This window comes from Anaerococcus octavius, assembly GCF_900445265.1.
GTDB classification, from domain to species: domain Bacteria; phylum Bacillota; class Clostridia; order Tissierellales; family Peptoniphilaceae; genus Anaerococcus; species Anaerococcus octavius.
The window spans coordinates 1,038,087-1,095,757 of sequence record NZ_UFTA01000002.1 but is presented as its reverse complement, the minus strand read 5'-3'; the positions used below and the strand labels follow the sequence as shown (position 1 = coordinate 1,095,757).

At 28.4% G+C, this 57,671-nt stretch carries 41 protein-coding genes and 3 pseudogenes (2 of these 44 cut by a window edge); 42 read left to right on the top strand and 2 right to left on the bottom strand.

Annotated elements, in window-relative coordinates:
- From DY249_RS05415 to DY249_RS05280, 30 genes and pseudogenes are all read left to right on the top strand, one after another.
- On the top strand, window positions 1–236 hold the 3' end of the coding sequence (locus DY249_RS05415) for a VirD4-like conjugal transfer protein, CD1115 family (protein WP_115595446.1). Its footprint begins 1,537 nt before the window's first position; 236 of the gene's 1,773 nt are visible here — the last part of the coding sequence; its start codon lies off the left edge, out of view; its stop codon occupies window positions 234–236.
- Between the two features lie 181 nt (window positions 237–417).
- The gene (locus DY249_RS05410) at window positions 418–1,896 is read left to right on the top strand and encodes a ribonuclease H1 domain-containing protein (RefSeq protein WP_115595445.1); all 1,479 of its coding nucleotides are present in this window, start codon (window positions 418–420) and stop codon (window positions 1,894–1,896) included.
- 29 nt (window positions 1,897–1,925) lie between these two features.
- Window positions 1,926–2,273 (top strand): type II toxin-antitoxin system RnlB family antitoxin, encoded by a 348-nt coding sequence (locus DY249_RS05405; protein WP_022620859.1) that lies wholly within the window; start codon window positions 1,926–1,928, stop codon window positions 2,271–2,273.
- 206 nt (window positions 2,274–2,479) lie between these two features.
- Complete coding sequence (locus DY249_RS05400) at window positions 2,480–2,800, top strand: hypothetical protein (RefSeq protein WP_022620858.1); 321 nt, start codon at window positions 2,480–2,482, stop codon at window positions 2,798–2,800.
- Between the two features lie 3 nt (window positions 2,801–2,803).
- Window positions 2,804–2,935: a Maff2 family mobile element protein gene (locus DY249_RS05395; protein WP_115595444.1), complete on the top strand. Its 132-nt coding sequence runs from the start codon at window positions 2,804–2,806 to the stop codon at window positions 2,933–2,935.
- 1,040 nt (window positions 2,936–3,975) lie between these two features.
- Window positions 3,976–4,065: pseudogene (locus tag DY249_RS05390) on the top strand (Maff2 family mobile element protein); the annotation flags it as partial.
- Between the two features lies 1 nt (window position 4,066).
- Entirely contained in the window at window positions 4,067–4,930 is an 864-nt protein-coding gene (locus tag DY249_RS05385) for a VirB6/TrbL-like conjugal transfer protein, CD1112 family (RefSeq protein ID WP_044564910.1), read from the top strand.
- Between the two features lie 11 nt (window positions 4,931–4,941).
- Entirely contained in the window at window positions 4,942–5,103 is a 162-nt protein-coding gene (locus DY249_RS09155) for a hypothetical protein (protein ID WP_022620852.1), read from the top strand.
- On the top strand, window positions 5,103–5,450 hold the full coding sequence (locus DY249_RS05380) for a PrgI family protein (RefSeq protein WP_010248104.1): 348 nt from the start codon (window positions 5,103–5,105) through the stop codon (window positions 5,448–5,450). The genes DY249_RS09155 and DY249_RS05380 overlap by 1 nt, the downstream gene beginning before the upstream one ends.
- A complete protein-coding gene (locus DY249_RS05375) occupies window positions 5,447–7,924 on the top strand; it encodes a VirB4-like conjugal transfer ATPase, CD1110 family (protein ID WP_115595443.1) in 2,478 nt (825 codons plus the stop codon). Before DY249_RS05380 ends, DY249_RS05375 begins: the two co-directional genes overlap by 4 nt.
- Window positions 7,914–8,873 carry a DNA-methyltransferase gene (locus DY249_RS05370; protein ID WP_115595442.1) on the top strand — a complete coding sequence of 320 codons (960 nt, stop codon included), beginning with the start codon at window positions 7,914–7,916 and terminating at the stop codon, window positions 8,871–8,873. Before DY249_RS05375 ends, DY249_RS05370 begins: the two co-directional genes overlap by 11 nt.
- Before the next feature lie 9 nt (window positions 8,874–8,882).
- Window positions 8,883–11,423 carry a C40 family peptidase gene (locus DY249_RS05365; protein WP_115595441.1) on the top strand — a complete coding sequence of 847 codons (2,541 nt, stop codon included), beginning with the start codon at window positions 8,883–8,885 and terminating at the stop codon, window positions 11,421–11,423.
- 15 nt (window positions 11,424–11,438) lie between these two features.
- Window positions 11,439–11,684: a hypothetical protein gene (locus DY249_RS05360; RefSeq protein ID WP_115595440.1), complete on the top strand. Its 246-nt coding sequence runs from the start codon at window positions 11,439–11,441 to the stop codon at window positions 11,682–11,684.
- Window positions 11,685–12,832: 1,148 nt separating this feature from the next.
- Window positions 12,833–13,246, top strand: a pseudogene (locus DY249_RS09505) (copper amine oxidase N-terminal domain-containing protein); the annotation flags it as partial.
- 14 nt (window positions 13,247–13,260) lie between these two features.
- Complete coding sequence (locus DY249_RS05350) at window positions 13,261–14,157, top strand: CD1107 family mobile element protein (RefSeq protein ID WP_115595438.1); 897 nt, start codon at window positions 13,261–13,263, stop codon at window positions 14,155–14,157.
- A 337-nt stretch (window positions 14,158–14,494) separates the two neighbouring features.
- On the top strand, window positions 14,495–16,201 hold the full coding sequence (locus tag DY249_RS05345) for a DNA topoisomerase 3 (protein WP_115595437.1): 1,707 nt from the start codon (window positions 14,495–14,497) through the stop codon (window positions 16,199–16,201).
- 521 nt (window positions 16,202–16,722) lie between these two features.
- The gene (locus DY249_RS05340) at window positions 16,723–17,349 is read left to right on the top strand and encodes a DUF6088 family protein (protein ID WP_115595436.1); all 627 of its coding nucleotides are present in this window, start codon (window positions 16,723–16,725) and stop codon (window positions 17,347–17,349) included.
- Window positions 17,321–18,334, top strand: coding sequence for a nucleotidyl transferase AbiEii/AbiGii toxin family protein (locus DY249_RS05335; protein ID WP_115595435.1), 1,014 nt, complete (start codon window positions 17,321–17,323; stop codon window positions 18,332–18,334). Before DY249_RS05340 ends, DY249_RS05335 begins: the two co-directional genes overlap by 29 nt.
- Before the next feature lie 905 nt (window positions 18,335–19,239).
- Entirely contained in the window at window positions 19,240–19,698 is a 459-nt protein-coding gene (locus DY249_RS09500; RefSeq protein ID WP_425450980.1) for a TnpV protein, read from the top strand.
- 932 nt (window positions 19,699–20,630) lie between these two features.
- A complete protein-coding gene (locus DY249_RS05330) occupies window positions 20,631–28,862 on the top strand; it encodes an SNF2-related protein (RefSeq protein ID WP_425450982.1) in 8,232 nt (2,743 codons plus the stop codon).
- Between the two features lie 32 nt (window positions 28,863–28,894).
- On the top strand, window positions 28,895–29,980 hold the full coding sequence (locus tag DY249_RS05325) for a single-stranded DNA-binding protein (protein WP_115595433.1): 1,086 nt from the start codon (window positions 28,895–28,897) through the stop codon (window positions 29,978–29,980).
- A gap of 768 nt (window positions 29,981–30,748) precedes the next feature.
- Window positions 30,749–31,432, top strand: a complete 684-nt coding sequence (locus DY249_RS05320) for a response regulator transcription factor (protein WP_115595432.1) — start codon at window positions 30,749–30,751, stop codon at window positions 31,430–31,432.
- Complete coding sequence (locus DY249_RS05315) at window positions 31,425–32,468, top strand: sensor histidine kinase (protein ID WP_172540062.1); 1,044 nt, start codon at window positions 31,425–31,427, stop codon at window positions 32,466–32,468. Before DY249_RS05320 ends, DY249_RS05315 begins: the two co-directional genes overlap by 8 nt.
- Window positions 32,469–32,681: 213 nt before the next feature.
- Window positions 32,682–33,569 carry an ABC transporter ATP-binding protein gene (locus DY249_RS05310; RefSeq protein WP_115595431.1) on the top strand — a complete coding sequence of 296 codons (888 nt, stop codon included), beginning with the start codon at window positions 32,682–32,684 and terminating at the stop codon, window positions 33,567–33,569.
- A 1-nt stretch (window position 33,570) separates the two neighbouring features.
- Window positions 33,571–34,851, top strand: coding sequence for an ABC transporter permease (locus tag DY249_RS05305; RefSeq protein ID WP_115595430.1), 1,281 nt, complete (start codon window positions 33,571–33,573; stop codon window positions 34,849–34,851).
- Window positions 34,811–36,367 (top strand): radical SAM protein, encoded by a 1,557-nt coding sequence (locus DY249_RS05300; protein ID WP_115595429.1) that lies wholly within the window; start codon window positions 34,811–34,813, stop codon window positions 36,365–36,367. Before DY249_RS05305 ends, DY249_RS05300 begins: the two co-directional genes overlap by 41 nt.
- A 66-nt stretch (window positions 36,368–36,433) precedes the next feature.
- Entirely contained in the window at window positions 36,434–36,634 is a 201-nt protein-coding gene (locus DY249_RS05295; protein ID WP_115595428.1) for an Apre_1838 family putative sactipeptide bacteriocin, read from the top strand.
- Window positions 36,635–36,755: 121 nt separating this feature from the next.
- On the top strand, window positions 36,756–37,985 hold the full coding sequence (locus DY249_RS05290) for an ABC transporter permease (RefSeq protein ID WP_115595427.1): 1,230 nt from the start codon (window positions 36,756–36,758) through the stop codon (window positions 37,983–37,985).
- Between the two features lie 30 nt (window positions 37,986–38,015).
- Entirely contained in the window at window positions 38,016–39,791 is a 1,776-nt protein-coding gene (locus DY249_RS05285) for an ABC transporter ATP-binding protein (RefSeq protein WP_115595426.1), read from the top strand.
- Between the two features lie 27 nt (window positions 39,792–39,818).
- Complete coding sequence (locus DY249_RS05280; RefSeq protein WP_115595425.1) at window positions 39,819–40,340, top strand: VanZ family protein; 522 nt, start codon at window positions 39,819–39,821, stop codon at window positions 40,338–40,340.
- A 172-nt stretch (window positions 40,341–40,512) separates the two neighbouring features.
- Here the strand turns inward: DY249_RS05280 and DY249_RS05275 are convergent, their stop codons facing one another.
- Window positions 40,513–41,883 (bottom strand): relaxase/mobilization nuclease domain-containing protein, encoded by a 1,371-nt coding sequence (locus tag DY249_RS05275; RefSeq protein ID WP_115595424.1) that lies wholly within the window; start codon window positions 41,881–41,883, stop codon window positions 40,513–40,515.
- Complete coding sequence (locus DY249_RS05270) at window positions 41,883–42,251, bottom strand: hypothetical protein (protein WP_034440659.1); 369 nt, start codon at window positions 42,249–42,251, stop codon at window positions 41,883–41,885. Before DY249_RS05270 ends, DY249_RS05275 begins: the two co-directional genes overlap by 1 nt.
- A gap of 448 nt (window positions 42,252–42,699) precedes the next feature.
- Here DY249_RS05270 and DY249_RS05265 point away from each other — a divergent pair, with 448 nt between their 5' ends.
- The 12 genes and pseudogenes from DY249_RS05265 to DY249_RS05205 all read left to right on the top strand — a co-directional run.
- A complete protein-coding gene (locus DY249_RS05265; RefSeq protein WP_115595423.1) occupies window positions 42,700–43,083 on the top strand; it encodes a metal-dependent transcriptional regulator in 384 nt (127 codons plus the stop codon).
- Window positions 43,084–43,213: 130 nt separating this feature from the next.
- Window positions 43,214–44,554 (top strand): salicylate synthase, encoded by a 1,341-nt coding sequence (locus DY249_RS05260; protein WP_115595422.1) that lies wholly within the window; start codon window positions 43,214–43,216, stop codon window positions 44,552–44,554.
- Window positions 44,554–45,609: a 3-dehydroquinate synthase gene (gene aroB / locus DY249_RS05255; RefSeq protein WP_245943534.1), complete on the top strand. Its 1,056-nt coding sequence runs from the start codon at window positions 44,554–44,556 to the stop codon at window positions 45,607–45,609. Before DY249_RS05260 ends, aroB begins: the two co-directional genes overlap by 1 nt.
- A gap of 5 nt (window positions 45,610–45,614) precedes the next feature.
- A complete protein-coding gene (aroA, locus tag DY249_RS05250) occupies window positions 45,615–46,889 on the top strand; it encodes a 3-phosphoshikimate 1-carboxyvinyltransferase (protein ID WP_115595421.1) in 1,275 nt (424 codons plus the stop codon).
- On the top strand, window positions 46,876–47,967 hold the full coding sequence (aroC, locus tag DY249_RS05245; protein ID WP_115595420.1) for a chorismate synthase: 1,092 nt from the start codon (window positions 46,876–46,878) through the stop codon (window positions 47,965–47,967). The genes aroA and aroC overlap by 14 nt, the downstream gene beginning before the upstream one ends.
- A gap of 11 nt (window positions 47,968–47,978) precedes the next feature.
- Window positions 47,979–49,220, top strand: a complete 1,242-nt coding sequence (locus DY249_RS05240) for a shikimate kinase (protein ID WP_115595419.1) — start codon at window positions 47,979–47,981, stop codon at window positions 49,218–49,220.
- Window positions 49,198–49,623 carry a type II 3-dehydroquinate dehydratase gene (gene aroQ / locus DY249_RS05235; RefSeq protein ID WP_115595418.1) on the top strand — a complete coding sequence of 142 codons (426 nt, stop codon included), beginning with the start codon at window positions 49,198–49,200 and terminating at the stop codon, window positions 49,621–49,623. The genes DY249_RS05240 and aroQ overlap by 23 nt, the downstream gene beginning before the upstream one ends.
- An 18-nt stretch (window positions 49,624–49,641) precedes the next feature.
- Window positions 49,642–50,628, top strand: coding sequence for a 3-deoxy-7-phosphoheptulonate synthase (gene aroF, locus DY249_RS05230; RefSeq protein ID WP_115595417.1), 987 nt, complete (start codon window positions 49,642–49,644; stop codon window positions 50,626–50,628).
- Between the two features lie 101 nt (window positions 50,629–50,729).
- The gene (locus DY249_RS05225) at window positions 50,730–51,491 is read left to right on the top strand and encodes a thioesterase II family protein (RefSeq protein WP_115595416.1); all 762 of its coding nucleotides are present in this window, start codon (window positions 50,730–50,732) and stop codon (window positions 51,489–51,491) included.
- Window positions 51,466–52,155, top strand: a complete 690-nt coding sequence (locus tag DY249_RS05220; RefSeq protein ID WP_115595415.1) for a 4'-phosphopantetheinyl transferase family protein — start codon at window positions 51,466–51,468, stop codon at window positions 52,153–52,155. The genes DY249_RS05225 and DY249_RS05220 overlap by 26 nt, the downstream gene beginning before the upstream one ends.
- A 2-nt stretch (window positions 52,156–52,157) precedes the next feature.
- Entirely contained in the window at window positions 52,158–53,744 is a 1,587-nt protein-coding gene (locus DY249_RS05215; RefSeq protein WP_115595414.1) for a (2,3-dihydroxybenzoyl)adenylate synthase, read from the top strand.
- Between the two features lie 13 nt (window positions 53,745–53,757).
- Window positions 53,758–57,671: pseudogene (locus DY249_RS05205) on the top strand (amino acid adenylation domain-containing protein); it runs 837 nt beyond the window's last position.

The following is a 57,671-nucleotide window of genomic DNA, read 5'->3' as shown; positions in this document are numbered from 1 at the left end:
GAAAAGAATTAATGAGTCAAGATGAAATAACTGTAATGGATGGAGGTAAATGCATTTATCAACTAAGAGGAGTGAGACCATTTCTTTCTGATAAATTTGATATAACTAAGCATAAAAATTATAAATTACTTGAAGATTATGATAAGAAAAATGTGTTTGATATAGAACAATATTTTAAGAAGAAGGATGGAATTAGATTAAAAAGTGATATGGAAGTTGAAGTTTTAGAGGCATAAAATTAAAATTGAATATTGTCTAAGGTATAAATAAAGTTCTTGACAAAACATACCATATCATATATTATGATGGTAATAGAACCCGACGCGCCTCTTAACAATGCGGACCAAGTCGGGTCATTTGAGTTTAGATAGAATATTAAGAAATAACTTTGAAATAGGAAAGGAGGGTATAAAATATATGGCTAAGAAAACTTACTACGCAGTTAAAGTAGGGAAAAACCCAGGAATATATCGAACATGGGAACAAACCAAAGAACAAGTTGAGGGATTTTCTGGTGCGGTGTATAAATCATTTTTAACGGAAGATGAAGCCATAAAATTCATTGAAGAGATTGATACAACAACAGATATAGAATCAGAAAGTATCAAAGATTTAAATAGTCAAATAGCCAAAGAAATTGAAAATTTAGAAAACGATTCAGTAATTGCATTTGTGGATGGAAGCTATTCAGAAAATGCTGGTGGAAAAGAAAAATATTCTTTCGGAGCGGTTATTCTATCAGATCAAACAGAGAACAACTTATATAAGGCCTATGTTGATACAGATAATTTGAAGTATAGAAATGTTGTAGGAGAATTAAGTGGGGTTAAAGAAGTTATTCTTTGGGCAATAGGTCATAACAAGAAAAAAATTACAATTTACTACGATTATGAAGGCATTGAGAAGTGGGCAACTTCTGAATGGAAAGCAAATAATGATTTAACAAAAAATTATGTAAAGTTTATAGAAGAGAAAAAATTACTAATTGACATTGAATTTTGTAAAGTTCCAGCTCATAGTGGGATTTCTTATAATGAAAAAGCTGATACTTTGGCGAAAAATGCGTTGTTAGCACAAGGGTATAAGGCTTATAGTGATGGCTCAGTTTATTTTATTGGACTTGATGAAAGAGATTGGATTCGCATAATTGAAGAAATACAGTATGATTTTGAAGACGAAAAAGAAAATATATTGTATAAGTCAGATAGAGTAAATGATTATTTAAATAAGATTAGAGTTCAAAGAAAAAACGAAAAACTTGTTATAAATTGCTATAAAGGAAAGAAATCATACGTTCAAGGCAAGCAAAGTTCTTTATTTCAAAAATTGATATCTTATGCTATAGAATTATTGCCAACAGAGAATGCTGTAGTAGAAGTTTTAAATACCTATCATGCGGTTAATATAGAAAAGGCAGACTTGGAAAATACTTTTTCACAGTTAATGCCGGATTTTCCTGATAATGAAGAGGACGTAAAAGTTAGAAATACTTTGTTAACAGCTGTATTTAGTACAAAGATAGTAGCCGATTTACCAGATTTTACATTTTTAGTAACACCTATTTTTAGGACAATGGAATATTATCTGCATAAAATTTTACACGATTATCTAAAGAAAGATACAGAGAATGAAAAAGGAAAAAATAATTTTCATTTCTTCAGTACAAATGATACAACTAAAGAATATTATTATAATTCAGGGCATGTAAACTTAAATGATATACAGATAGATTATTTAAATAGGCTGTATAATGCGTATAATAGAATTAGGCATCCTTATTCACATTGGAGTCAGGATTCAATAGATACTAAAGTTATTGAAGATTTAAAAACAGCAAGAGAATTAATTATTACAAATTTAAAATTAATTAATGAGTTTTATCAAGTATTTAATTAATTGAGGAACTTTAGAAAGGAGGAAGTTTTATGGAAAAATATTTAATTAATGATTTAAATATATCAGGATATAAAAAGATAATAACATTATTAGATTATAAAGAAAAAATTTCTACTTGCTTAAAAAATATAAAGCTACTTCCTTCATCTGAATATAAGGTTTTAATCGACACTGCTTTAGTCTCAGGAATGAATAGCTATAGGTTTCTAGAAGTAAAAATTAATAAAGACGGAACAATAAACTTAAATAAATATTCATATCCCATAGTAGATGAAAATATAATTAACAAAGCTAATTCTATAATTAGTAAAGAGCCAATATGGCTAAAAAACTCAATTTTAACAAATTCTCAGAAAGAGTTAATAGCAACATTTTAAATAAAAAAACATAAAATATATAAACACCTAAAGAATATAAAAAACTTTAGGTGTATTTTTTTATACTAAATGGGAGGATTGCATGAAGATATACAATGAAAGAGATTCTCCTTTAAAAATTAAATAGCTATAGTATCAGGACATCTAATAAAAATAGATGTTCTTTTTTTGAAAAAAACATAAAAAAATCAAGGAGAAAATAAGATATGGAAAGAGAAATGATAAACATAAATGGAAACTTAGTTGGAGAAATAAAAACAACAACAATAGATACAAATGAAGGAAAAAGGGAAGTAGCAAATTTTACTGTAGTAAATAAATTTAAAGAAAATGGAAAAACAAAAAAAGAATATATTTATTGCAATCTATACGGAGAAAAAGTAGAGACAGTAGAGGATTTCGAAAGCGGTGAGTATGTTCATATATTTGGATATTTTAAAGAGGTAAAAAAAGAGGAGAAAATATTCAAAAATTTTATTGTAAAACATATTAATAGAATAAATAAAGAAGAAAAAGAGGAGGAATAAAAAATGGAGTTTTTCACACAAGCAGTAAATGTATTAAAGATATTAGTAACAGCGATTGGAGCTGGACTTGGTTCTTGGGGAGTAATTAATCTAATGGAAGGTTATGGTAATGATAACCGTGCGACACGTTCATAAGTGAAAAGCTTATGCACTAAGTTTAAGGACATAAAGTTCGAAACTTAGGAGAACTAACAATCTAATAGGTAGAATGATGGAGTAACGCCCTGAAATGCCTACACTGATACTCCGATTGGCAATAAATATTAGACTAATTTATTGTCAAAAGCTCGGTGAAGTCGGCAGAGAGTAGCCGTAAATAGCTATATAGTTATACGAAACCTGTTTAGAGGTAAATGGTGCTACCTATATGCCGGGTGTCGAATACGCATGGTGAGAATGTGTATACCAAAACACTGACGCACTTCCGAATGTACAAGTCTAGACGTTTGAATTTGTCTAACGGCAATTACCATCAAAGATGGTGTGTTTGTGGATTAGTAAGAATGGTTGTTATGAAAGTCCATATATCGTTACAGGCGATAAGGCGAGAGCTAAACACAGGCTTAGAGGAAGAACCTAAACGTATTCAATGATAGGATTGTTGGAACGTGGTAAACCAAGAACATGGAGGCAGACTAATGCTAATGAAGTGTTAAATGGGAAAATGATAAGAAAAAAATCATATAACTATTTTTTATCTTGGTGAAAGTGGTGGCATAGTACCTATGAAGCGAGAATAATAAGCTCGTGGAGGGATAGCCACTAGTCACAAGAAAGAACAAGAACTGAAATTAAGATAAACACAGCTTCGAGTATGACAAAGAAAATCAAATCCGAAAGGAGATGGTGCCTGTGTCCACTTCGAAACAAATACTAAAATAAAGTAGAAACTAATCCATGCAACAAAAGAAGATACAATTCTAAAATATGTAAAAGAACTTGCCTTAACAGGTAAGCAAATTGAGAAATGTAATAAACTTAGAGAAATGATAGGATTGCCGACCATTTAAAAGAAATAATTAGTTGTTGAGAAGTGTGTAAATCTTAATTAAAACGTGAAAATCTTTCTTGCGATAGGGCGCCGTGTGCGGTGAAAGTCGCATGCACGGTGCTAAGCGGGGGAAAAGCTGGAAACACTGAAACTGTAGGCTTACCTATCGCAATCTGGAGCTAAATCTCAAGGTATTAAGCAACTTATGGCAGGTGGAGGAATTGTGCTTATTGGACTTAAATTAATTCCACTTTTAGCAAATGTATTAAAATAAGATGTTTAATATAGTAGATAAGATTAAAGAGTTTTTTTCGGAGATGCTTATAGACATGATCAAGGAAAATTTAAGTGGAATGCTTCTTGATATAAATGATAAAGTATCTACGATAGCAACAGAAGTTGGAAAAACTCCGAGTGGATGGAACTCGGAAGTTTTCCACTTTATAAAGTCAATAAGTGAAAATGTAATACTTCCTATAGCAGGTCTTATCATAACTGCAGTTTTATGTATTGAGTTAATTCAAATGGTAATGAATAAGAATAATATGAACGATACAGATACATTTGATTTCTTTAAATATATTATAAAAATGTGGATAGCTGTATGGTTGGTATCTCATGCTTTTGAATTTTCTATGGCAGTATTTGATGTAGCTCAAAGTTTAATAGGAAAAGCAGCAGGAGTAGCTAATGTGAGTTCAAAAGTTTCACCAGGTGACATAGCGGCTATGACAGAAGCATTAAAAAATGAATCAATAGGAAAACTTATGACAGTAGTAATAGAAACCTCTATAGTAAAAATGATAATTCAAGGAATATCAGTATTAATAACGGTAATACTTTATGGAAGAATGATAGAAATATATATCTATACATCTGTTTGTGCTATACCTTTTGCCACTATGGGAAACAAAGAATGGGGGAGCATAGGAACTAATTATATTAGAGGACTTTTTGCTCTTGGACTACAAGGGTTATTTTTGCTTATATGTGTAGGTATTTACGCAGTTCTTGTAAAGACTTTAAGTATAACAGATATACACAAGAGTATTTTTGAACTACTTGGCTACACATTAATACTTGGAATTACGATGATGAAATCTGGAAGTATTGCAAAATCAATATTAAATGCACATTAAAGGGAGGAGAAATGTTTAAAGGAATAAATAAAAGAAAGAATGAACTTAAAATTAAAAGGTTTGGAATAATAGGATTACCAATAATTATAATTGGATCATATATAACAAATAAAATAAGAAAAAAAGAAAGGGAAGATGAGATGATAATTTATAGAATAGAGGAAATAGAATAATGGCATATGTAAATGTTCCAAAAGATTTAACTAAAGTAAAAACCAAAGTAGCATTAAATTTAACAAAAAGACAATTAATTGGATTTACAATAGCAGGAGTAATAGGCTTTCCTATTTATATATTATCAAGAAAAAATCTACCAAATGATATATCTATGCTTATTATGATAGGAGTAGCATTTCCTATTATTTTCACAACACTTTATGAAAAAGATGGTCTGTATTTTGAGAAGTATCTTAAGTACATGATAGAAAAAAAGACTCAACCAAGTATTCGACTATATAAAACAGATTGTATTTATGATATAGAAAGAAAAATAAGTAAAATGAAAGAAGGGAGAAAATGAATCAAATACAAAAAAGACAGCAAAAAAAATTAAATGCAGAAAAAGAGAATTTAAAAAAGCAGAAAGAAGACTTAAAAAGCATAGGTAAAAGTCAAAAGAAAATAGAAAATTCAAAGAAGTACAAAGGACAAAGAAAGCAAAAGAAAGAGCTTTCTTTTTTTAATGGAAGAAAACAAAAGAAAAAAAGTGTTCAAGATACAATTCCCTATTTAAGAATGCTTAAAAATGGAGTTTGTCAAATAGAAAAGAATAAATTTAATAAAATGATAAGATTTTTAGATATTAATTATCAGCTTTCGACAGAAGAAGATAAAGAAAGTATTTTTAATGAATTTTCTAACTTTTTAAATTACTTTGATCCAAGTGTAGATATTGAACTCTCATATATTAACAGAATAGGGAAAAATGAAGAAATAGAAAAAAATATTAATATCCCCTATAGAGATGATTCTTTTAATGAGATAAGGAAAGAATATAGAGAGATGTTAAAAAATCAAAGTGAAAAAGGGAACAATGGATTAAGTAAATATATGTATATCACTTTTAGCTTAGAAGCACAGGATATAAAAGAAGCTACAATTAGACTTGAAAGAATGGAAATGGACATACTAAATAATTTTAAGAAAATGGGAGTTAAGGCTTATGTGCTAGATGGATACGAAAGATTAAAGGTAATTCATGATATTTTAAATAAAGATAAAAAATTTACTTTTTCATATGATGATTTAAAGCATAGTGGTCTATCTACAAAAGATTATATTTCTCCGACTTCTTTTAATTTTTCATCTATAAATCAGTTTAGAGTAGGAGAATACTTTGGAGAAGTAAATTTTTTACAGATTCTTGCACCAGAATTATCTGATAGACTATTATCTGAATTTTTAGAAGTTGAAGAAAATATGATTGTAACCTTTCATATAAACTCTATCGATCAAACAAACGCAATTAAAATGATAAAAAGAAAAATTACAGATCTAGATAAGATGAAAATTGAAGAAAATAAAAAAGCTATAAGATCGGGATATGACATGGATATATTACCTTCAGACTTGATCACTTATGGAAATGATGCTAAAAGACTTTTATTAGAGCTTCAAAATCATAACGAGAGAATGTTTGTAATTACCATTTTATTTACAAATATAGAAAAAAGCAGAAAGAAATTGAGCAACGTAATTTTTCAATTAAACTCTATAGCAGGTAGACATAATTGTGTATTAAAGAATCTTAATTATAGGCAAGAACAAGCTCTTATGTCCTCATTGCCTATTGGAAAGAATGACATTGAGGTGAAAAGGGGACTCACTACAAGTTCTACAGCGATCTTTATTCCATTTACTACAGAAGAGTTGTGTTTAGAAGGAGAAAGCTTATATTATGGTTTAAATGCATTAAGTCGAAATATCATAATGACAGATAGAAAGCTGTTAAAAAATCCTAATGGTTTAATACTTGGAACACCAGGGTCGGGAAAATCTTTCTCGGCTAAAAGAGAAATTACCAATGCCTTTTTAATTACACAAGATGACATTATAATATGTGATCCTGAATCCGAATATGGGAATTTAACTAGAGCATTAGGAGGAGAAGTTATAAGAATATCACCTACTAGTAGAGACTATATTAATCCATTAGATATAAACTTAGATTATGCAGATGAAGATAATCCATTGTCATTAAAGTCTGACTTTATACTATCATTATTTGAATTAGTAGTGGGAAAAGAAGGACTGAGTGCAGAAGAAACTTCTGTTATAGATAGATGTCTTCCAATCTTATATAAAAACTACTTTGATAATTCTATACCTTCTAATATGCCAATTTTAGAAGATTTATATAACTTACTTTTGGAACAAGAGGAAAAAGTAGGGAAAAAACTTGCGGTAGAAATGGAAATATATGTTAAAGGAAGCTTAAATGTTTTTAATCATAGAACTAATGTAGATACTAAAAATAGAATACTTTGTTATGACATCAAAGAATTGGGAAAGCAATTAAGAAAAATTGGAATGCTTATTGTTCAAGATCAAGTTTGGAATAGAGTTACAATTAATAGGAATAAGAAAGAAACTAGGTATTATTGCGATGAATTCCATTTATTGTTAAGAGAAGAACAAACAGCAAGTTATTCAATAGAAATTTGGAAAAGATTTCGTAAATGGGGAGGAATACCAACAGGGTTAACTCAGAATGTCAAGGATCTTTTAGCTAGTCCTGAAATAGAAAATATATTTGATAATACAGACTTTATATTGATGCTAAATCAAGCCTCTGGGGATAGGGAAATATTAGCAGATAAACTAAATATATCACTTTACCAATTATCATATGTAACCAACTCTAATGAAGGAGAAGGGCTTTTGTTTTATGGGAATACCATTGTTCCATTCATGGATAGATTCCCTAAAGATACTAAGCTATATAGACTAATGACAACAAAGCCAGAGGAGTTAAAAGAAAGTTATGAAGAATAAGATAAAAAGTAACTATATTATTAATTTAGATGCATTAGTAGCCTTAAAAAAACTACCTAATGAGATATTTGATTGCTGTATTACTTCTCCTCCTTATTATGGATTAAGAGATTATAAAGTTAAAGGTCAAATCGGAAGAGAAGAAAGTCCTGAAGAGTATTTAAATAAGTTAGTAGAAGTATTTGACCAAGTAAAAAGAGTATTAAAAAAAGATGGAACTTTATGGATTGTAATAGGAGATTCTTACGTTGGTACTGGAAGCAAGAAAGAATACAAAGACCCAAAAAATAAGAATGGAAGAACAGGTCAAAAAGTTTCTGTCACGAAAAAATTAAAAGGATATAAGACAAAAGATTTGATTGGAGTTCCTTGGCAACTTGCATTAAAACTAAGAGAAGATGGTTGGTACTTAAGAAGTGATATTATATGGCACAAAGAAAATGCTATGCCAGAATCATGTAAAGATAGACCATCGAGATCATACGAGCATATTTTTTTACTCTCTAAATCAAAAAAATATTTTTATAACTATGAAGCAATGAAAGAACCCATGAAAGAGATAAGTAAAAAAAGATATATAAGGGCAAGGGGAAAAGACAATAAGTACCTAAAAGAAAATACAGGTGCTAAAAGACAGAGCATAAATGAAGCAAGAGAATATGGAGAATATATAGGAGATAATGTTCCTCAGTTTAGAAATAGTAGAGATATTTGGACAATAAATACTAATGCCTTTAAAGGGAAACACTATGCAGTATTTCCACCAAAATTAGTAGAAATTTGTATAAAAGCAGCTTGTCCTAATAATGGGTTAATATTAGATCCATTTATGGGATCAGGCACAGTTGGAATGGTTGCTACTAAAATGAATAGAGAATATATAGGAATAGAATTAAATGAGGACTATTGCAAGATGGCTAAAGAAAGGATTGAAGAGAATATGAAATAGGAGGCGTTTATGAAAAAAGAAAAGGGCAAAATAAATCCTAGAGATGTACCAAAAAGTAAGCTTATATTAGAAAAGAAAAATATAAGTAACAACACTATAAAAAATAAAAAAGATTCATCCATTTTATTAAACAAAAATTCTGAAAGAGAAAATAGCACTTTTATGAATGAAAAAGATAGCTACAGACAAGTTTCTGAAGTTGAGAATTATGATAATATAAAGAAAACTTCTAGCCATTTTCAAGAACTAGATAATAAATATATACCTAATGTTAATGAAAAATCAGATAAGGGAAAAATACAAAGAAAAAGACAGGAGAAAGTATATAGAGAAAAATATAAAATATTTGATAACTTGAAACAAGATAATGAAGTAGAAGATAAAATTAGAGAAGAAAGAATCAAGAAAGAAAATGATAGAGTATATGAAAATAGGATAAGTAATTTCAAGAAGAGTTCTAATCATATATCTAAGAATGGAATAAAAAATAAAGATAAGTTAGAAGCTTATGACCCATTGTCTAAAGATTTAGATAATGATGGAGTAATAGACCGTTATGATATGGACTTTAGAGATAGTAATATTTCTTATAGAGATACTAGTGATGATGAAAAGTATTTTTCAAAGTATAGAAATAAAAGATTTCTAAATGACTTTAGAAAGAATAAAGAGCAGTATCAAAGTGACAAACAAGAAAATTCATTTCAAGATAAGTCCATTTCAACAAAAATAGAAAGATCTAATGTAAGGGATTATAAAGGTAAGAAGTTTAGGGCAAAAAATTTATACTTAACAGAAAGTAAAATGGAGAATAAGGATTATCAGAAACTAAAGACTGGTAAGAACTTAAAGGAAAAATGCTTTGTAGATCTAAATAATAAAAAGAAAATTATAGATAATAACAAAAAAGAAGGTAAAAGAGCTAATTTTAATCTAAATGAAAAATATACAAGAACAAAAAAGGAAAGTTCGAATGTAAAAGAAGGACAAAATAAGTTTAAAGAAGATAAATTGAAGGTAAAAGATAAGCTTCAAAAAGATGAAGAAAAGATCTCAAAATTACACTCGAAAAAAGCAAAAAAAGAAAAAGACCTAGTTAAAGATAATAAAAAAGCAAAAAAAGGAGGATTAGAAAATCCTTTAATTCTTGCAAGTGCAATGGCATCAAACTATCTTTATAGCGGAAAAGAAGATAATGCAGGAATAGATGCATCATATAAAGTAAGCAGAAGTACAGAGCTTATTGGAAAAAATATTAGACGTAATCGTAGAGAAAAAGCTTTAAGAACTAAAAGAAAATTAGAAAAATTAGATAATAAAATTCATAAAAAAGAAAGTAGATTATTATTTGAAAAAGATTTTGAGGAATTAAAAAAATCTAGAGCTTATCAAAATACCAATAAATTGAATCGATTTTTTATGAAGAAAAAATTTCAGAAAGATTTCAGAAAAAAACAAGAAGTAAGCTTAAAAAATAGAATAAAAAAGTCTATTACAAATATGAGTAAAAAGACAACAGAAGTTCTAAAAAATAAGGGATATAAAAATATTTTTATTGTCCTTTGCATTTTAGGACTTTTTTTCATGCTGTTTAAAGAAATATGTAATATTGGAAGTATTACTTCAGGTATTACAAGTAATGTTATGGCTACAAGTTACTTATCAAAAAAAGAAGTGCTAAGTGATGTAAATAATGAATTTTCAAGTTATGAATATGCTTTGCAAGATGAGATAGATAGCATTGAAGAAAATTATCCAAACTACGATGAATATCATATAAAAGGAGATCCAGTAGGTCATGATGTTCACGAGCTATTTAGTTATTTAACAGCAAGATATGGAGAAATTAAGTCGACTGATGAAATAAAAAAGGAGCTAAAAAAACTCTTTAATCAGATGTACAAAAAAGAGTATACATCAAAAACTATTACTAAATATGATAAAGATGGAAATCCATACACCTATAAAATATTGACTCTTACCATTACCAAGAAAAGTATTGATAAAATTGCAAAAGAAGAGTTTGCAAATTATGAAACTAATATGGCTCACTACTTATCATTATTAGAAAATCAAGGAAATATGGGAGATTATTTTGGCTCTGGTTATGGAGATTTAGGGGATATAGTAGATAATCCAAATTTTGGAAATCCCGGTATAGAGTTTGATGATGTAGCAGTAAGGAGATTATTTGGAGAAGCTGAAAAACATATAGGAAAAAGATATGTTTTTGGAGCTAGTGGACCAAGAAATTTTGACTGTTCAGGATTTGTATGTTGGTCATTTACAAAATCAGGAGTAAAGAATATGCCAAGAACAACAGCTTGGAGAATATATACTGATTATTGTAATCCTGTATCGCCTAGTCAAGCAAAGCCTGGAGATATAATTTTTTTCAAGGGAACATATAATTCTGGAACACCAATATCTCACGTAGGAATATATGCAGGCAATGGAATGATGATTCATGCAGGAGATCCTATTCAATATGCAAATATTAATACAAGATATTGGAAAGAACACTTTTATGCCTTTGGCAGACCAAGATAGAAAAGGTGATAAAAAATGAATAAAAAACTAATCAAAAATATAGAAAAACAAAAAAAGTTAGTAAAGAAAAAAGAAGATATTGAGTTGGAACTTCAAATCTTAGAAGAAGAACAAGAAGAATTAGAGAATATGGAAGTTATCAAAGAGTTTCGTAGCAAAAAAATATCCCTTGATGAATTTTTATATATAGTAAGAAAAAATAAGGAAGAAGAAAGAAGAGAAAAAAGTATAAGTCAAATTAATGAAGGAGAAGAAAAGTAATGAAAAGAATAGGAAATAGGGTTTTAGCGATTGGAATGATACTAGCAAGTATTATAAATATATCGCCTATGAGTCATATATATGCTAGTTCAGAAAAAAGTTTACAAAACACAAATAAAATTGAAGCTGAAATGATATGTAGCAATGTAGAAAATCTAGAAAAAGAAATTACAGACTTACAAGAGAAGATTGAAAACTTAAATAAAGATAAAGAGATAAATAAAGATCAAATAAAAAAGTTTCAAGAGAAATTAGATTCATATAAAAATAAGGAAGATAATTTTTTAGAAGATAAGAAATGCCTAGAAAATCAATTATTAGAAAAAGAAAGAGTAATTAAAGGTCTAGAAGAAAAAATATGTGTCCTAGAAAGTAAAGACAAAAAACAAATAGCTGAGCTAGAACAGCTAAGAGATGAAGTAAAGAAACTTCAAGAAGAAAGTGAAAAATTAAAAGAAGAATTATCTTCTGCAAAATGGGAATTAGAAGCAAAAGGTGAAAAGGCAGAAGTTAATGAAGAAAGTTTTAAAGAAACAAGAGAAAAGATTGGTCAATTAGAAAAAGAGATTAAAGAAAAGGATCAAAATATAGAATTAAAAGAGGAGAAAATAAAGAAAATAGAAGATACTTTAAAGGCAAAAGAAGAAAGATTAGAAAAATTAAAAGACCAAGTAGATAAGGCAAAAGAAGATAAAGAAAATTCTTGTGAGAAAGTAAAATCTCTTGAAGAAGAATTAACTGAATTAAGATCTAAAGCAGAAAAAGATAAAAAAGAATTACAAGAACAGATAAAAAGCTTGGAAGATAAAATAGAACAACAAACAAAAGAGTTTGAAAATCTCCAAAATGACTTAGACAAAAAAATAGAAGAATGTAATAAAAGAATCAGTGAACTAGAGAAATACCTAAAGAAAAATAAAACAGGGGAAAAAGAAAAAGCTATAAATGATAAGGAAAAGCTTGAAAAAATTCTAGATAATCTTAAGAAGAAACAAGCAGAAATAGAAACAAAACATGATAAAGATGTAGAAGAAAAGATTACTAACAAAGAAGTAGTAGATACTAAAGAAGTTATTAGTAAAAGAGAGGATAATATAAAGCCATGTAGTAAGAGTGATGAATTTAGCGTGTTTCAAGTAGGAAAAGATTACTATAATGTCATAAAAGATGGAAAGAAAACTACTGTGTATATGGATGTTAAGGCATACATTCAAGATGATCATATTATGTTACCTATAAGATATACAGCCTATACTTTAGGATTTAACGTTGAATATGATGACAACAAAAGAGAAGCTATATTTTCCAATAAAGAAAATATCGTTCTTCCAAAGAAAACATTGAGATTAAATATAGACACAGGAGTCATGAAAGATAGTGACGGAAATATTTATCATTCTGATACTAAGCCAGTAATTATAAATGGAAGAGTTCATGCTTCTATTTCAAATATTGCAAAAGCTTTTAATGCAACTTGTGGAGATATAAAAGACGGAAAAGATCAAAGCATTGAATGGGATAATAACAAAAAAGCAGTATATGTATTTAAAAATATAAAATAAAAAAGGAGCTAAAGATGAAGAAAAGCGGAATAAAAGTAGCCTTAGTGTTACTCTTTATGTTTACAATAATACCAAGTATATCCATGGCAAAAAGTAATGAAAGTGAAATAACGAGTCAACTAAATAATATATATACTCCAGAAAATAATAAAGAATTAGAAAATTTATTTGATGAAGATGTGTATAATCCTTCTGATGAAAAACAAAAAATACCCTATCAAGAAGTACCTAAAATACCAGATAGTAAAAATGTAAAAAGTGAACAAAAAGAAAGATCTATTAATTCATGCCAACCAGCAAAACCTGTAAAAGGAGGGAATACAAAAGCGATTAATTCTTTAGCAACAAAGGAGAATAAAGCAAGAGGGACAGTATTGGAAAATGTAGATGAAAGTGGAGAAGATCTAACTCCTAAAGTTGGAGATAATGAAGTAAGAAAAGAAGGCGAAGAAAATCCTGTAGACGTTAGACAATTTTTGACTTTTCAGACTAAATCAGGCAAGACAATGCATCTTATTATAGATCATTCACAAAACCAAGAAAATGTTCAACTATTAACAGAAGTTGGTGAGCAAGACCTTTTAAATATGATCGAAGGAGAAAGTGATACTAAATCAAAAGAAGAAAAAGTAGTTAGAAAAGAAAAGCCTATAAAAAAGGAAGAACCACAAAAAGAAAAAGAGAAAGAAAAGAAGTCAGGCGTAGGATTGTATATTTTTATAGTTCTTATAATGCTAGTGGGAATAGGTGCAGGATATTATTTTAAAGTTTACAAAAAAAGAGAAGAGGATACTATTGAAGATGATGAAGATTATGACGAATTAGAAGATGATTATGAATATGATAAAGAAAATGATGAAAAAGAAAGTATAGAAGATACAGAAATTATTCCAGAAGAAGATGATTTTTAATAATGAGAATTTTTTGAAAAGATGGGAAGTTTATTCGAGAAAAACATATATGCGAAGAATATAACATTTGAAGAAGTGTTAAATAATGGAATAAAAATTATAAAAATATAGAAACATTCAGATATGAAACTCAACTATCGTATAACAAGAAGAATCTACGATAGAAAAGTATACGGTTTTTAAAATTTATATTAAAATCTAAAATAATTTGTGAAACTAAGAGAAGATAATAGTTTGTTAATAAAAAATAAATAAGTGATGTAGTAAAGATTATGATAAATTGCGAGCGAAGGAGAAATCTTTCGCTCTTTTTTTTATAAAAAATTAAGGAGGAAAAATGAAATTAGTTATAGCAGAAAAACCAAGCGTTGCAATGTCAATAGCAAAGCTTATAGGAGCAAAGAATAAAAAAGATGGATATTATGAGGGAAATGATTATAGAGTATCTTGGTGTGTAGGTCATCTAGTTCAGATGGCAAATCCTGATAATTATGATGAAAAATATAAAAAGTGGAGAATTGAAGATTTACCTATTATTCCAAAAGAATACAAGTACGAAATTGTAAATACCACAAAGAAACAATTTAATATTCTTAAAAAGCTGATGAACAGTAAAGAAGTTGATGCGGTAATTAATGCTTGTGATGCAGGAAGAGAAGGAGAAGCTATATTTAGACTTGTGTATATGAAAGCAAATTGTAAAAAGAAAATAGAGCGTCTTTGGATTTCATCTATGGAAGATTCTGCGATAAAAGAAGGATTCAACAATTTAAAAGATGGAAAATACTATGATAATCTTTTTGACTCAGCAAAGGTAAGAGCTATAGCCGACTGGCTTGTTGGAATGAATATGAGTAGACTTTACTCTTGCTTATATGACGAGAATTATAGTATAGGGAGAGTTCAAACACCAACATTGGCAATGATAGTAGATAGAGATTTTGAAATAGAAAATTTTAAAAAAGAAAAATATTATACAGTAGAAATAGAACTTGATAAGTTTATGCTATCCACTAATAGAATAGATAATAGGGTGATAGCTGAACAGCTGATAAATTTAATAGGCAATACAATAAAAATTACAAATTTAGTAAAAAAAGAAAAAATAACGAAACCAGATTTACCTTTTGATTTAACAACACTACAAAGAGAGTGTAACAAATATTTTGGATATAGTGCAAAACAGACTTTAGATTATGCTCAAAGCCTTTATGAGAAGAAATATATAACCTATCCAAGAACAGACAGTAGGTATTTAACAGAAGATATGATTGTAAGCACAATAAATAATATTTTGGGGAAAAATGATTTTGATACAGAGCGTATTAAAATTGTATTTAATTCAAAAAAAGTTAGCGATCATCATGCAATTATACCTACAGTAAGTTCATTGAGTAAAGATATATCTTATCTTCCAGAAAGTGAATCTAAAGTGTATAGACTAATATTAAATAAACTAAACGCAAGTGTTGGATATCCACTAGTTGAAAATACAACAAAAATTGTAGCTATATTTGATAGCTTTGAATTTACAAACACTGGCAAAGTAATTAAAGATGAAGGATTTACAAAGTATTTAAAAGAATATACATCGAAAAAGAGTGAAGATACGATATTTCCTAATGTGAATATTGGAGATGAACTTGAAATAAAGGAAAAAAATATTAAAGAAAAGTATACTACACCCCCAAAACATTTTACTGAAGATAGTTTACTTAAAGCTATGGAAATAGCAGGAAATGATGTTTTAGAAAAAGGTATTGAAGTAGAAAGAAGAGGAATAGGGACTCCAGCCACTCGTGCAGGAATAATAGAAAATCTAATTTATAAAGGTTATATAAAAAGAGATAAGAGAAATCTTATTTCAACAAGAAAGGGCTTAAACTTAGTATCAATAGTAATAGATGAATTTAAATCACCAAAAACAACAGCAGAATGGGAAATGGGATTAAGTGAGATTGCAAATGGGAAAGAAGATAAGGAGATATTTTTAAAAGAAATTGAAGAAGAAATCAAAAACACCATTGATAGATATTGCAAATAAATTGATTATAAAAACAGAGAAAGATAATAGTAGATATAAGTTTTTTCAAAAGCAAGGATATAAAGGAAAGTAATCTTAAAACATAGCTAACTTACAAGAAAAGATAAGCACATTTTAAAGGGAAACTAAGAATATCAATAATAGGCAAAGGAAAAATAGAAAAGATAGAAGAATGTCTTTGATGAGCATTTTCTGATTTATGAAGTAATTTACCATGGGAAAAGTAGTTACTAATAAAATGCATTTCCTGCACCCCAAAATATATAATTTTAGGTGCAGGAAGTTTTATAGATGATACAAAAAACAATAAAGCTTAATGGCTAAAGAGATATAGAAAATATATCTTCTTTTTTTATTGTTAAAATAAGGAGGGATAGAATGCCAAGATATGATACAGTAGATTTAAGTAAATCAATATATCTTGCAAGAGAAGAATTTAAAGAAAAGTGCAAAAATTAAATGTCGCCAATTGATTTTTTGCACCCAAAAGTATATAATTTTAGGTGCAGGAGGTATTAGAAATGGAATCAATAAACAAGAAAATAGAAGATATAATGACAAAAAATACAGGAGAAATTTTTTCTATTAATGACTTCTATGGACTGGGGACAAAGAATACAATCAAATCCGTTTTATACCGATTAAATGAAGAAGATAAAATCACAAGACTTATAGATGGATTATATACAAAGCCTAAGTATAGCGAAATCCTTAAAGAATATTCTTATCCAGATGCAAACGCCTTGGCAGAAAAGATAGCCGATAAATTTTCTTGGACTATATCTCCAACAGGAGATACAGCTTTAAATTATACTGGATTATCTACACAAGTTCCAAACGAATATATATATATTTCTGATGGACCATATAGGCAATATGATTACAGAAATAAGAAAATACTATTTAAACACACAAGTAATAGAAACATTACGTCTTATTCAAAAGAACTATCAATTTTAGTTCAAGCAATTAGAGCTTTGGGAAAAGATGGAATAGGGGAAGAAGAACTCAAGAAGTTAGCCGTATTTGCCCAAAATATTAAAGAAGACTTAAAGCATGATACCTTAAAGCTACCATTTTGGGTACAGGAAATATTAGAGAAAATACAGGAGATTAATAATGAAAAAGCTATTAGAAATATCAAATGAAGAACTTGAATTAGTTATACAAAATACATCAGATAAATTGAACTTGTCAAAGGCGATTGTGGAGAAGGACTTATGGGTCTGTATTATTTTGAAATATCTATTTAGTGATTTTAAATATAGGGACTATATTGTCTTTAAAGGGGGTACAAGTTTATCTAAAGTATATAAATTAATAGAAAGATTTTCAGAGGATATAGATCTTGCTCTTAATTGGCAACTCTTGGGCTATGAAAAGTTAGAGCCTTATGAAGAGAGGAGTAAAACAAAGCAATTAAAATTTAACGATAAACTAAATGAAGATACAAAAAAGTTTATACAAGAAGAATTTTTGCCAACTCTGCAAAAAGATTTCAAAAAATTATTAAAGAACAGAAAATATAATTTTTATATTGATGAAATAGATGGACAAACTATTGCCTTTGATTATCCTAAAAATTATGAAGATACCTCCATACTTCAAGTCATAAGATTAGAAATAGGAAGTTTAGCAGAACCGATTCCATCAAGTAGGAAAAAGATAAAAACCTATATAGAGGAAACTTATCCAGAGATATTTAATGAAAATATAGAAGTTGTATCTGTAAATAGTTTAAGGACTTTTTATGAAAAAATAACTATACTACACAGAGAGGCTAACAGAGTAAATGGAAATTATCCTACAAGGTATTCAAGACATTTTTATGATGTATATAAAATGCTACTTACTGATATAAAAGAAGAAAGTTTTTCTCAATTAGAATTATTAAATTCTGTTATTCAATTTAAGAAAAAATTTTATGCCAGTAATTGGGCGAAATATGATGAGATAATGGAAGGAAGAATAAAGTTAATTCCATCAAAAGAAGGAGTGGAGATTTTTTCCAAAGATTATGATAGTATGAAAAATATGATATTTGGAGAAAAAATACCATTTGAAAAGATAATTAGCGAACTAAAAAAATATGAAGAGAGTTTAAATGAAAAAATAAGGAACAATAAAGCTTAATGGTTAAGGAGGTATAGAAAATATATCTTCTTTTTTTATTACTAAAACAAGGAGGGATAGAATGCCAAGATATGATACAGTAGATTTAAGTAGATCAATATATCTTGCAAAAGAAGAATTTAAGAAAGATATAAAGAAATATGAAGAGTATTTAAAGGTAGTAGGTAACAACTATAAGTATCCATATATACACCAAATATCTATTTACAATATGGATACCAAGGCTACAGCTTGTGCGGAATTTGATTACTGGAAAAGCATAGGCAGGAGTGTCAAAAGAGGAGAAAAAGGAATACCGCTTTTAGATATAGAAAATGGAAAGATAAAATATATCTTTGATATAAGGCAAACGGTAAGCGTTGATCACAACATTTCTGAGGTAAAATTATGGGAATATGATGGCAAAAAACATTTAAACTTATTAGATGAACTAATAGATAAGTTTAAAGAAAAAGACAGCCAGCTTTTATTGAGTCAAGAAGATAAAATAGATGCCTTAGCAGGAAGTTATGTTCGAAGAAAATTTGATGAAACATTAGAAGGTCTATCCGATGAAAGCCTGAAGGCTATTCAAAAGATAGATCTTTTTAATTTACTGAAAGAATCTGTAAAAGTTTCCGTAAGTGAGAGAATGGGAGTTTCCTATGAACTAAAGGAAGAAGATTTGTCTATATTATCTAAAATATCAAGTGTGGACATAGATAAAGCTTTAAATTTTACATCTAATATAAGTAAAAATATTTTAATTGATTTAGGAAGAGAAATAAATAAATTAGAAATTTCAGAGAAAGTTCAAGAAAGAAGAAATTGGGAGCAGACAAAAGATGTAAGGGAGCGTTATAATAAATCAACGGCTAATATAATAGAAGAAGATCACAATAAATTAGAAGAAGGAGGCTTAGAAGATGAAAGAGAAAATAGTATTAGCAGACAAGGAATATCTAGTAGAGGAAGGAATTTACACACCAGTAATCAAGGAGAATCCCTTCGAGATACATGGAGGGACTTACAAGATGGAACTGATGAATCAAGAAGTGGAAGTATTAGTGCCAAATATGGAGATGCCGAAAGAAGTGGATATAGGAAAGCTCAATTATTGGGGAAGGATGAGGTTGAACTTTCTCAAGGAAAGCAAGAAAGAGGACTATCAGATAATGTATCTACAGGGGACATTAATGAGTCATTTACTATCCAAGGAAGAAGAAATAGAGGAATTTATCAGTCGAGAAGAAGTCAAGATGATGGAAGCTTGGGGACTGACAGAAGAATTGAAGGAAAAGGACTATCTGAAATATATAGGACTCAAGAAGAATATGGATATGCTCCTACAAGAGATGGGAGAAAAGGAGATTATCCTAGTTTAAAAAATGAACATGAAATTAAAAATACAGGGGAAGTAGAGTCTACTTCCTTTTTTTCTGCCAATAATCAGAAAGAGCAGACCTTTATTACAAGTCCAATAAGCCAAAGAGAAATAGATACATTTTTAATCTATGGTGGAAATAATCAAGATGGTAGATTGCCAGTAATAGCAGAGTTTTCTAAGGGAAAGTCCTTGAAAGAACAAGCAAACTTCTTAAAAGAAACATATATAGGAGCTAATGGTTTTGAAATAGATGGAAGAAGAATTTCAGCTTGGTTTGGAGAAAAAGGAGCAATTTTTAAAGAGGGAGATGGAGCAAGATATAGGGGAGGTCAAATAGTTTCTTGGGAGGATTTAGCTAGTAATATTAATGATTTATTAGATAGAGGAGAATTTGCTACTAATGTAGAATTAGTAGACAGTTCGTCTTATGAAATAGAAAAAATAGCAGAAAAACTTTGGTATTTAAAAGAAGATTTTTCCGATGAAATAAAAGATAGTTATCTTAAAAGTCTAAGTGAAATAAAAGAAAAAAACTTCCAAGAAAAAACGGAAAATTTATGTAGAAAGCTAAAAGATAAGAATTTTAGAAGTGAATTAAGAAAAGAATATGAAGTATTTTTGGAAGAATACAAGAGTAATCCTAATATTTTACGATTTAATCACCATAAAGTAGATAGAATTTATCAGGACCTTAGGGACTTAGAAATAGAAAGAAAAGTATACCAGTCAAGTTTGACCGGTATTGGACCTATCTATAGTTTTATTACAAAAGATGATATAGATGAGAATTTACGAAGAGGTAGTGGATTTTCCGAGGGGAAAAAACGAATATATGACTTTTTCAGAGAAGAATATACTTTAAAAGAAAAGGCAAATTTTCTAAAAAATGAATATGGAATAGGTGGTTCTTCTCATGCCCTATCAGGGGCAATGGGAAGTGGTGAATGGCACGATGCAAAGGGAATAAAATATAGTAAGGGAAATGCTGAAGAAGTTAAGTTATCTTGGTCTGATGTTGCAAAAAGAATTAATGACCTTATTAAAGAAAATAAGTATATAGAAGAAAGTATTGAAGAGGATAGGGAGAAAAAAGTTGATCATGATATAAATTATGTAAAAGATATAAAAGAAGAAAGTCAAGAGTCTATAGATTATCAAGATGATCTATCTCCTACAGATAGTGAGGTTTATACAGAAAAGATAAATAGTATTTCTACCTACTACTATCAAGGGCAATCTGTAGCAAGTATTGGAGAAAATGGAAGACTTGTAATTTATGATGACTTTATGCCAAACTCTTTAAAAGAGGACTTATACTCATTAGCCTATGAAAAGCAATTAGATTCATCCTTAGACCATTTAGAAGATGGAATTGTTCTTGAGGGAATAGAGGACACATTTTATATTAAAGATAAGGAAGAGATAGAAGGAAAAGAATATTATCTTTTAGAAAGTCAAAGTCAATATGATGACATTCCAAATATCATAGTAAATTCCGATAGGGAAATTATAGACGATGATATAGTAAATGGTTTTGAAGAGTTTAGGGAATTTTACATTAGTAAAGATAAAATAGACTTTAATCAAGATAATCTTATAGATAATGAAGAAGATTATTGGATAGTTGAATTTAATGAAAGTTCAAGTCTGATAGAAAAAAATTATGAAGGTCAAAGACTAACTAAGGAACTATTAGATGAAATAAAGGAAATAGATGAAAAGATAAGACTTCAAAATAAGGCATTTGAAGAAGATAAATATCCACAGCTGACTGATGAATGGGTAGGATATTCCAAATTCTATTTCGACCATATAGTAGATGGGAAAAAGGTTGATTATTATAGGATAGACATAGGTGATGGAAATGAAGCTAATCAAAGGGGCTTCGATTTTCTTTATGAACAAATAGGAAGAAATCAGAAAGAACTTAATCAGGTTAGTGAAGAAAGTAAGATAGGTGAAAAAGTACTTTCTATAAATCAAATTGAAGATAGACTTTTTAATGTATTAGTTAAGGATAAAAATTTAGAAAAAGAAATTATAAAAGCAAGAGAAAATTTAGGGAATGATACCCTAGCAAGTTTTAATTCTGTATTTCAAAGAGAATATGCAAAAATAATGAGAGAAGTTTCCCATAAACAGGACAATCTTCCAGATGATATGAAGTCTATAGGAAGTGTTAGAAAATTAAGTATTAGAATCCAAAATAGATATAGAGAATATTTAGATAATTTATTTAAGAATTATGTAGAAGCTGATAAGAATATGGACTCTATAAAAATAGGGGACATAGTTAAAACAGAAGATGATAAGTATTTAAAAATAAAAAATCTTTCTAATGGATATGATGAGAATGACAATCCAATCACTTATTATTCCTATGATGCCTATTTTGATAAGGACTTAAAACTATTTTCACATTCTTTTAAAGAAAGTAATTTAAAAGTAGTAGAAATACTAAGAGATAGTCCAGAAGAAGAATTAGCAAAAGAGGTTTTAGAAGATAAAATAGCAGTAAAAGTAGGTTACTATTATGCTCTAGTAGATAGAGAGAAAACAAAGGATATAGAATTAGAAGAAACAGGAAGTAGAGTTTATCCAAGAGAGGACAATCCTCAAGGGAAGGTATATACCTTATATAAGGGTAAATCCTTTGAAGAAAGCAGAAAAGTAGATAGCTTATTTGATGAAATGGCTATCAAAATGAAAGATGTAAATCTTAGAAATTTAAATGATGTCTTTACATTGGAAAGGGAAGGCTTATTTGAAATATCCGATGATGAAGTAACAAAATTTAAAGAAGGTTATGATATAGATATAAAAAGTTTTGGTCAGCAATTTCTAGATTACTATGATGATATATATGTACTAAATAAAAATCTTGAAATTAATGGGGCCTATCAGAATCTTGCCTATATAAATAGAGAAAATGAAATTACTTTTAATGTGGATCTATCTCAAGAAGAAAAAACACAAATTGAAGAAATAAGAAATAAAAAGGAAGTCATATCCAAGCTAATAGAAAAGGATACTAAAGAAAAAAATGAGTACTACTTTGATCCTCAAAATGAAGAATATTTACTTTTATCAAAGAAAGTAGAAGATGGATTATTAAAAATTCCAGATAGTATTAAAGACACCATAAAGGGAAAAGAAGGCTTTGAGGTTGAGTTAGTTTTAGATACAAAGAAAAAATCCCTTAAACAAAATCTGCTATACAATGGATATATTTTGAATACTAATTCAGCTATAAAATATAAAAGCTATAAGGACTTATTAAATAGTGTCCCTTATTTATTGGATGATAGACACAGGGAGGTACTTCTAGAGGGATATTTAAATCAGCAAATAGAAAAAGAAAAACAAGAAGAAAAGTCTTTTACAGAAGGCATTAATGTTAGATACCAAGGTAGAGAATATACCATATCTAATATTAATGATAAGACAAATCCTAAAACTATAGAACTAGAAGATAATACAGGACTAATGAATGGGTTTATTACAGGGAGTGAAATAATTCTTTTTAATGACTATAATGACCTTGATTTAGAAGTTATAGGAAATAAAGAAGTAGAAAATATAGAGTCAGTAAAACAAATTAGCTTTGGAGACTTTGCGAGAGATCTTAAAGAAGAAAAAGCCGATAAGAAACTTAAAAGCAAATATAAGTTGGAAGAACAACGATCTATTCAAGAAAAAGAGATAGAGGAAGTTTCCCTAGAAAACTATAAAATCTTAAATGAAGAAGAAAACTTACCGCCTTCTCAAAGGCTAAAGAATAATATAGAAGCTATAAGTGTCTTAAAGACTTTGGAGAAAGAAAATAGATTTGCAAAAAAGGAAGAACAGGAAATTTTAGCAAGGTATGTAGGCTGGGGAGGACTTGCTGATGTATTTGATGAAGAAAAGGAAGGTCAGTGGCTTGATGCGAGAAATTTCTTAAAAGAAAATTTAACTGGTGAAGAATATAATAGAGCAAGAGAATCTACCCTAACAGCTTTTTATACTCCTAAATTAGTTATAGACTCTATCTATGAAACTCTTTCTAATTTTGGATTTAAAAAAGGGAACATCTTAGAACCAAGTGCTGGGACAGGAAGATTTATAGGAAGCCTACCTGAAGAAATGAATGAGTCAGACTTTTATGGAGTAGAGTTAGATAGTATTAGTGGTAAAATTGCTAAACACTTATATCCTAATGCTAATATACAAGTTAAAGGCTTTGAAGATACAAATTTTTCCAATAATTTATTTGATGTTGCCATAGGAAATATTCCTTTTGGAGAATTTAAAGTAGCAGATCGTGAGTATGAAAGAAATAACTTTCTTATTCACGATTATTTTTTTGCTAAATCATTAGATAAAGTTCGTGATGGAGGGATTATCGCATTTATTACATCATCGGGAACAATGGATAAAAAGAGTGAAGACGTTAGAAGATATATATCTGAAAGAGCAGAATTTTTAGGAGCTATAAGATTACCAAATACTACTTTTAAAAGACAAGCCGGTACAGAAGTAACTTCGGATATAATTTTCTTAAAAAAGAGAGATAGACTTCTAAAGATAGATGAAGATTGGGTTAAGTTAGATAAAGATGAAAAAGGATTAAGTTACAATAAATACTTTGTTGATAATCCAGACATGGTAATAGGGACTATGGAAGAAATATCATCAAGATTTGGAACAAGTCTTTCCTGTATAGAAAGAGAAGATATTTCCTTAGAAGAAGGACTAAAATTAGCCATAAAGAATATTAAAGGAAAATATGAAAAGGTTCAAATAGATGAAAACTTGGGAGAAAAACTAATACCTGCCGATGATAGTGTTAAAAATTATTCATTTGCTCTAGTAGATGATGAAATATATTTTAGAGAAAATTCTATTATGCAAAAAGTATCCTTAAATGAAAAGGATAAGGGCAAGGTGGAAGAGTATTTAAAATTAAATGCAAGTCTGAGAAATGTAATCACTTTTCAAAAGGAAGATTATTTAGATGAAGAGATAAAAGAAGAACAAGAAAAACTAAATAGCCTATATGATGAATTTTCAAAAAAATATGGGAGGTTAAATTCAAAAGCTAGTAAAAAGTTATTTAGAGAAGATTCCAACTTTTCCTTGATTTCAACCTTGGAAAAATTAGATAAAGAAGGAAACTTTATAGGGAAATCTGATATATTCACGAAAAGAACCATAAAAAAAGCTGTAGTTATAGATCATACGAATAAGTCGATAGATGCTCTTGTACTATCTATTAGTCAAAAAGGAAAAGTTAACTTTGATTATATGGAAGAATTAACAGGCAAATCGAGAGATAAATTAATAGAAGAGTTAAAGGGAGAAATATTTTTAAACCTAGATTCATTTGAACCTAATGATATAAATCCATTTAAGTCTGCTAAAGATGTAGGAGATTTTTCAAGATCTTATGTAAGTGCTGATGAATATTTATCAGGAAATATAAGAGAAAAAGTAGAAGTGATAGATTCCTATATTAAAAATATTGAAAAAGAGCTAGGACAAAAAGAAAATTTAGCAGATAGAGAGTTATTAGAAAAGGAATTAAAAGAGTTACACTTTCAAAAAACAAAGCTAATGGAAGTTATACCTAAAGAACTTGATGCAAGTGAAATTACAGTTCGAATGGGTGCAACATGGATACCAGAAGAAGATTACAAAAAATTTATGTTTGACTTATTAAAAACATCAGGATCTGCAAGATGGGATATTGATATTAAATATTCTGACTTTACGGGAGAATTTAGAGTTGAAGGTAAAAGCAGTGATAGAAATAATGATCTTGCCATCTATACCTATGGCACAAATAGAGTAAACGCCTATAAACTGATAGAAGATATTTTAAACCTAAGAGATACAAAAGTATTTGATCAAATAGAAGATGGTGACGGAAAGAAAAAATCTGTTTTAAATCAAAAAGAAACAATGCTTGCAAGAAGTAAGCAAGAAATAATAAAAGAAGAATTTAAAAACTGGATATTTGATGATGTAGAAAGAAGAAATAGGCTGGTAAAAGACTATAACGAAGGATTTAATTCCATAAGATTAAGGGAGTATGATGGCTCTAATCTTACTTTTGAAGGAATGAATCCTGAAATTGAACTTAGAGTTCATCAAAAAGATGCCATAGCAAGAGGTTTATTTGGTGGAAATACTTTACTTGCCCATGAAGTAGGAGCAGGGAAGACCTTTGAAATGATAGGTATAGCCATGGAGTCAAAAAGACTTGGCATGAGCAATAAGTCGATGTTTGTTGTACCTAACCATATAGTAGAGCAGTTTGGAAGAGAATTTAATGAACTTTATCCAGGAGCTAATGTATTATGTGCAACAGAAAAAGATTTTACACCAGATAGGAGAAAAAGATTTTGCAGTCGTATTGCTACAGGAGATTATGATGCAGTTATTATAGGGCATTCTCAGTTTGAAAAAATTTCTATATCAAAAGAAAGACAAGAATATGAATTACAAAGTCAAATTGATGAAATTATTGATTATATAGATGAGTATAAAAGGGAAAGAGATCAAAGATTTACTGTAAAACAGTTAGAAAAGACAAAGAAAAAGTTAGAGACAAAGTTAGAAAAACTAAGTGCCGACTATAAAAAAGATGATGTAGTAACTTTCGAAGAATTGGGAATTGATAAGTTATTTGTAGATGAAGCCCACGCTTATAAGAACCTATATCTTTATTCTAAAATGAGAAATGTAGCAGGTATTACTTCTACAGATTCACAAAAGTCAAGCGATATGCTTATGAAATGTCGCTATATGGATGAAATAACTAATAACAAAGGTCTAGTATTTGCTACTGGAACACCTGTAAGTAATAGCATGGCTGAACTTTATACTATGCAGAGATATTTACAATATGATGAATTAAAAAAGATGAAGTTACAACATTTTGATTCTTGGGCTTCTACTTTTGGAGAAACTATAACAGCTATTGAACTTAATCCAGAAGGAAATGGCTATCGAAGTAAAACGAGATTTGCTAAGTTCTATAATCTACCGGAACTTATGAATACAATAAAAGGATTTATGGATATTAAGACAGCAGATGTATTAAACTTACCGACTCCTGAAGCCTGCTATGAAACTATAAAGACAAAGCCTACAGAAGAACAGAAGAAAATACTTGAAGCTTTTTCAGAAAGAGCAGATAAAGTTCGTAATAAACAAGTTGATTCTAGTGTAGATAATATGTTACTAATTACAAATGATGGAAAGAAAATGGCTTTAGATCAGAGATTAATAAATACTTTACTTCCAGATGATCCAAACAGTAAGGTAAATACTTGCATAAAAAATGTATTTAGTATTTGGGAAAAATACGAGGATAAAAAATCGGCACAACTAATCTTTTGTGATATGTCTACACCAAGTAATGAGTTTAACATCTATGACGACATTAAACAAAAACTTATGAATTTAGGAGTGCCTGAAAAAGAGATAGAATTTATCCATAATGCAAAAAATAATAGGGAAAAAGATGCAATATTTGACAAAGTGAGAAAAGGAGAAATACGAATATTACTTGGCTCTACTCAAAAGATGGGAGCAGGTACTAATGCTCAAGATAAATTAATCGCTATCCATGATCTTGATATACCATGGAGACCTGCCGACCTTTCTCAAAGGGCAGGTAGAATCGTAAGACAAGGAAATGAAAATAAAAAAGTTTATATTTTTAGATATATAACAGAAAACACTTTCGATGCTTATCTTTTTCAAACTTTAGAAAACAAACAAAAATATATTTCTCAAATTATGACTTCAAAAACGCCAGTAAGAGTAGCAGAAGATGTAGATGAGGCGACTTTAAATTATGCAGAGATTAAGGCACTTGCAACGAGTAATCCTCTAATCAAAGAAAAGATGGACCTTGATGTAGAGGTTTCTAAACTTAAAATGTTAGAATCAAACTTTAAATCTAATCTTTATAAGATGGAAGATAAAGTAGTAAAGTTTTATCCAAAAGAAATAGATAGATTAAAGGAAAAAATAGAGAACATAAGAGAAGATATTAAGAATACTGAGCCTTATAAAGAAGTAAGTAAAAATACAAAAGAGGAAAATAAATTTACCTCCCTAACCATTGATGAGAAGAAGTATACGGATAAGAAAATTGCAGGGGAGTTTTTGTTGAATAAAATTAAGGGATTGAAAATTAATGGAGAAATGGATAGAGGAGGAATAAAAGTAGGGAAGTATAGAAACTTTGATCTGTCTATAAAGTATGATTCTTTTTTTAATAAGTATAACTTTATTTTGAAAGGAAAAGAAGATTATACGGGAGAGTTTGGAACAGATGGATTAGGCAATATTACAAGAATGGATAATATACTAGATAAATTACCAGAAAGACTAGAAGATAATATATCTAAACTAAAAGATACAGAAGAACAATTCCAAATAGCAAAACTAGAAGTACAAAAGACATTTCCACAAGCTGAGCTTTTGAAAGATAAGTCTATAAGGCTTTCAGAAGTAAATAATCTTTTGGATATGGGGGATAGTGAAGATATACAACAAGATAATCCATTGCTTGAAGAAGTAAAGGAAGAATTAATTAATTTCTTGAATAGAGAATATGAAGAGGATAACAAAGTAGAAGATTTTGATAACCTATTTCCTGATTTAAATGACATAAGAATAGCTTATACAACTACACCAGATGAAAAACATGAGATACAAATTAGTTTAGATTTGGAAAATTATAAAATGAATACCTATGTAGACAATACTTTAATTGACAGCTTTCAGTACACCTATGATCCTTTGGACGCAAGTGATTTGGAAGAGTTAATACAAATAAAGACGGATATTGGCTTTTGGGATTTTAGTGAGCTTGTAGCAGTTGATGAAAAAAAGTTAAAGGAAATTCTTGGACTTGAAATAGATGATGAAGGTAATTTTTATGATCCATTAAATTTAGACTTGGATAATGATGGGATTCCTGATAGATATGATAATGACTTTAAAGATTCTGATTATTTTGAATCTACTTATGATGTTGAAGATAATTTTCATGCTAAAGAAGAAAAGGAATCTATTATAGATAAGTTACAGGAATATAAGAATAACTTAGAAGAAGACAATAACATAAAAGAAATAAACAACTGTGAGCCTTATGGTAGATAAATATTTAAGTAATATTGCTAAAGGAATAGAATATGAAATTTGATAAAGATGGATTTAATGAATTTATACAAGATGAGTTTTCTTTTGATGGAGCAACTCAAAGAATAATTAATAACTTAGTGGAGTATGGAATCAAAAATTTAGGAGATTCAGAGGATAAATTAGTAGACTTTATTCAAACTATAATTAATGATCCAACAGTTGAAGAAATAAAACAATTTGTAATCAATGAAGAAAAAGAAGAATTAATAGGAGGAATATTAATGGACGTACGAAAAGGAAATGTAATTAATACAGAATTTGGAGAAACAATTGTACTTGATATTAAAGATAATCAAGCTACACTATTTGATGGTAATCAATTTATTTTAGCTACAGGAATTAAGTTAAATAAGAAAAGCGAAAAGTATGAATGGGAATCAGTAAGGTATGCCAGCGATATAAAAACTATAGCAAATATGCAAAATATTGATTTTAAAAGTATGAAAAATACAATAGACTTTCTAGCTGAATATAATCATAAAGAATTTGTAAAAGGGATCGTATCCCTTGAAACAGGAGTGTTAAATGAAGAGGTTCTTAATGCTACCTATGATAATTATATGAGTGATTCAGTAATGGGACTTATTGATGAAAAGTTTATGGATTATATAGATGAGCAAAGACTAGAAGAAAATTTAGAAATTAATCGAGAACAAGTAGATAAAGAAAGCAAGGATATATTAAACATAGATGGAAATTTAGCTAGTGATATAGAGATCAAAGATTTAAAAGCAAAAGATGGAAGAAGCTTTAAAGTTGCTTCCTTTTCTATAGCAGAAAATGACAAGGAAGGAAACGTAAAATTTACTGATTGTTACGCATATGATGATAAAATTAGTCAAGTAGGTAATATGAAGAAGGGTGACTTTGTACACTTATTTGGTAAGGGAAAAACCAACAAAGGAAAGAATGGAAAAGAATATAGGAGTATAAAGATATATTCTGCCAAGTTATTAAAAGCAAAGGAGCAGACTAAGGATAAGTCTTCAACTATAGAAAAATTAAGGGAATTTAAAAACAAGAAAAATATAGAAATAGAAAATAAAGGAAGAAAAGATAATACTGTAGAAAGGTAGAATGAAGTAAAAGCTGATATTGCAGGATAAATTTATTTATTCTGTAATATTAGTATATTATAGAAAAACAAATGTGATGAATCAGAGCTAACAAGAAATGTAATTGATAATATAATATTTTTTAAGTCTTAGCTTTATTCTATTTGCTGCACATAAATAGAATAAAAGAGATTTTTTCTTTAATTTAGTATAGATAAACAGACTAATGAAATTATATATCTGAGTTTATCAAGAAAGTATAGATTAATTTGGAAAAAGATTATAAATCTTTATACAAAGCGAGATCTGTTCATCCTTACTAAAAAGTATATGAATGTTAGCCAGCCAAATGTAAAGTTTGATAAATTTAATTGAAAACATAAGGAATAAATTTTTATAGGGGGATATATAAATTAATAGTTTTTAATTGCTTTTATTTTTTATTAGCAATAAAATATATACAAGGGTTGAAAGTAAGCAAAAATTTGAAATGTGTGATACAATAGTAAATCAATATACGGTGTTTGTAAGAGGAGTAGGTAGTTAATTTTATGAAGCTATAATATGTAAGAAGAGAAGATATATTAAACAAAAAGATAACAAATTTGATAAATTCAGGAATATATAAGGATATTATAATTGTTTTTAGTATGATAAAGGATGTCTATAAGATAAAGATGAACATGAATAGTTTGTATTTTTAGAATTCACTTATATGAAAATTAAATTCTTATTCTGATTGAATTATTTTAACAGAATTAATAGATCTAAAATGGAGGAAAGATAATTATGGATTACTCTATATTAGTAGTAGAAGATGATGAAAAAATATTAGATTTAATAGAGATATATCTAAAAAATGAGGATTATATTATAAAGAGAGCTACATCTTCAGAACAGGCACTCAAATATATTAAAGAAAAGGAATTTGATTTAGCTATTTTAGACATTATGTTACCAGGTGAAAATGGATATTATATATGCGCCAAGATTAGAGAATCTTATAATTACCCAATTATTATGCTTACGGCAAAGGATGATGAATCAAGTAAAATCAAGGGTTTAACTTTTGGAGCGGATGATTATGTAACTAAACCATTTTTACCTGGAGAGTTAGTTGCTAGAGTAAAGGCTCAATTAAGAAGATACAATAATTATAATTTAAAAACTAAAGAAGGTACAGGAAATATTTTAACTTATCAAAATGTGGATTTAAATATCAAATCAAGAGAAGTTTTAGTTGATGGACAGGAAATTGATTTAACTCCTATTGAATTTATTATTTTAAAATCATTACTAGAGAAAAAATCTGAAGTACTAGAATCCGAAGATTTATTCTATAAAATATATCCGGATGAATATTATATAAAAAACAATACGGTTTCAGTTCATATTAGGCATATTAGAGAAAAATTAGGAGAAAAAAATAATATAATAACAACTGTTTGGGGGGTAGGTTATAAGATTGGATAAAGATAAATACTTTGAAAGTATTCTGAAAAAGCTGATAAAAGAAATTGCTATATTTTTACTTATAGTTTTAAGTTGTATGCTTGCAATTGATATCAATGTATTTAAACTTAATAATGAATTATATAAATTTTTTATTGTTAGATTGGATATGATTTTTTTTATTGTGTCTTTATTTGGAATAATAGTTATAATAACAAAAGAGTTTTTAAATTTAGAAAAGGAATACATTAACTTATGTAAAATGATTGATAATTTTGATGAGAGTATAGTAAATCTTCCGATTTACTATAAAACTTTAGAAAGTTCTATAAATAAATTAAAACTTAAGCAAAAAAATACAGCATATGAAATCAAAAAACGAGAAAATAATGAAAACGAGTTAATAACATATTTAGCTCACGACTTGAGAACTCCTTTAACATCTATCATTGGGTATCTATCAATGCTTGATGAAATGAGGGACTTGCCAAATAAACAAAGAGAGCAATATATTATACAAGTATTAGAAAAGTCATTGGAATTAGAAGAGCTAATAAATCAATTTTTTGAAATTACCAGATTAAATAATGGTGAGATTAGTATTTCTAAAGTAAAAATTGATCTAGAGTATTTTTTAATACAATTAAAGGATGAATTATATCCTATGATGAAAGAAAACGATAATAAGATAAAAATATTCAGTGAGGGACAAATATTTGTAAATATTGATCCAGATAAGATGAAAAGAGCCTTTGAAAATATCTTTAAAAATGCACTTTTGTACTCTTATCCTAATACAGAAATAAAAGTTAAAATATATCAAACTTATAAGTTTGCAATTGTAAAAGTTATTAATGAAGCTGATACGCTAGAAGAAGCACAGATGAGAAATATGTTTAACAAGTTTACTAGATTAAATGGAGCAAGAAATTCTAAAAAAGCAGGTTCTGGTTTAGGGCTACCTATCGCAAAAGAAATAGTTGAATTACATGGTGGCAAGATAGAGGTAGAAAGTTTTAAAAATAAAGTTATTTTTACCGTAAGTGTGCCAAAATAAAAAGTAAAATAAGAATAGCACCTCGATTATGTTTTAATTTACATAATTGAGGTGTTTTTTATTTTTTGGAAATTAATAAAATCTTAAAAATTAATTAATAGGAAATTAAAACACCAAACAATAATATATATTAAAATAAAAATAAGGAATAGGAAGATTGAAGTAGGGTTTCAGTTTAATTTAAACTTCCTTTTTTAGTAAGAGAGGTATTTGATGGAATTAGAAATTAGGAATGTAAATAAAAAATTTAAAGATAAAATAGCGGTTAATAATGCATCAGCTACATTGACTCCAGGAGTTTGGGGACTCTTAGGTGCAAATGGTGCTGGGAAAACAACTTTAATAAAAATGATCACTGGGATTAGTACACCGAGTCAAGGCGAAATTTTATATAATGGGAAAAGTATAGATGAATTAGGAGAGGGTTACAGAAATCTATTAGGTTTCTTGCCTCAAGAATTCATTTGTGCTCCAGAGTTTACTGTATATTCATTTTTACAATATGTAGCGGCTTTAAAAGATATGGACAAAAGCGAAACAATAAAGATGATAGATAAAACTCTTGAAATATTAAATCTATCAGATGTTAAATACAAGAAAGTAGTCAAGCTTTCAGGAGGAATGAGAAGGAGAGTAGGAATTAGTCAAGCTATTTTAAATGATCCTAAAATATTAATTTTAGATGAACCAACAGCAGGACTTGATCCTGGTGAGAGAATAAAATTAAGAAATTTTATCACGGAAATATCTAAAAATAAAATAGTTCTGCTTTCAACTCATATAGTTTCTGATATTGAACATATATCAACTTCAAATTTAATTATGAAAGAAGGTAAATTTGTTCATTCTGGAACAACAGATGAATTGGTATCAAAAATTGAAAACATGGTATATGAAGTATCTATGACGACTAGAGAATATGAGGAAAAAGAGTCGAATTTAAACATTGTCAATGTAAAACATCAAGATGATGGCAATGTTCTAATAAGATATATTTCAAATGACGAAAATATTTTGGAGAATTCTAAATTAACGAAAGCAAATTTGGAAGATTTTTATCTATGGACATTTCCAGAAGATAGAAGTTTTAAGGTGAATTAAAATGAAAATTTACTTAAATGAGATAAAGAGGATTTTATCAATAAGATCAAATCAAATTATAATATTGTTATCGCTATTTTTAGCTATATTATTTTCTATAGTTCCTATTAATTTTACTAGAATTTCCTATAAGGAAGGAAATGAAGTGAAAAATCTAAAAGGAAAACAGGCAATAGAATATATTAAAAAAGCTAAAGAGCCATATTCAGGTAATATGACAGAAGATTTAATATATAATAGCACAAAAAAATATAGAGAAGTATTAAAACAAAACAATGTTACTGATAGGTCAGAATTAAAACCTGAAATTAATACAAAAGAACTTATGCCTATGGAACATATAAGCAAGAAAGTAAATGAAGTATTTACAGATATTCAAAGTAATAATCTTTCTCCAGTTTTAAGCATGGATATCAATGATAATAAAAACTTTTATAACAAAGTATTTGATTATCTAAATATGGTAATTAAAAGTGAATATCCTAATAAAGCTCAGAATCAAATTATGAAAAAATCTGAAAAAGCATTGGACAAAATAAAAACTCCTTATGAATATTATGGATATTATAATACAAACGCAAATGATTATAGGGGATTCTACAATACGATAATAATACTTTTAATGGTTGTAGTAGCGGCTCCAATATTCTCGTCAGATAGTGAGAATGATTTAGATTATATATTTAAAACAACTAAATATGGCAGAAGAAAGTTTGCCATCTATAAAATTCTAGCAATACTTACGATTTCGGTATTAACTTTGCTCTTAGGAAACTTCATACAAGGCTCTATATTAGACTATGCTTTTGGAACAGAGTATAAAAAGACTTCTGTTCAGATGATGTTTAGTGCTTTAAGTTTGCATAATTGGAACTTTGGACAGTTTAATAAATATATGCTTATTTGTAATAGTATCATATTGATTTCAACCATTCTTGCTACACTAATTATTTCTGTACTAAGTAAAAGGAAAGCAGAGTCAATAACGAAGTCAATAATATTATCAATATTTCCAACGATTATTTCTCCTATAGCTATGATTAGTGCTATAAACTATGTTTTCCCATCTTCAGGAATAGGACTAATTAATTCATTACAAAATCAAATTGCTGATTTTAATTTTGTGAATGTTTTTGGGAATTGGATGAGTTCATCAAATCTTATAATGATATCAGCTGTAATATATATTATTGTTTTACCAAGTTTAATAGTAATAATGTATTCAAAACAAGGAGGTAAATATGGATTTAATAGCCCTAGAAGAAGAAAAATTAGAAAATAAGTACAAAGAGTTATGCAAGGAAGAATATCCAGGAAGATTAGGCAAAACATTTAAGACAAAACGTAATTTTTATTATTATGATAGTGGTACTGGTAAGGTAGCACAAATAAACGAAAACGTTTATAAAGTCTTAACTAAATTTTTAGAGAGTGAAAATTTTTGGGATTTTATGAAACTTGATATGTCTGAACAAGAATTTTATAAAGCTATAAATGAAATAAAAGATGCGATTAATAAAGAAAGCATACTTTCAGCAAATAAATTTGATTGTTTGACTGGAAAAACTTATGAGCAAATTGATGAGATACTAGATAATGAGATACAGAATGTTACACTAGAGGTTACTGAGAAATGCAATTTAAAGTGTAAATATTGTATCTATAATGAATCTCATCCTGAATACAGAGCTTTTGGTCATAAGAATATGGACTGGGAAGTAGCAAAAAAAGCTGTTGATTTTTTAAAAGCTCATTCACAAAATTCTGATGAACGTCATATTGGATTTTATGGTGGAGAACCATTAATAAACTATGATCTTATAAAGAAAACAACAGATTATGCGAATAAGTTATTTGATAAAATGATTTATTCTATGACAACAAATGCTACTTTAATGAATGAAGAAATTGCTGATTATATTATGAGGAATAAATTTAATATTATAGTAAGTTTAGATGGATATAAAGAGCTTCATAATAAAAATAGATTGTTTGTTTCTGGGGAAGGAAGCTTTGAAAATACTATTAGGGGATTAAAAATTCTATTAAAATCAGCGGAAAAATATAATAATAAAGAAAGTATTACATTAAATATGGTAATCGAAGGACCTGATTACGAAGATGAGTATGATAAAATACAACTTTATTTAAATGAATGCGATTGGTTGCCTAATAATATAAATATATTAACATCTTCTATAGATTATGGACCACATGAAAGTATATATACAAGACCACAATCTTATGAAGAAAGAATGATTCTAAAAGATTATTACGATCCAATCTTATCGTGGGATAAAAAAAATAAAAAAAGGAATAAAGATAATACTAATGTCCTATTTACAGATGCTGATGTCGACAAAGCTATGATGATTATACACAAAAGATTATTATCTGAAAAACCTGTTAAAAAATATGGGATGAATGGTTGTTGTGTCCCTGGAGAAAGACGAATATATGTAACAGTTGACGGAAACTTCAAAATTTGTGAAAAGGTAGGGGATATTCCAGAGATAGGAAATGTAGACAAAGGATTTGATAAAAAAAGAATTAAAGAATTATATTTTGATGATTTTATTAAAGAAGCTAATAAATATTGCAAAGACTGCTGGGCAATTAATTTATGCACTCTATGCTATGTAAATTGTTATGACAAAAATGGGATGCACTTTGATTATAGACACAATTCTTGTAGAAGTGAAAGAAATTATTTGTTAGGTAGCTTGATAAAATATCATGAGATATTGGAAGAAAATCCAGATGTACTTGAGGAATTTAACGAAATTGAGTTTCAATGAAATATTGTGAATTAGATAAATATATAGGTACATATATATTTAAATATGTGATGAGGAGGTGAAGTTATGAAGTTTATAAATCCGTTAGGTAGACATCCAGGAAGTGGAGCTCAACCACAAGCGTGTATGTGTTCTACAGGATATGCAGGTTATCGTGGAAACAATGATAGTTGCATTCATTGTGGATGTGGTTGCGGTAGTAAAGGAGAATATAGAACTGGTAACAAAGTACGTTCTATGAAAACTCCAAGAGCATCTTTTGATTAATTTTTAAGTGAAACCCACACTATATAGGAAATTATCTGTTCTATATTTTGTGGGTTTCTGTATTAATCATAAATTAGAAAAATAATTTGCATTATCAAATATATTAAGGAAGGCGTAGATTATGAATATATATTTACAGGAACTAAAAAGATTTCTATCTAAAAAATCAGTAAGAGTTTATTTGGTCGTGGGTTTATTTTTTACTTTTTTGATATCATTTATTACTTATAGAAGTGTACAATATTATGATATAAGTTCTGGTGATACAATTACCTATTTTGGAAAAGAGGCTATAGATCATTTTAATGAGGATGATAAAGCTTCTGAAGGTTATTTGACAGAAGAAAAAATGACAAAAATAGTAAAATTTTATAATAAAACATTAGATAATGAAAATGTAGACAGTAGGGAAAAATTATCGAAAAAAGCTAATAAAAATATATCACAATTTAATCCAATACTAAGAGTGATAACATATCCTTATACAAGTACAACATCAGGAGGTTTACTTGATGTAAGTGAACTTGATACAAAAAAAGGTTTAAATTTTTATCAAAATTGTTATGATGCGTTGAAAAGGGACATAAAACAGAAATATAACAATGACAAGATAACTGAATTTGCTCTAGAAAAATATAAAGAGGTAAATAAACCATATTATTATGGAGGATATTTTAGTGAAGATACACTATTTTTCGTAAATATTTTTATAACGGTATTATCACTAATTTGTATATTGATTTCATCACAGTGCATTGTTGAGGATAAAGAGAATCACCTAGATCCAATTTTTAGAACAACTAAAAATGGAAGAAATAAATATGTTTACAGCAAGGTACTTGCTTTAGTAAGTATTATATCGTTATATTTGATTATAAATATATCAATTTATTATGGAACTATTAAATATCTTTATACTAATGGTTTAGATTCATCTTTTCAAACGTTACTATTTAATCAACTATCATTATCTAATTTAACCATAGGCAAAGTTATATTAAATGCATTCTTATTAAGCGTACTGTTTACTATTGCAAGTTCAATGTTGTCAATATTTGTAGCTATAAATTCAAAAACTTCTATGGTTTCATCCGCCATATCAAGTGCTTTATTTTTAACTCCATCATTATTGTATGGGAAATCTGTGTTTAAACCTATATTATATTTATTTCCATCTTTTGGGTTAGGTACTGGAGATAACAGTTTACTTGAACAGTACAAAAAGTTTGAATTTGTAAAGTTGCCAAATATAACTTTATGGATTCCAAAGTTTTTAGTAATAATGGCTTTAATCAATATTGCTCTATATTTATTTATAAGTATAAAATCATATAACAAAATAGAGCAATAAAAATTTTAATGAGAAGTAGAGGATAGATATATGGGCAAGAATAAAATAAATCATCTTGAATGTATAAAAATAGCATTCAAGATGATTTATGAAACAGATAAAAAGTCTTTTGCGATCATTATTATATTGTCAATTGCAAGTGGTATTTTTCCTTTTTTAGTACTTAGATTAGGACAGACAATAGTTAATATAATTCAAGTTCATTCTATTAAATTTGATATCATTATAAGGCTTATATATATATATTTATCTTTACAATTTATATCTATAATAGTAGATAATATTAAAAATTACTATTTACAAAGATTGAGTAATGAAGTTATTTATTCTTCCATGAGCAAAGTAATGGGAAAATGTGCTGATTTACCTTTAAAAAAGCTTGAAGATAATAAAACTTATGATATTTTGAATAGAATAGAGCAGGATGCTACATTAAAGCCATATGAAATATTAATGGCGGTTATAGGTTTATTTTCTAGTTTGACACAGACTATTATAGCCATATATGTATTAATTAAATGGAATTATTATCTGGTTCTTCTTTTGTTTGTAGTTACCATTGTATCAGTATTTGGAGAAATAAGAATAGGTAAATTAGAGTTTAATATTAGAAATAGAAGGAGTAATTTAGAGAGGAAAAGTTGGTATTATTCTTTTTTATTAACCCATGATATTGCTTTTAAGGAGATCAAAACTTTTAGGTTGAAAAATTATTTTCTTAATAAGTATACAGAAATAACAGATACTATTATTAATCAAAATAATAGCATTGAAAAATTGAAAGCTATATTAATAATTGTTATAAATTTTATTCAAATTCTTATTAATATATATATTTTTAAAGAACTTGCATTTAAAACGTATAATGGAGACTTTTTAATTGGGACAGCTATGATGTATATAAACACAATTGCTATATTTCAAGGTTCTCTTAATGAAACAGGAACTAGTGTATACAATATTATTAATTCAAATTTATATATAAACTTACTTAAAGAGTTTCTAAATTTTAAAGCTGATGATGTTAAAGAAGATAGAACAACTATACTAAGCTCAATACAAGATATCAATACAATATCCTTATCTAATATGAACTTTTCTTATGATGGTAATAATTTGGTCCTACAAGACATTTCTTTAAAGATAAAAAAAGGGGAATCAATTGCGATAATTGGTGAAAATGGTTCAGGGAAAAGTACATTATTAAAAATTTTATCTGGATTATATAGTCCTGATTCTGGACTATTTTTGGTCAATGGTATAAAATTTGAAGACATAGAAATAGAGTCTTATAGAGCACAAACTAGCTCATTATTTCAAGATTATCTGAAATACGAAGGCACAATAAAAGAAAATGTCATATTGAGCCAGGTTTACGAAAATAAAGGCGAAGGCTCAATTTCAACAGCATTATTTAATGCTGATGCTAAGTTTTTAAAAGAAGATAACAAATATAATATTAACAAAGTAATAGGTAATTGGTTTGAGAATGGACATGAACTTTCAGGAGGGCAGTGGCAAAAAATAGCGATAGCAAGAACTATGTATAGGGAATCAAGCTTGCTGTTATTTGATGAACCAAGTTCATCATTAGATATAATTTCTGAAAAAAATATATTTGATAATATTTTAAATAATTCAGACGATAAAATAATTATTTATATAACTCATAAGATACGATGTGCAATGAATTGCGACAGAATTATCGTGATGGATAATGGTAGAATAGTAGGGGATGGGAGTCATAACGAACTAATTTTGAATTGTGATAGCTATAAGTTAATGTATAAAAATGAGTTTGAATGATTTCAGGATATTAAAGGAGAGTTATTAGTGAGACTTCAAGAAAAAAATGTCAAAAATGGAATGAGAATGTTAGCTATATATTATATAATTTGGCTGATCTTTATTCTAGTTTTTAAAATGTCATTTTCTATTAATGATTTATTAATTGAAAGGAAAATAAATTTAATTCCTTTTTACCATGACAATAATGTTGATATTAAAGTTATTTTAGATGAAATGGTATTAAATATACTTGTGTTTTTACCATTAGGAATTATGATTAGATCTATATTTTTTGATAAAAAAAGTTCGAAAAGCATATTTTTTATGCTTACATTTAGTTTGATTGTAGAATCTTTGCAGTATGTGTTATCGATAGGAATATTTGACATAACTGACATAATTAATAATACTTTAGGCGGTATATTAGGAATAACATTATATAGTATTTTTGTTAAAAAAAGTAAATCTAAATTTAAAGTAGATAGATTTATTTTCTTGATAGCTTTTATTGGTGCTATTTTTATAAGTTTAATATTGATTATTCTTCTTAAATATAATGGTATGTAGATAAAATTAAAGATTTAAGGCTATAATTAAGCGTTGTTTGAGTAAATAAAGGCTTAAGCTACCTAATTAAGAGAGTTATTATAAAAGTATTTATCATATAATTATCTTAACAAAGTTGATATTTATTTGTGGTAAGTTGCAGAGTAATATTTTTGTTTGATAGCAAAAAATATTACTTATATAACTCATTATTAAGATATCTATCGGTATTTTTTCTTAATTGAGTAAGCTCGTAAATCAAGATGTTCTTATTGGAATATTCTACCATAAGAATATCTTTTTTACTTTTATATTCATCGTAAATATTTGATAGTTCTTTTATGCTTAAATTTTTATACTTGTTTTTATCTAAAATAGTTATTGATTTTTCGTATGCAATAATTTGAGTTTTGTATTCGGCATAAAATTCTTTATCTTTAGAGTTTGATTTATAGATTTCATAAATAGATTTATTTATTTTTAAAGTGTTTAAAGCCTCAATTGCAGTATAGATTTTGTTCAAATCTTTTTCTATATCCTTAATTTTATCTAAAGTTTTTTGCCTATTAATGGCTTCTTGTTGAAGTTTATTTTCTAGATCTATATTAGATGTCAGCCCATACTTTCTGAGTTGATTTAAAGTGTCAGCCATAGTATTCATATTGTGCTTCTTTGCCCATATTTCATAAGCTTTAGAAGATTGTATCTTTTTATTATTTTTTAAGTCTATTATATTGTCAACTTTTTTGTATGCTTTCGTAGAAGAATCAAAATCAATTTTTACGAACTTTTTATTCATATTATTCTCGATTCTTTCCTTGATCTTTTCATTGGTATAATCTTTTCCAAGAGTAGTTTCTTTAGCACGAATAAATCGTCCTTTTTCTCCTTGCTCTTTATGACGAAAAGATAGGTACTTGCCTAATTTGATTTCGTATCCATATTCTTCCATAGTTTTTAAAAAATTATCATAGCTATTAGACTTTTGAATAGCATGATCAATAGATATTTGAAGTCTATATTTCCAAGATGTCCCTTTTTTAAATTCCATATATTCTTTATATGATTTTCCATTAGTTTTATATTTATTTTTAAACTTCATATAGTCTTCATATATAACAGATAACTTATATTTTCTACACAAGTCATCACTATAATTTCTAATTTGATGGTAAGATTTTTTATTGCTTTGATAGGCTTTACCTGTATCAAAAGAAACATTATTAAATAGAATATGGTTATGAATATGCTCCTTATCAACATGGGTAGTTATTACGTATTCATATTTTCCTTGCAGCACCTTCTCACATAATTCAATTCCAATTTTGTGAGCCTCTTCAGGTGTAGTTTCTCCAGGTGCGAAAGCTTGAATTAAATGCCTAGCTAAAACTTTAGCTTTAGAATTACATTCTATTTTTGTTTGTTCAAACTCTAAATGAGCAGTTGTAGGGTTACAATTTAGAGATGAAATTAGAATTTTTTCGTCTGTTTTATTGCTATCCATAATATAATCAAGGGCAGCTTTTAAGGTAGATTTAATAGGATGAATTTTAGTAACAGCCATTATTTTTTCTCCGTATTAAAACTATTGGAATAGGTAAGAGAGTATATTTTTTTACGCATGGATAAAATATCTTTTGCTTGTTTTTCTAATGATTTTTTCAAATCATCTACATCATTTTTATATATAAGGGATGTTGAGTTTACTCTTTTTGCAATTTGATTTATACTACTTGAAGTACGACTTATATTTGTTGACATTTCACGAAAAACATCCATATCTAGAATAAAGATATCTTTTTCTAAAATACATTTTATAATAAACGCTCTAAGAGATTTGCATTTTGATGCTTTATATTTTTTGTTCAGTAATTCCAATTCTTCATCAGATAGCATTAGATATATCCCGTTATTTCTAGTTCTATTTGCCATAGGTTACCTCCTTTATATAGTTAAGTAAAAAAAGAAAAACCTGTAAAAGCAAGTATAGCAACTTGTTTTACAGGTTTAATTTATTATATATTCTTTAAGAAAACTCCTGAGTTTTGCTTCTAATTATCTTATATTTTATCACCTTTAAAAAGAATAATCAAATTTCGTATATGAGAGAATGTAAATATTTTTTATAAGGATAGCTAATGCAAGTTAAAAAAATTAGGGGTTTGGGGATATTCCCCAACAAGCAAAATAGATTAAAACAAACAGTGGCTTTATAGTTGATTTAATCTATTTTTTCGTAAGTGCATATGCACTTACTGTGCTTGCTATTCAAGTTCTATATATGATATAAAAATTTAAGATAGTGACTTTATTTTAAAAATGAGATAGTATAATATGTTAGGAAATTGAATAATTAAAATTTTAAGATAGGGGGTATAAATTGAAAGAAAATTTGCATAATATAGCATTTTCAAAAGAACATTATATAGAAACTATCTATATATTGTTAAAAGAAAAAGATCGTGTTTACAACAAAGATATAGTAGAATATCTAGAGCTAAGCAAGGCATCTGTTAGTGTTGCAGTAAATAAATTAATTCAAGAAGAATATGCTTACAGAGAAAATAGATCAATAAAACTAACTAGTAAGGGTATAAGGGTAGGAAAAGAATTATATAAAAAGCATATTTTTTTAACAGATTTATTTTTGAAATTGGGAATTGATCAAAAAGAAGCAGAAAAACAAGCGTGTGAAATTGAGCACATATTATCAGATAACACCTTTAATAAGATTAAAGATTTTATGTGTAAAAATAATCAATAAATGAAAAGTAAGCAGTCAAATAATTATTTGGCCGCTTATTTTTTTATTTGGAAAGATATTGAGTTTTAATATCATTAATGATAAAATTAAGTTAGTCAAAACTAACTTAATCAAGGAGGGTGTTAAGTCAATGGATATCAAAAGAGAGTATAAGAAAAAAACTATAGAAATTTCACAAGAAAGAGAATTAGATTTATTTGATTTAGCTGTAAGCATAATAAATAATAATGTCATAGGAAATAACTCATACATGATATATGAAAATGAAGATGAAATATCGCTGGGCATAGGAGAATACATAGGAATTGAAGTATATAAAAATAAAATATTGTTAACGCAAGAAGGGCATTCAGTAGAGTATGTGGTGAACGATTTAAGCGAAGATATTAAGAAAATTTTTAATGAGCTTAATTTTGATGACTGGAGAATGTATGGGATTGCAGATTTTAATTATGCTAAGAATACTTTTTTAAAGAATGTTAGCGACAAAGAAGTTTTGATGAAATTATTTATTCCTAGAACCGATATTAGAATTTTGAAGGATTCATTAGAAATAAAAACTATAGATAATTTTGATGAAATTATTTTAAACTTTGATACAGAACGCTTTGATTTAGAAGATAAAGATTTTAATGTTAATTTAGAAGAAGTTAAGAATTTAGATGGGGATTATTATAAGGAAATAGTCAAAAAAGCTATAGGAGAAATTAAAAATGACAAATATGATAAAGTGATTTTATCTAGAAAGATTAATTTAGAGAAAAAAATTTCTATAAAAGATAGTTACTTGAAAGGAAGGAAGTTTAATACACCTGCTCGATCATATTGTTTTAGAATAGGAGATTTGGAAGCTGTAGGATTCAGCCCTGAGACTGTAGTGGAGGTTGATAAGAAAAGGCAAGTATATACATTTCCGTTAGCTGGGACTAGAGCATTAACTAACGATTTAGCAATAAATAAAGAGTTAAAAAGAGAACTATTAAAAGATCCAAAAGAAATAGCGGAGCATGCTGTTTCTGTAAAATTAGCTTTTCAAGAATTAGAACGCGTTTGTGATGAAGATAGCATATCTGTAATTAGGTTTATGGATGTACTAGAAAGAGGCACTGTTCAGCATTTAGCATCAAGGTTAAAAGGAACTTTGAGGAAAGAATTTAATGAATGGCATGCGTTTACAGCACTTTTTCCAGCAGTAACAGCATCAGGAATACCAAAAAAAGAATGTATTGAAGCAATAGATAGGATAGAGAAAGATAAGCGAGGAATATATAGCGGAGGCGTATTAACTTATGATAAAAATGGAACTTTAGATGTTGCCTTGGCATTAAGAACTGCTTATCAGACAAGTGCGGAAACGTGGATCAGGGTTGGTGCTGGAATAGTTAAACTTTCTAATTGCAAAAGAGAATTGGAAGAAACAAAAGAAAAATCAGGAAGTATTTTAGATGAGTTGGTATTTGAAGAGGAATAATGATGAACATCAATATTGATTATTTTAATTCAAAGTACAATGTGTTTTTTGATTGTCAGTATTTTTTAGAAATTAGTAAATATATTTCTGGAAATGATAAATACGAGAAAGTTATATTAATTACTGATGAGAACGTTGACAAGATTTTTAAAAAGAATTTTGATTTTAAAAATACAGAAAGTTATAAATATGTAATCAAAGCAGGTGAAAAATCTAAAAATATAGCTAAATATTATAAATTGATAAGATTTTTAACTTCAATAAATGTTGATAGAAATGATCTTATTATTGCCCTTGGAGGAGGGGTGGTTGGCGACTTAGCAGGCTTTATAGCTTCAACTTATATGAGAGGAATTGACTATATCCAAGTTCCTACAAGTTTATTAGCAATGGTGGACTCTTCAATTGGTTCTAAGACGGCCATCAACACAGAAGATGGCAAAAATTTGATAGGATCTTTTTATGCTCCTAAAGCTGTATTTATAGACTTAGATTTTTTAAAAACTCTTCCGCAAGAAGAATTTACAAATGGGCTCGCAGAGATAATAAAGTGTTCTATTATAAAAGATAAAAATTTATTTGATTTAATAAATGAGGAAGAGATTTATGATAGAAATACTATGAGTAATATTATAAAAAGGAGCATAGAAATAAAAAAAGAGATTGTGGAAAAAGATCCAAAAGAGATAAATGAAAGACAATTGTTGAATTTCGGGCATACAATAGGTCACGCTATAGAAAAAGTGAGCAATTATTCTATAGCTCATGGGTATGCAGTTGCTACAGGTATGGCTATGATTACAAGATCATACTATAAGCAGGGATTAACAGATACTACGTCATACAACAGCATTAACGAGATATTATTAAAATATAAATTGCCTATTTGTTGTGATTACAGCTTAGAAAACTTGTACAAAGAAATTCTTAGAGATAAAAAAAGTCGTGGAGATACACTAAATGTAATATATCCAAAAAAGATTGGGGATGGCAGAATTAGTAGTGTAGAAAAAAATGATTTGAGGAAGATTTTAAAATATTGTTTTGAAAGGTAAAAAGTGTGAATATTAAAATAAGACCAAATAGAATTTCGGGAGAAATAGAATCAATTTCGTCAAAATCAATGCTACATCGAGCGATTATATTGAGTTCTATTGCTATTAATAAAAAAACAAAATTAAAAGTTTCCGATATAATATCAAACGATATACAAGCAACAGTTAACTGTATGAAAGAATTAGGAGCAAAAGTTGAACTTGATCAAGGATGTATAAATATAATAAGCTTAGGAAATAATTTAAAGCGAGAAGTTAATATAAATTGTGGAGAGAGTGGAACAACTCTTAGATTAATCTTGCCGATTGCAAATCAATTTTCAGATAAAGTTATAATTGATTGTGATAAGGAACTTAGAAAAAGACCAATCGAAGATTTAATAATAACATTAGAAGAATCAGGGTTATATTTTGATGATTACGATTTTCCTATAACTATACGTAATAAAATAGTTACAAATCATTTTAAAATCAAAGGAGATGTTAGCTCTCAATATATTAGTGGTTTACTTTTTCTTTGCGCATTATTAAATGAGAAGAGTTTTATAGAATTAACCACAAGATTAGAATCATCAGCTTATGTAGATATGACTGTAAAAATATTAAAAGAGTTTGGGATATTGGTCAATAAAATAGAAAACAATAATTTTGAAATTTATGGTGGAAGAAAAAATATAAGTATCCCTAAAAGGTATCAAATAGAAGGCGATTGGTCCAATAGTGCATTTTTTATTGTAGGTGGCTGTTTAGGAAATTCAATAAGTGTATCAGGGTTAGAGCTAAATTCTAGTCAAGGAGATGAGAGTATAGTTAGAATTTTAAAAGAAATAGGAGGAAATGTTTCTTGCTTCGATGATAGTATCATATCAAAAGAAAGTGAATTTAAATCATTTGAGTTAGATTTTTCGGAAATTCCTGATTTATTTCCTATTTTAGCAGTAGTAGCCTCAGTATCAAGAGGGACGAGTATTTTAAAAGGTGCAAAAAGATTAAAATATAAAGAAAGCGATCGAATAAAAAGTACTTTTCATATGCTAAAGAGCTTAGGAGCGGATGTGGACATAATAGATGATGGATTAGTTATTAGAGGCAAAAAAATGTTGGATGGCGGAATGGTGAATTCATGCAATGACCATAGAATTGTTATGGCTTCAACAATAGCTTCTATAAGAAGCAAAAATGAAGTTTTGATTTTAAATGCAGAATCAGTAGACAAATCATATCCTAATTTTTTTGAAGATTTTAAGAAAGTTGGAGGTTTTATAGATGTCATCATTTAGCGTTGGCAAAAATATTAAAGTGAGCATCTTTGGAGAATCACATGGTGCTGTTATTGGTGGAGTTATAGATGGACTTCCTTATGGGCAAAAAATTGATATGAATAAATTACAAGAATTTATGAAAAGAAGAAGCCCTGGATATGGCAAATATATAACAAAACGAAGGGAAAGGGATGAAATTCAATTTTTGTCAGGAATAAAAAATAATACTATTATGGGTGACCCAATTGCGATACTTATCGAAAATAACGATGTTGTACCAGATGACTATAAAGATTTAGTTGATATTCCGAGACCATCTCACGTCGACTTTGCTGCAAAAGCTAAATTTGGAGAGGATATTAACTTGAGCGGAGGGGGACATTTTTCTGGAAGATTGACGGCTGTTTTGACTGCTTTTGGAGGCATTGCTAAACAAATCTTAGAAAAAGAAAATATTCATGTATCAGCTCATCTTTATCGAATCTGTGATTTTGTAGATAAATCTCATAGCGAAGCAGAAAATATAGAAAGAGCAATGAGAATATCTGAAAATAATAAATATTACATAATCGATGAGAATGGCGTTGAAAGTATAGATAAAATTTTTGAAGAATTAAGAAAAGGAAAAGATTCTACGGGTGGAATTGTTGAATGCTCAGTGATAGGACTAAGATCAGGAATCGGAGATCCGATATTTGATGGCATTGAAAATAGAATATCAAGGATGATTTTTGCTATTCCAGGAATAAAAGGAATTGAATTTGGATCTGGATTTGATGGCTCTTTAAAGTTAGGTTCAGAAAATAATGATGAATTTTATATAAGTGAAGGAGAAGTAAAAACAACGAGTAATAATTCTGGGGGAATACTTGGTGGAATGAGTAATGGAATGCCCATTAATTTGAAAGTTGCGTTTAAACCAACACCTTCTATAGGGAAAGGGCAGAATTCAATTAATTTAAAAACAGGGAAGAATGTCATTATAGAGATAAAAGGAAGACACGATCCATGTATAGCGATACGAGGAGTCGTTGTTGTTGAATCGGTAGTGTCTTTAGTTATATTAGATTATTTAATAAATGAATTGATAATATGAGGAATTAATATATGGAATACGGTTTACTCGGGAAAAATCTTATTTATAGTTTTTCTCCCATAATACATAAAGAGTTTGGAGAATATCAATATGAATTAATTGAAGGAGATGAAGCAAAAATACGAGCAATAATAAAGAAAAAGAATTTTAAAGGAATAAATGTTACCAACCCTTATAAAGTTTTAGTTAAAGATTATTGTGATTATTTAGATAAAAGTGCAAAGAGTACTGGATGCGTAAATACTGTAGTAAATAAAGACGGAAGATTATATGGATTCAACACAGACTATTATGGTTTTTTATATACTCTTAAAAAGACAAGTTTTTCCAATAAAAAAGTTTCTTTTTCAATACTTGGAGCGGGTGCTACGTCAAAAATGGCTAAAACGGCATTAGCTGACAGTGGTTTTCAGAATGTAAAAGTAATTACTAGAAATGATATAGAGCATCATGACATTGAAAAACTTATTAGCGACACAGAAATCCTTATAAATTGTACACCAGTTGGAGTTTTTCCAAATGTAGATGAAAGTTATCCTATTGATATAACAAAACTAACTAAGCTAGTTTATGTCTTTGATTTAAATTATAATCCGTTAAGAACAAAACTGTTAATAGAAGCAAATAAATTAGGATGCAGAACTAATTCGGGGCTTTTGATGTTAGTTGCTCAAGGGAAAATGGCTTCTGAAATTTTTCAAGACAAGAAGATAGATGATTCTACTATAGACGATGTCTGTGGCAAAATAAAGAAAAAGTTATCCAATATTGTATTAATTGGGATGCCAGGAAGTGGCAAAACTACAATAGGTAAAGAACTAGCAAATATGATGAATAGAGAATTTGTTGATATTGATAGATGTATAGAACGTCGAGAAAAAAACAGTATTAGTAATATTATTCAAACTAAAGGAATAGAGTATTTTCGTCAAATAGAAAAAGAAATTATAAAGAAAGAGTTATTATCATTATCTAAAATAATTTCTACAGGAGGAGGTGCTATTGAAGATATAGAAAATTGGGGATATTTAATGTATAATTCAGCAGTTATATATTTAAAAAGAGAGACAAATGAACTTGATGTTAATGGAAGACCTCTTTGTCAAGGAGGACTAGATGTTATAAATAATCTTTATGATAGGAGAAACTCTAGGTATATTCAACTTTCTGATCACATTGTAAAGAATGATAAGAGTATTTCAAAGACGACTGAGGAAATAATAAAATGGTATGAAAAAAATTTTAGTAATTAATGGGCCTAACTTGAATATGCTAGGTATTAGAGAACCTGACATTTATGGTACAGAAACATATGATGATTTATGTAAAAAAATAATAGAATACTCTAGTAAATTGAATGTGGATATAGAAATTTTTCAATCTAATTACGAGGGACAAATAATAGATACTATTCAAGGTGCATATGATACTTATAGTGGAATTATAATTAACGCTGGGGCTTATACACATACTTCTATTGCTATTTTGGATGCTTTAAAATCTGTAGGGACAAGAACGATAGAGGTTCATTTAACGGATACAATGAATAGGGAAGATTATAGGAAGAAGTCATTTATTTCAGAGTATGCGGAGAGAACAATATGTGGTAATGGTGTTGAAGGCTATCTTCAAGCCATTGAATATTTAATTAAATAGTAGGAAAGGAGTAATAAAATGCAATATATTTTGAAAGAAAAGGAAGACTTTGAAGCATGTGTGAGATATTTAAAAAAAGAAAATATTTTATACCAAGATTATGACATTAAGGACTATTATATCATTAATGTTTTTGATAATGCTTTATGCCCAACGATAGAAAATGAGGAAGAGGCTTTTCTAAATACAAACGATATTTCTATTGAGAATGGATATTTAGTAACAAAAGCATATAAGGAAAAAACCACGGTAGAGGTAAAAGGAATTAGGATTGGAGATGAAGAACCTGTCGTTATATCAGGTCCTTGTTCTGTCGAATCGGAAGAAGTAGTTAGGAGAATAGCTACAGAAATTAAGAAAATAGGAGTAGATATACTAAGAGGAGGAGCCTTTAAACCACGAACATCTCCCTATGACTTTCAGGGGCTGGGGAAAGGTGGAATTGATATACTTTATAAAATTGGAAAAGAATTTAATATGCCAATAGTGACTGAAATAATGGACATCAGAGATTTGGATTATATGATAGACAAGGTAGATATCTTTCAGGTTGGGTCAAGAAATATGTACAATTATTCCATGTTGAAAGAATTAGGGAAAATAGATAAGCCTATTTTACTAAAGAGAGGATTGAGTGCAACTATAAAAGAATTTTTATTAAGTGCTGAATATATTATGCTTGGTGGTAATGAAAAAATTATTTTATGTGAGAGAGGAGTTAGAACTTACGAAAAATGCACAAGAAACACGATGGACATAGCTGCTATACCATTATTGAAAAAAATGACACATTTACCAATAATAGCAGATCCAAGTCATGCAACTGGAAAAAGAGAATTGATAGAGTCAATGTCTAGAGCGTCAATTTCAGCGGGGGCAGATGGATTGATTATTGAATCTCACTCGAATCCAGAAAACGCTTGGAGTGATGGTATGCAATCTATAAACATGTATAATTTAAGCGAAATAATACAGTATCTAAAGGTACAGAATAAGAAAAGATGATGGAAAAATTTTAATTATTGCAAGAGAAAGTTAGAATATGTTATTATTAAGTTAGGTCACACTAACTTAATTTATGAATTGTATCTTATGGAGGTAATAGTTTGAGCAAATGGTTTATAGAGGGAAATGAGATAGAAGATGGTGAGACAAAAAATACAATTTTCATATTTCCTTATGCGGGTGGAGGGGTAGCTCCTTTTAGGAAATGGGGAGAATTTTTTAAGGATAGTAAATTATATATTGTTCAATATCCTGGCAGAGAGAATAGATTCCCTGAAAAAGCTATTGATGATATAAATGAATTGGTTGGAGAGTTGTTTGAAGCTATAAGAATGTTTGATTTTAAAGTGCCTTATTATTTTTTTGGACATAGTATGGGCACAAAAGTAGTTTACGAACTGGCTTTAAAGATTAAAGAAAGTGATTTAGTAAACCCAAACGGCGTAATAATATCGGCTGGTCGAGCTCCATGTTTTAAGGCACCAAATCCTATATATAATCTTGACGATGAAAATTTTATAGAAGGATTAAGAAGATATGAGGGAACTCCAATAGAAATTTTAGATAATAAAGAGCTGATAAATATTTTTCTTCCAACTCTTAGAGCAGATTTTACTATTGATGAAAACTATTTAGATCAGAACTATAAAAAAATAGATAGTGATATATTGGGTTTAATGGGAGATGCTGATCAGGAGATGAGTTTAGAGGAATTACAGAAATGGCAAGATTATACTACTAGAAAGTTTACTTATAGATATATCGAAGGAAAGCATATGTTTGTAAATACTTCGTCTAACGATGTCATAAAGGAAATAAAAAAGTTTATAGAAATTAATGAGGATAAAAGAATTTATAATTAGAACAAATAAAGACTTTGAAAATTTAAAGGATGTTAAAAAAAACTTATATATATTTGATGCGGTGCTTATTATAATTTACACTGAAAGAATTGAGGAAGATAGTTTAATCAGCTTATTAAAGAAAGATGAAATTTGTAAATCTCAAGATTATAAATCAAAAGTGGCGAAAATAAACTTTTTAGTTTCTAGAAGTGTTTTAAACTTATCTCTAAAATATATTTCGGGTAAAGAAGTGGATGATTTAATTATTTTAAGAAATAAGTTTAATAAGCCGTATTTTGAAAACAAAAAAGGTATTAAGTTTAATATTTCTCATACAGATGGCTGCATAGTAATAGCTTTTTCAAAAAAAGACGTAGGTGTGGATGTTGAAAAGATCAATGTTAAATTTAATTATTATGATATTTTAAAGAGTTGTTTTGATGAAGAAGAAATTAAGAGAGTAGGCAGTAATCATAAAAGCTTTTTTAAGTATTGGACAGCAAAAGAGGCATATTTAAAATACGAGGGAGTAGGATTACTTAGGAATCTTAAAGAAATAAGGATTGAATATATTAATAATGTAAAGGCAGAAATTAAAGATAAAAAAAGAAATAAAAGCAAAGAGTTATTAGTATTAAAGTTTGATTCTAAATATACGGGATTTATTTGTTTGGGGAGGTAAGTATGGACATAGAATTAAAGAATAAATTAGAAAAATTTTACGACGAAACAGTTTGGCAACATATTACATTGGGAGAATTTGTATCAGAATGTTCAAGTAGTTTTGGGAATAAAGTTGCTTTAGTCGATGGAAATAAAGAGTTTACATATGATGAGTTAGACAGAAAATCAGACGAATATGCAAATGGGTTATTGAAGGCTGGCTTTAAGGCTGGAGATAAAATAGTATTACAGTTTCCAAATTGTAGTGAGTTTGTGTTAATTTTGTTTTCCATGTTTAAGATAGGTGTAATACCAGTTTTGACATTACCTGCTCATAGAAAAAATGAATTAAAGGGAATAATAGAAGAGTCAAAAGCAGTTGCCTATATAGGTAAAGATAGATATTTGGGATTTTCTTATGTTGATATGATTAGAGATATAAAGGATGATATTGAAAATGAATTTGAAATTTATATTCTTGGAGAGAATCAAGAATATAAAAATTTTTACGAACTTATTGATAAAGATTATCTATATCAAATAAAAACATTTGATTATAGATCGACTGGACTTTTGTTATTATCTGGTGGAACTACAGGGAAACCAAAACTTATACCAAGAAGGCATTGTGATTATATTTATGTAGCTGCAGAAGTAGCAAAAAGATGCAAGATGGGGAGCGAAAGTGTATATCTTGCAGCGTTACCAATCGCTCACAATTTCCCACTTTGTTGTCCAGGAATATTGGGGACATTTTCTGTAGGTGGAAAAGTAGTGCTGTCTTCAGTTACTAGTCCAGACGAAATTCTTCCGTTAATTGAAGAAGAAAAAGTAACAATAACAGGATTAGTGCCAGCGATTGCAAATGTTTGTATGGAATTTTTAAAGGAAGGGGATTACGACGTATCATCTTTAGAAATTTTGCAGGTAGGTGGTTCAGTTTTAGAACCGCAACTTGCTAAGAGAATAGAAAGAGAATTCAATACAAAATTGCAGCAAATATTTGGAATTGCTGAGGGGTTAATCATGACAACAGATATTTTAGATAGCGACTTCACTAGGTTTAACACACAAGGTAAACCAATAAGTAAATATGATGAGGTACTTATAGTGGATGAGAATGGTAAAGAAGTTGAAATTGAGGAATACGGGGAACTAATCGTGAGGGGACCATATACTATTTACGGCTATTATAATCTTTCGAAAATAAATGAAAAATGTATAACAAATGATTGCTATTTTAAAACAGGAGATAGAGCTAGAAAAATGAAAGATGATAATTATCAAATTGTGGGAAGGATTAAGGAGATAATTAATAGGTCAGGCGAGAAAATAATCCCTAAGGAATTAGAAGAGATTTTGCTAACTAATGACCACATAGATTCTGTACAAGTTGTTGGCATTCATGATTATATGCAAGGGGAAATAATAGCTGTCTTCATTTTAGCTGATGATAATAAAAGACTTACCTTAGAGGATATTAGAAAATTCTTAATTTCAAACAATGTAGCAGAGTTTAAATTACCGGATATTGTTGAGTATATTGATGCTTGGCCACTGACAGCACTAGGGAAAATAGATAGGAATAAATTAAAAGGAACTTTTTAGAGGAGGATTTTGAATGGAATTTAGTAATGTGAGAAAAGAAGCTAAGCTTTTAGTGGAAGATTGGTTAAAAAGCATATTTGTAGGTATGAAAATTTTAGAAGATGAAAATTTAATAGAGAAAGGTTTGAGTTCCATTCAAGTTATGCAACTATCTGGAAAGTTAAAAAAATTAGGGATAAGAATTTCATTTGCAGAACTTATGGACGATCCAAGCTTGTTTAAATGGTTAGAACTTATAGATAATTCTAAAGTAAAAAATGATAAAAATAAGAAGTCATCAATTATCAAAAGTAATGATAATAAGTTTGAGTTAACAGATATCCAATATTCTTATTTAATAGGCAGAGAAGATGACCAAGTTTTAGGTGGAGTCGGATGTCACGCTTATCTTGAAATAGATGGAGAAAATATTAAGGAGGATAGATTAAAAAAAGCTTGGAATAAACTTCAATATAGGCATCCTATGCTTAGGGCTAAATTTACGAAAGATGGTTATCAAGAGATAATGGGGAAGCCATATGATGAAGAGATAGAAATTTTTGATTTATCTACTTTAGATGAGGAAACATCAAGTTTAAGATTGATAGAAATTAGAACACAATTATCTCATAGGAAATTAAATGTGAATGAAGGTCAAGTTGCTGGGTTGTCCCTAGCGAAGCTTTTGAATAATAAATTTAGGATATTTTTTGATATAGATTTACTTGTTTCTGATGTAATGAGTATGAGCATTATCATCAAAGAGTTGGCTGAACTTTATTCAGATGTAAGCCTTGATTGCTTGGACTCCTATACATTTAAAGAGTATATGCAGGACTTAGATAATAATTCAAATTATGAAGATGATAAACTTTTTTGGAAACAAAAAATTAATTCATTTGAGATAGAAAGACCAAATTTACCATTAAAAAAACAACCAGAGCAAATCAAAGAAACAAAATTTACAAGAAGAATAAGAATTATTGAAAAAGAACAATGGAATACTATAAAAAGCATAGCGGCGTCTTACAAAAGTACGCCATCCATGGTGCTTCTGACTGCTTATGCACTTATTCTTGAAAGATGGTGCAATCAAAAGAAATTTTTTATAAATATACCATTATTTAATAGGGATTTATCTAATGAGAATTTAAAAAATATGGTAGGTGATTTTACAAATATTTTATTAGTGGAATATGAGTCAGTAGATGATTCAAGTTTTTTGGATACTTTAAAAAGAACAAATAAGACATTTTTAGAAAATGTATCTCATAGTGCATATAGTGGAGTACAAGTTCAAAGAGATATATCAAGGAAACAAGGAACAAGTGTGAATGTAGCACCTGTTGTTTTTGCATGTAATATAGATTATCCGTTGGAAACAGAATTGTCAAGAAAGGAGTTTGGAAAGTTGTCGTATATGATTTCGCAAACTCCAGGAGTTTGGATAGATTTTCAAACGTATGTTGTAGATGGAGATTTAATTCTTTGCTGGGATACTGTAGATGAACTTTTCCCAATTGAGTTACTAGATGATATGATTAATTCTTTATATACATTACTTATTTCCTTGACACTGACGATAATTGGGGGAAAAGAGTAGATGTTTTGCCTAAGAGCCAAAAGATTATTAGAAAGCAAGAAGTTGAAGAAATCTTACCACTTAAATATCCTGATGAAACCTTATATGATGGATTTATTAGAAATGTAAAATTAAATCCTGATAAGGTGGCTATTATAGATTCTGAAACCAAAGAGCAAATTACATATCGTAAACTTTATGATATTTCTTTAAGACTTGCAGATTATTTATATAATGATGGCGTCAAAAAAGGAGAATATGTAGGAATTACACTCCCAAGGGGTAGCAAACAGCTTTATGCAATTTTCGGAATTTTATTTATAGGGGCGGCATATGTATCAATAGGCATTTCTCAACCAAGTGACAGAAGGAACAAAATATATGAACAAATTGGTATAAATCACATAATAAGTGACGAGGAAACAATAGTTAAATGTTCTTTGAATAATGAAGAAGTTAAGCTCATCGATTTAGATAAAGGAATGAATAGTTATAAGAGATTAGAAAGTCCGGTTCAAGTTAGCCCATATGACAGTGCATATATTATTATGACATCAGGGACAACAGGAATTCCAAAAGGGGTTGAAATTATGCATACAAGTGCCATTAATACATGTATTGATTTAAATGAAAAATATGACGTTAATTCTGCAGATACAATATTAATGGTATCTGCGATAGACTTTGACTTGTCGGTTTATGATATTTTTGGAGTTCTTCGTGCAGGGGGCACAATAGTTACAACAAGTGAAGATAATTATAGGAATCCTGATGAGTGGTTAAAGTTAATAGATGAATATAAAGTGACAATATGGAATTCTGTACCGATTTTATTTGATATGATTGTAACTATGGCTGAAGGGAAAAATAGACAATTGCCATTTAGAACAGTTATGCTTTCGGGCGATTGGATTGCGATAAATTTACCAGAACGATTCTATAATATTAGCGATAAAATGAATTCTGTTGTTGTGGCTATGGGCGGAGCTACAGAAGCATCAATTTGGTCAAACTATATGAATGTACCAAGAAAAATATCAGACGGCTGGGTTTCTATTCCATATGGAAAGCCTTTAAAGAACCAAGTATATAGAGTTGCTGATAGTTTTGGTAGAGTTTGTCCGAACTATGTTAAGGGAGAATTACTTATAGGTGGAGTTGGCGTAGCTAAAGGCTACTATGGAGATGAAGAATTAACTGAGAAAAAATTCTTTGTAGAAGAAGACCTTAGATGGTATAGAACTGGAGATAGTGGAACAACATGGAATGATGGAACTATTGAATTTCTTGGAAGAATAGATAAGCAAGTTAAAATCAAGGGTTATAGAATTGAACTGGGTGAGATTGAAGAAGCAGTTAGAAGAAAATTGAATTTTAAAAATGTAAAAGTCATTACTAACTATAGGAGAAATAGCTTATATGCATTTGTTTTAGGGAATAATGTTGAATTGAATTGCAAAGAATTATTTATAGACGTACTTCCTCCGTATATGATCCCAGATAAATTAATTTTTATAAAAGAATTTCCAGTAAACAAAAATGGAAAGGTGAATGTTAAAAAGTTAATAGAAATTGCGGAAAATGCAACAGAGGATATATATAAGAATAGAAGCTATAATAATTCTAGAGAAGAACTTTCAAGAGAAATAGTTGATATTTTTAAAGAAGTTACTAAAAATCCTTATTATGAAGTAAATTCAAATTTTTTTGAAAATGGAGGAGATTCGTTAGTTGCACTTAATATATTATTGAAACTGAATAATAAATATAATATTGAATTAAATATGAAAGATATATTCACTAGTGATTCTATTTTTCAGTTGTGCGATATAATACAGAGCGAAATAAAGCCACATAAAGAATGTGAATCTGAGAGTTTTGGGTTAAATGAAGAAAAAGTATTTCTAACAGAATTGCAACATTCATATTGGTTAAATAGAGTAGGGTATGGAAATTTGGAAAGGCAGAATTCTAACTTTTATATTGAATTAGAATGCAAAAATTTAGATGTCATAAAAATAAAAAGTTCATTAAACAAAATTATTAATAAATATAATATATTTAAGAATACCATAAGTGATAATGGAAGATACTTTGAAAGTATACCTAAACCAGATATTGAAATCAAATATAATGAATTAAGTAATGAATCTGCGAAAAGTAAAAAAGAACTTTTAGAAAATATAAGAAATAGGATCATGTATTTCATTGATGAGAAAAATTTATTTGATCCTATTAAGATTGAAGTAACAAAAATGGATGATAGTAAGACAATTATGCATATTTGTTTTGATAATATATATTTTGATGCTCCAAGTATTATGCATATTCTTAACGAGTTGAATTTATTGTATAAAAATTCGGAT

Excerpts from the sequence above, each read along its gene's own strand:
- DY249_RS05295 (WP_115595428.1), top strand. The coding sequence starts at position 36,434 with ATGAAGTTTATAAATCCGTTAGGTAGACATCCAGGAAGTGGAGCTCAA.
- DY249_RS05325 (WP_115595433.1), top strand. The coding sequence starts at position 28,895 with ATGAAATTTGATAAAGATGGATTTAATGAATTTATACAAGATGAGTTT.
- DY249_RS05260 (WP_115595422.1), top strand. The coding sequence starts at position 43,214 with ATGGATATCAAAAGAGAGTATAAGAAAAAAACTATAGAAATTTCACAA.
- DY249_RS09155 (WP_022620852.1), top strand. The coding sequence starts at position 4,942 with ATGTTTAAAGGAATAAATAAAAGAAAGAATGAACTTAAAATTAAAAGG.
- DY249_RS05360 (WP_115595440.1), top strand. The coding sequence starts at position 11,439 with ATGAATAAAAAACTAATCAAAAATATAGAAAAACAAAAAAAGTTAGTA.
- DY249_RS05240 (WP_115595419.1), top strand. The coding sequence starts at position 47,979 with ATGGAATACGGTTTACTCGGGAAAAATCTTATTTATAGTTTTTCTCCC.
- DY249_RS05395 (WP_115595444.1), top strand. The coding sequence starts at position 2,804 with ATGGAGTTTTTCACACAAGCAGTAAATGTATTAAAGATATTAGTAACA.
- DY249_RS05320 (WP_115595432.1), top strand. The coding sequence starts at position 30,749 with ATGGATTACTCTATATTAGTAGTAGAAGATGATGAAAAAATATTAGAT.
- DY249_RS05270 (WP_034440659.1), bottom strand. The coding sequence starts at position 42,251 with ATGGCAAATAGAACTAGAAATAACGGGATATATCTAATGCTATCTGAT.
- DY249_RS05405 (WP_022620859.1), top strand. The coding sequence starts at position 1,926 with ATGGAAAAATATTTAATTAATGATTTAAATATATCAGGATATAAAAAG.
- DY249_RS05335 (WP_115595435.1), top strand. The coding sequence starts at position 17,321 with ATGAAAAAGCTATTAGAAATATCAAATGAAGAACTTGAATTAGTTATA.
- aroC (WP_115595420.1), top strand. The coding sequence starts at position 46,876 with ATGTCATCATTTAGCGTTGGCAAAAATATTAAAGTGAGCATCTTTGGA.
- aroQ (WP_115595418.1), top strand. The coding sequence starts at position 49,198 with ATGAAAAAAATTTTAGTAATTAATGGGCCTAACTTGAATATGCTAGGT.
- DY249_RS05380 (WP_010248104.1), top strand. The coding sequence starts at position 5,103 with ATGGCATATGTAAATGTTCCAAAAGATTTAACTAAAGTAAAAACCAAA.
- DY249_RS05370 (WP_115595442.1), top strand. The coding sequence starts at position 7,914 with ATGAAGAATAAGATAAAAAGTAACTATATTATTAATTTAGATGCATTA.
- DY249_RS05275 (WP_115595424.1), bottom strand. The coding sequence starts at position 41,883 with ATGGCTGTTACTAAAATTCATCCTATTAAATCTACCTTAAAAGCTGCC.
- DY249_RS05400 (WP_022620858.1), top strand. The coding sequence starts at position 2,480 with ATGGAAAGAGAAATGATAAACATAAATGGAAACTTAGTTGGAGAAATA.
- DY249_RS05345 (WP_115595437.1), top strand. The coding sequence starts at position 14,495 with ATGAAATTAGTTATAGCAGAAAAACCAAGCGTTGCAATGTCAATAGCA.
- DY249_RS05305 (WP_115595430.1), top strand. The coding sequence starts at position 33,571 with ATGAAAATTTACTTAAATGAGATAAAGAGGATTTTATCAATAAGATCA.
- DY249_RS05410 (WP_115595445.1), top strand. The coding sequence starts at position 418 with ATGGCTAAGAAAACTTACTACGCAGTTAAAGTAGGGAAAAACCCAGGA.
- DY249_RS05290 (WP_115595427.1), top strand. The coding sequence starts at position 36,756 with ATGAATATATATTTACAGGAACTAAAAAGATTTCTATCTAAAAAATCA.
- DY249_RS05375 (WP_115595443.1), top strand. The coding sequence starts at position 5,447 with ATGAATCAAATACAAAAAAGACAGCAAAAAAAATTAAATGCAGAAAAA.
- DY249_RS05350 (WP_115595438.1), top strand. The coding sequence starts at position 13,261 with ATGAAGAAAAGCGGAATAAAAGTAGCCTTAGTGTTACTCTTTATGTTT.
- DY249_RS05215 (WP_115595414.1), top strand. The coding sequence starts at position 52,158 with ATGGACATAGAATTAAAGAATAAATTAGAAAAATTTTACGACGAAACA.
- DY249_RS05285 (WP_115595426.1), top strand. The coding sequence starts at position 38,016 with ATGGGCAAGAATAAAATAAATCATCTTGAATGTATAAAAATAGCATTC.
- aroF (WP_115595417.1), top strand. The coding sequence starts at position 49,642 with ATGCAATATATTTTGAAAGAAAAGGAAGACTTTGAAGCATGTGTGAGA.
- DY249_RS05330 (WP_425450982.1), top strand. The coding sequence starts at position 20,631 with ATGGGAAGTGGTGAATGGCACGATGCAAAGGGAATAAAATATAGTAAG.
- DY249_RS05385 (WP_044564910.1), top strand. The coding sequence starts at position 4,067 with ATGTTTAATATAGTAGATAAGATTAAAGAGTTTTTTTCGGAGATGCTT.
- DY249_RS05365 (WP_115595441.1), top strand. The coding sequence starts at position 8,883 with ATGAAAAAAGAAAAGGGCAAAATAAATCCTAGAGATGTACCAAAAAGT.
- aroB (WP_245943534.1), top strand. The coding sequence starts at position 44,554 with ATGATGAACATCAATATTGATTATTTTAATTCAAAGTACAATGTGTTT.
- DY249_RS09500 (WP_425450980.1), top strand. The coding sequence starts at position 19,240 with ATGAAAGAGAAAATAGTATTAGCAGACAAGGAATATCTAGTAGAGGAA.
- DY249_RS05340 (WP_115595436.1), top strand. The coding sequence starts at position 16,723 with ATGGAATCAATAAACAAGAAAATAGAAGATATAATGACAAAAAATACA.
- DY249_RS05300 (WP_115595429.1), top strand. The coding sequence starts at position 34,811 with ATGGATTTAATAGCCCTAGAAGAAGAAAAATTAGAAAATAAGTACAAA.
- DY249_RS05220 (WP_115595415.1), top strand. The coding sequence starts at position 51,466 with ATGAGGATAAAAGAATTTATAATTAGAACAAATAAAGACTTTGAAAAT.
- DY249_RS05310 (WP_115595431.1), top strand. The coding sequence starts at position 32,682 with ATGGAATTAGAAATTAGGAATGTAAATAAAAAATTTAAAGATAAAATA.